The sequence below is a fragment of the Secundilactobacillus kimchicus JCM 15530 genome, assembly GCF_001433995.1.
Classification (GTDB): Bacteria; Bacillota; Bacilli; order Lactobacillales; family Lactobacillaceae; genus Secundilactobacillus; species Secundilactobacillus kimchicus.
The window spans coordinates 344887-402557 of record NZ_AZCX01000001.1; the positions used below are offsets into that span (position 1 = coordinate 344887).

Here is a 57671-nt window from a genome sequence, read left to right on the forward strand (position 1 = left end):
ATCAGACGGATTTTCGACCTTCTTTTGGGTACCATCCGCTAGATTCGCGTGGTAGGTCACAGATGGCGCCGTCGTAATCAGCTCTAGGTTGAATTCCCGTTCCAATCGTTCTTGCACCACATCCATGTGGAGCATTCCCAAGAAACCACACCGGAATCCAAAACCTAGGGCTTGGGAAGATTCGGGTTCAAATTCCAACGCTGCATCATTAAGCTTCAGTTTTTCAAGTGCCTCACGCAAGTCCACATATTTGGCGTTATCCGTCGGGTAGAGACCGGCGTAGACCATTGGCACCATTTCCCGGTAACCCGGCAGTGCTTCCGTTGCTGGATTAGAGACAGCGGTCACCGTATCACCAACCCGGGTTTCGGTAATATCTTTAATGCTAGCCGTGATGTACCCTACTTCACCGGCCATCAACATGTCACGCTTAATCGGGTTGGGCGAATTCACCCCGACCTCCGTGACTTCGTACTCAGAGCCACTGTTCATCAACCGAATTTTATCGCCGGGCTTCACCGTGCCTTCAAAAACCCGCACACTTAGCACAACGCCGCGATAATCATCGTAAACTGAGTCAAAAATCAACGCCCGTAACGGGGCTGTTAGTTCTCCAGTGGGTGCGGGCACCTTAGCCACAATCTGTTCCAGTAATTCTTCGATACCAATCCCAGCTTTAGCACTCGCCAAAACGGCTTCGGATGCGTCAATTCCGATCACATCTTCAATCTCTTTTCGGACCATCTCTGGGTCAGCTGACGGCAAGTCAATTTTGTTGATAACTGGCACGATTTCAAGGTCGTCGTCAAGCGCAAGATACACGTTGGCCAGAGTCTGTGCCTCGACGCCTTGCGCTGCATCAACAACCAAAACAGCCCCTTCACAGGCTGCTAAACTCCGTGAAACTTCATAGGAAAAGTCAACGTGACCAGGGGTATCAATCAAGTGAAACTCGTAAGTGTGACCATCCTTAGCCTTGTAATTTAGTTCAACGGCATTCAGCTTAATCGTGATGCCACGTTCCCGTTCCAGGTCCATGTTATCAAGCAATTGATCTTGCATATCGCGTTTATCAACGGTATCCGTCAATTCCAAAATTCGGTCGGCCAACGTTGATTTCCCATGATCAATGTGGGCGACGATGGAAAAGTTTCGGATATATCGTTGATGTTGTTTCATTTCTTCAAGATCCATTTTGAATTCTCCTACTTTCATATCCATGTCAATCCATTATACCAACCCGCACCGCATTCCACAAACCTAAACCCAGCCAGTCTTCAATAAAAGTCCCGGGTTCCCGGACCCAAACAAAATACCTCAGCGCGGCGTTTGCGGCCTGCTGAGGTATTTGAACGTTCAATAGTTAGACCTCGCCGGGCTAGTTATCAAACGCGTCTTTCATTTTGTCAAAGAAGCCACTTTTTCCTGATCCTTCGACCTTATCGCCGCCAGCATCAGCAAACGCTTTGAGCGCTTCTTTTTGGGCTTTATTCAGGTTCTTTGGTGTGACAATACGAACCGTGACCCGTTCGTCACCAGTACCGTTACCGCGAAGCCGTGGTGCCCCTTTGCCCTTGAGTTTAAAGGTTGCACCCGTCTGAGTCCCGGCTGGTACTTTTAAGTTAACTTCACCGTGGACCGTTGGTACCTTAATTTCGGCGCCTAACGTCGCTTGGACAAAACTAATGGTCTTGTCCAAGTATATATCCGCACCATTTCTGGTAAAGGTTTTACTTGGTTTAACGGTAAATACAATGAACAAGTCACCGTAACCACCGCCATTATTACCAGCTTCACCCTGACCTTGGAGCCGCATTTGTTGACCATCGTCAACTCCGGCTGGCACGTTAACCTCAACTTCATGGCGTTCTTGTTCATGACCTGAACCGCCACACGTTGGGCACTTTTCTTTAATTTCTTGACCCGTCCCATTACATACCGGGCAGACCTGTTGACTGCGCATCCGGCCCAATGGGGTATTGGTTTCCGTTGTAATATAACCCGTACCGCCACAGTTGTGACAGGTCTCTGGGTGGGTTCCTGGTTTAGCGCCATTCCCCCCACACGTATGGCAGGTGGCCTCGCGCGTGTACTTGATGGTCGTCTTTTTACCAAAAATAGCCTCTTCAAAGGTTAACGACATCTCGTATTGTAGATCCCGACCTGGTCTTGGCGCATTTGGATTTCTTCTAGCGCCACCAGCGCCACCGCCAAAGAACTGGCTGAAGATATCCTCGAAACCACCACCGCCAAAGCCGCCAAAATCAGCACCATTAAAGCCACCAGCGCCACCGCCGCCAAAGCCGGCGGGACCGTCTGCAGAACCATATTGGTCATAATTTGCCTTTTTGGTGTCATCACTCAACACTTCGTAAGCTTCGGTCACTTCTTTAAACTTTGCCTCAGCATCCGGCGCTTTATTAATATCTGGGTGATACTTTTTTGACAGTTTTCGGTAGGCTTTTTTGATCTCGTCTTGGGACGCATCTCGAGATACGCCAAGAATTTCGTAATAGTCTTTTCCAGCCATACTTTACCTCCAATTTACGTTGGGACTCTATCTAGAATAGCATAGAACACATCAAACAAAAAGCCAAAGCCCAGTTTGCGGACTTTGACCCATTGCCTGCTTAAAGTGGCCTACTTCTTGTCATCGTCGACTTCAGAAAAGTCGCCGTCAAAAGTATTACCATCACCCTTGTTGCCGTTAGCCTTGTCGTCTGAGCCACCAGCAGCATCAGCGTCAGCGTTGCCTTGCTGTTCCTGAGCTTGTTGGTAAAGCTTAACTGAAAGGTCTTGAACGATCTTGTTCAAATCGTCCTTCTTGGTCTTCATTTCTTCGACGTTGTTATCTTCTTGGGCCTTCTTTAACGCATCACGAGCGTCTTGAGCCTTCTTGATTTCATCGTCTGAAACCTTTCCCTTCACTTCTTCAAGGGTTTTGTCCACCGTAAAGAGCAGTTGGTCGACTTCGTTCTTCAAGTCAGCCTCTTCCTTACGAGCCTTGTCAGCCTCTTCGTTTTCTTGGGCTTCTTTCATCATCGACTCGATTTCTTCATCGGACAAACCGCCGGAACTCTTAATGGTAATCTTTTGTTCTTTACCAGTACCCTTATCTTTGGCTGAAACATTAACAATCCCGTTTCGGTCAATATCAAAGGTAACTTCGATTTGAGGGACCCCACGAGGAGCGGCTGGAATATCAGTCAGTTGGAAATTCCCTAATGTCTTGTTATCTGCTGCCATTGGTCGTTCACCTTGGAGAACGTGAATATCAACGGCTGGTTGGTTATCAGCCGCCGTACTGAAGACTTGCGACTTACTTGTTGGAATCGTCGTGTTACGGTCGATCAACTTTGTAAACACGCCGCCCATCGTTTCAATCCCCAGTGATAGTGGCGTCACGTCCAAAAGCACAACGTCTTTAACATCACCAGTCAAGACACCACCTTGAATAGCGGCCCCTAAGGCAACGGCTTCATCAGGGTTAATTGAGTGGTTTGGTTCCTTACCCGTCCACTTTTTAACGGCTTCTTGAACGGCTGGAATTCGAGTTGAGCCACCGTTTAAGATAACAACGTTTAAATCGTCAGCCGTTAAACCAGCATCCTTCAACGCATTTTCAACAGGAATGCGGGTCTTTTCAACCAAATCAGCTGTTAGTTCGTTGAACTTAGCCCGCGTCAATGTTTCTTCCAAGTGTAATGGGCCATTTTCGCCAGCTGAGATAAACGGCAAGCTAATTTGCGTTTCAGTAACGCCTGACAGGTCCTTTTTAGCCTTTTCAGCCGCTTCCTTTAACCGTTGCATCGCCATCTTGTCTTGTGACAAGTCAATGCCATTAGCCGCTTTAAATTGAGCGACTAGCCAATCCATAACCTTCTGGTCAAAATCGTCACCACCCAAGTGGGTGTCACCATTTGTTGATAAAACATCAAATACACCATCACCAAGGTCAAGAACTGAAACATCAAAGGTCCCACCACCAAGGTCGTAAACCATGATTTTTTCATCAGCATCTTGCTTGTCCAGCCCGTATGCCAACGAAGAAGCCGTTGGTTCGTTAATGATTCGCTTAACGTCTAGACCGGCAATTTTACCAGCATCTTTTGTCGCTTGCCGTTGGGAATCATCGAAGTAAGCTGGGACAGTGATAACCGCTTGAGACACTGTATCGCCGAGATAATCTTCAGCAAAGCTCTTAATATATTGCAAAATCATTGCTGAAATTTGTTGCGGCGTGTATTCCTTATCGTCAACCTTCACCTTGTAGCCCGGTTCGCCCATGTGACTCTTAATTGAAACTACCGTGTTCGGGTTCGTAATAGCTTGACGCTTTGCGACTTCACCAACTTGTGGTTCGCCATCTTTAAAGGCGACAACTGAAGGCGTCGTACGACCACCCTCGGGATTTGGAATAATCTTTGGTTCGCTACCTTCCAAAACTGCAACTGCTGAGTTTGTGGTACCTAAGTCAATACCAATTATCTTGTTACTTGCCATTTATGCAATACCTTCTTTTTAAAAATTTGAATGTGTTATTGAGCGACAACAACCATAGCTGGCCGGAGTACCCGGTCTTTAAGCTGATAACCTTTTTGGAGCACTGCTGTGACGTGGTCTTTTTGATCATCACTTTCAGCTGGAACCGATTGAACCGCTTGGTGAATCTGTGGATCAAACGGCTGACCTTCAGCTTTAATCTCCGTAACGCCGTTGCTCGTTAACGCCTCCATGAGGTGTTTTTGAACCAACTCAACGCCCTTCTTTAAGGAAAGTGCTTGGTCATCCGTCACCTCAGTCTGCAGCGCCCGTTCCAAGTTATCTAAAACCGGCAGCACATCGTGAGCTAGTTGTTGACCATCGTATTTAACCAAAGCTGCTTGGTCTTTTTTATGACGCGTCTGAATGTTTTTAATTTCCGCTTCAGCGCGCAAGTACTTATCAGACATCGCTTCAAGCTGTTGTTGTAACGTTTCAACTTGTTGCTGTGCCGATTGAAGCGCCGTATCCTGCTCATTAACCGCTGCATCGTCCTTCGAAGACGACGATGCAGTTTGATCATCGTGAGCTTCAGCCGACGTGGCTTTTTTAGCCGCTTCCTCAGCTGATTTCTTTGCCTCATCTTCAGCCACTCAAAACACTCCTTTACTACTCATCAAAATTGCGGTAATAATCCATCAACCGTTTAGCCAGTTCTTGGCGAAACGCACCAACCAGACCAATCATCCGTGAATATGGCATTCTTGTCGGACCAAGAAGGGCAATCACCCCTTTACCATGTCCACCAACCGAATACGTGGCCGTAATCAAGCTATAGTCGCGCAAAATCTTATTGGTGATTTCACTACCAATCTGAACCTGAATGGCATCGCCGGTCTGACCCAACACATCTGCCATGTCATCCGACCGATCCAGTAACGTGTAAAGCGACTTCAACTCTTCAACGTCAGCATTATCCGAATAATTCAACAGATTTAACCGGCCACCAACGAAAAAGCGTTCCTGAGCTGCTTTAGTCAACACATCGCCAAAAATCTTCAAGAACCCATCTGGACTCTGCAGGTAGTGCGCAATTTGTAGCGGGATCGACGTTTGCAACAGCTCCAAGACCGTTGCTAGGGGCTGACCAATCACTTGGTCATTGATCAGTCGAACGACCGCCTCTAACTGTTCGCCTTCAACGCCCTGAGGGACCCCAAAAGTTTGGGTTTCCACGTCACCGTTGTCAGTCACCAGAACCGCCATAACCTGCCGTTTACCAAGGGGAACCAACCGAAAGCCACTCAGGCGACTCTCCTTTAATTCCGGCTTCACCGTAAACGCGGTGTACGACGTTAAGTTCGATAAAATATTGGCTGACAGCTCGATGATTTCATCAATTTTCAAAAATTGACCATCCAGCGACGACTTAATGACGTCAATGTCGTTTGACTTAACCGGATCCGGTTGAACTAAGTAGTCCACATAGTAACGATAGCCCTTAACCGACGGCACGCGGCCGGAAGAAGAATGCGTCTTATTAATTAAGCCCAATTCCTCAAGCGCCGCCATCTCGTTTCTAACCGTTGCGGAGGAAACGTGCATTGGTAACTGACTTGCTAAGGCCTTAGAACCAACTGGCACCCCGTTACTGGTATAGTCACGGACAATCGCCTTTAGGATCATTTTCTGTCTTTCCGTTAACGTGATTATCACCTCTTTTTAGCACTCAACTTATCCAAGTGCTAAGACACATCTATAATGTATCAAAGCAACCTTTTTAAGTCAAGCGTTGCACTGTGATTTTTAGCAATTAATTTAGTCGAGTGCTAATTCGCGGATTTTGCCGATTAAAATAGTCACGGGTCGCTTGCTCATCAGCCTTTAACTGGTCAACAAGGGCGTCGACTGACGAAAATTTAACTTCGCCGCGTAACCGGGTTTCCCACTCAACTTGAACGACTTCACCGTAAATGGCTGCGTCAAAATCTAGTAGGTAGGCCTCAATCGTAATCGGCCGATTTTCGCCAAACGTGATATTTCGGCCAACCGATGTCATTGCTTGATACCAGTCTGAGCCAATTTTGACGCGGGTCACGTACACCCCGATCCCTGGGAGTGCGTAGGCGGTATCGTGGCTAATATTAGCCGTTGGAAACCCTAGTGTGCGGCCCCGAGCTTCGCCGTGAACGACGGTTCCCATTGTCAGATATCGGTACCCTAACAATTGATTAACAGTGTTAAGATGCCCATCTGCCAAATTTTGACGAATTCGCGTCGAGCTAATCTTTTTGTCATCTTCCTCATGGCGGGCCACCGTTTCAATCGCAAAGCGGTCCTTCGCATATTCAGGCAACCGGTCCATATTTCCCGTGTCCTTGGGACCATAAGTATGATCAAACCCAGCAACGACTACTTCCGCATGAAATTTAACTAAGTATTGATCAACAAATTCCTGTGGCGTTAACGCCGACAACTGGCTGGTAAAGCCAACTTGGTAAACAACGTCAACGCCGAGTTGTTCAAACAACTCAAACTTGCGTTGTGGGACGGTCAGATAGTGGTAATCAGCTTCCGTTAACGGCCGATACACCAGTGCGGGATGATGATCGTACGTGAGAACTGCTAGAGTGAGTCCTCGCTCATCAGCAATTGCTTTTGCCCGTCGAATCACCGCCTGGTGTCCGCGATGAACGCCGTCAAAGAAGCCCATTGCTAAAACAACCGGCTGATCAAGCGGCTCATCCGGTTGCATAGGATGATGGATTTTAATGATTTGCATGTTTCACTCGCCCCTTCTTAAGTGGTACTAAACATCTTGAGCGGCTTATAAACCGCTCCTTTTTTTTGATACAGACACTTGATTGCCCCTTGATAGCGAAGCGCCACAACCGACGCCGATTGGTTAACTTCAGCTTCCTTCAACCAAATGCCATTTTTAACGCCGGACCACAGGTAGTCCGACAATTCAACCACTGGATAATCGCTTAATGCCCGGTCAATCGGTTGCAAAAACGACTCGTCTCCGGCTGCAATGGCTGACGTCAATTGTTCAAAAGTCCAGGTCTCAGCCAAGTCAAACCCACCGCTAGAAAGCCGGGTCAATGACGACATAACAGCGGGGACACCCAGTCGCTGTCCAAGTTCGACAGCCAACGTTCTAACGTAGGTTCCCTTCGAACACGTCACTCCAAAAGCCACGGTTTGAGTCCCAGACTGCTCGTCAAACGTGGGCGAGGCTAACCTTTTGAAACGCTTGATCATCACTTGACGACTGGGGCGTTCCACTGTTTGGCCTGCTCTGGCATACTCATACAGCTTACGCCCTTTAACCTTCACCGCTGAATACATCGGCGGTACCTGCGTCAACGTCCCCGTCATCGTTTGCATTTCAGCGTCGATTTGATCCGTTGATATCGGTGCTGATAAAATGGTCCGCGTCACTTCCGCACCATCCAAATCTTCGGTTTCCGTTGAAAAGCCAAACGTGACACTTCCCCGGTAAACCTTGTCGTGAGTCATCAGGAAATCCACAACTTTTGTTGCACTCCCCACACAGATGGGCAAAACGCCATCCACGTTGGGGTCTAACGTCCCAGAATGCCCCACCTTTTTAGTGTGAAGCAGTTTTCTCAGCCGGTTAACGCAGTCGTGGCTCGTCAACCCCCGTTCCTTATATAATGCGATGATGCCGTCCATGCAGTGACCCCTCTCTATCTGAAATCTCGTCCATCCATTATAGCATATTGTGATATGTAAAAAGCGCTTTGCCCAACAGGACAAAGCGCTTTTGACTAGAGTAACGGATCATCTTTGTGCAACTGACCTAATAGTTCATCGATATGTGATCCGTACTGCACAGAATCATCTTTTAAGAACGTCAATTCAGGCGCCTTGTAGATGTTTAACCGTGCGGCTAACTCGCTTCGAATTAAACCCGTTGCCTTAGTCAGACCCGCTTGAGCCTTTTCGTTATCAGAGGCCTTGTCAGACAAAATGCTGTAATAGACTTTGGCTTGTTGTAGGTCGCCCGTCACCTCAACACCGGTGATGGTCACACCCTCAACCCGCGGATCGCGGACGCGTTTCAACAACATGTCATTGACTTCTCGTTGAATTTCTTGCTCAAGTCGTCCTACTCGATAATGTGCCATTATGACTCCTCCTCAATGCTAACCGATAAATTAGTCGATTGGTACTTCTTTCATGACATAGGCTTCGATGACATCGCCTACTTTAATATCGTTGTAGTTTTCAACCGTCAACCCAAGTTCATGACCCTGAGCAACGTCTTTAACGTCGTCCTTAAAGCGCTTCAAACTACCCAACTTGCCTTCGTAGATGACAACGCCATCCCGAATTAAGCGGACGTCTGAATCCCGGGAAACGTGACCATCCGTAACCATCCCACCGGCAATCGTACCGACTTTAGAGGCTTTGAAAATGTCTCGAACTTCAACCTGCCCAATGACTTCTTCTTCGTACGTTGGTTCAAGTTTTCCTTTCATGGCATGCTCAATCTCATCAATGGCGTTATAAATGACCCGGTGTAATCGAATGTCCACTTCGTCTTGTTCAGCCTGTGCCTTGGCTTGCGGCGTTGGTCGAACATTAAACCCAATGATGATGGCATTACTTGCTTCCGCCAAGGTCACATCACTTTCATTAATGGCCCCTACGGCCGTATGAATAATGTTGACCCGAACGCCTTCCACTTCAATCTTGTTCAAACTATTAGCCAGAGCTTCGACAGACCCTTGAACGTCAGCTTTAATGATGACGTCAACTTCCTTCATTTCGCCCTCTTTCATAGTGTCAAACAAGTTGTCTAGTGTCACACGATTCTTCGATTGACGTTCTTCCATCAAGGCCTGCTTTGCCCGTTCTTCACCAGCTGCCCGTGCCGTTTTTTCGTCGTCAAAGACCACGAAACGGTCGCCGGCTTCCGGCACGTCGCTCAGCCCAGTAATTTCAACTGGAGTTGATGGCGTGGCTGTCTTGATCGACTGACCCAGTTCATTTTCCATTGTCCGCACACGACCATACGTGTTCCCAACAACAACCGGGTCCCCAACATGCATGGTTCCTTGTTGAACTAACAATGTCGCAACGGAACCCTTACCTTGATCCAGTTTGGCTTCGATTACAGAACCAGCAGCGTTTTGTTTTGGATTAGCCTTTAGCTCCATTACTTCACTCTGGAGTAAGATCATGTCCAACAATTCATCGATGTTTTGACCAAACTTAGCTGAAATTTGAACGAAAATGGTGTCACCACCCCAGTCTTCTGGGATAAGACCATATTCCGTCAATTGTTCAATCACGTGGTTGGGGTTTGCCCCTGGCTTATCGATCTTGTTGACGGCCACAATAATTGGGGTTTCAGCTGCTTTAGCATGGTTGATGGCTTCGATGGTTTGAGGCATCACCCCATCGTCAGCGGCCACGACTAACACGGTGATGTCCGTGATATCAGCACCACGGGCCCGCATTTCGGTGAAGGCCGCGTGTCCTGGAGTATCCAAGAACGTAATGGTCTTTCCATTATGCTTCAATTGGTAAGCCCCAATGGCTTGGGTGATCCCACCAGCTTCACCCGCGGTAATGTGAGAATGCCGCAAATGGTCCAATAATGTGGTCTTACCATGGTCAACGTGACCCATGATTGTCACAACGGGCGGCCGGTCTTCCAGATAGTCAGTGTTGTGAGCTTCTTCTTCGAAGAACTTATCGATATCTGAAACATCGACCTCCACCTTTTCTTGGGCATCGATCCCGTATTCAGAAGCTAAAATTTCAATGGTATCCTTATCCAATGACTGGTTTTGGTTGACCATTACCCCGAGCATAAAGAGCTTCTTGACAATTTCAGCTGGCTCACGGTGCAAGATTTTCCCTAGGTCTTGGGCGTTCATTCCAACGGAATAGAATAGCGTTTCTGGTAACGCCTTGTTCTTCCGTTCAGGAGAACCCTTCGGATGGTTTGTCTGTTTAATCCGTTGATCCTTCTTGCTGTACTTGCTTGCAAGGTTGTTATAACGGTTATTTTTCCGATTATTCCGGTTGTTTCGGTTATTTCGACTGTTACGCCCACCATTCCCGTTACTCCGGTTGTTGGAATTCCCGTTACTACTACGGTTGCTGTTATTACTGTTTAAGCTGCCACCGAACCGGCCGCCGCCGTTACGGTTCTGGCCACCATTTGACTGGTTGGACCGGTTTTGACCACCGTTGCGGTTTTGGTTCGAATTGCGGCTTTGGCTGTTGTTACTATTACTATTCCGGTTCTGATTGTTGCTGTTACGATTTTGACCATTAGTATTGCTCGATCGGTTTTGGCCGGTCGTGCGAGTTTGATTGTTCTGGCGGTTTTGAGTCCCGTTGCCGCCTTGTCGGTTTTGGTTGTTGCCCGTCGAGTGCTGAGTCGACTGGGTCCGGTTTGTATGAGTAGTCGTAGGTTGAGTCGCCGCCTTCTGATTAGGATTTGATTGAGTTGCTTGCGGTTTCTTTTGGCCAGCGTTATGGCTGAAAGCGGCCCGCAGTTGCCGTTCTTCGTTATCGCCCAATGTTGACATGTGATTTTTGACTTCGAAGCCCTTCTTTTGAGCCGTATCAATCATCGCTTTACTCGAAACATTGAGCTCTTTTGCGAGTTCATAAATGCGCTTTTTGCCCATCTAATCACGCTCCTTCGGTTTTTGTAAGTTCCAATAATTTTTTGGAAAAACCAGGATTTTTAACGGCCAAAACGGTCCGTTCGAGACCCGTTGCATTGCTCAACTCCGCCTTGTTAAAAGCTGAGATAATCGCAATGTTATAAAAATTAGCCTTATCACGAATTTTTTTGGCACTGGTTGGCCCAGCGTCATTGGCCAGTAAAACAAGTGTCACCGACTGATTCCGAATGGCTTTTAACACCATATTCTCACCCGTCACAAGTTGACTGGCGCGCCGAATTAATCCCAGTAATTGTAATGCCTTTTCAGTTTCCATTTTCAAACAATTCGCGCCGTGCTTGTTGATGATCGACATATTCAATCAGGTCATCGTAGAAGCTGTCGTCAACCTTCATCTCAAATGCCTTATCAAACGTGCGCGCCTTTTTAGCTTTCTTTGCAATCGCCACATCAAGTGAAATATAAGCGCCACGGCCTGACATCTTACCCGTTGGGTCAACGGCAACGTTATTTTCCTTATCCCGAACGACCCGGACAAGTTCCTTCTTCGGCGCCATTTCACCCGTCACAATGTCTTTTCGCATTGGGATTTTACGTTTCTTCATACGCTCAGCCCCCTTATTCGTCAGTGTTTTCAGCAGCGCTTGTTTCAGTCTCATCAGCAGATGGTGCGTTAAGAGTCGATTCAACACCATCGGTGCCAGCAGCTTCAGCTGCAACGTCAGTCTGATCAGCTTCGGAATCAGCAGCTTCAACTGCCGGTTGGGCTGCTGATTCTAAACTTTGCTCAGCTTCACTTTCAGACTTAATATCAATTTTGAAGCCCGTTAACTTAGCCGCTAGTCGGGCATTTTGGCCCCGTTTACCAATCGCCAATGACAATTGGTAGTCAGGAACAATGACCGTAGCAGCACGTTCGTTATTTTCATCGAAGATCACATCAATGACTTCTGCTGGGTTCAATGCATTCGCAATAAACTGTGCGTCGTCATCAGTCCATTCTACGATGTCCATATTTTCGCCACCCAGTTGCGACACAATGGCCTGAACCCGTTGTCCACGAGGGCCAACACTGGTCCCAACAGGATCCACATCCGCATTATTTGAGCGAACTGCGACTTTCGCCCGGTCACCTGCTTCACGGGCAATGGACATAATCTCGACCGTGCCATCGTAAATCTCGGGCACTTCTTCTTCAAACAATCGCTTGAGCAGGCCTGGATCAGTCCGACTGACAAACACCTGTGGCCCCTTAGCGGCATTTTCAACCCGAGTCACATAGACCTTAATGCGATCATGCATCCGGTAGGTTTCGTTAGCCATCTGATCTTGCGACCCCATGACGGCTTCGACGTTGCCCAGATTGACATAAACAAACCGGTGGTCTTCACGTTCTACTTCACCTGTGATGACTTCGTTTTCGTATTGGCTGTATTGATCAAAAATCAGTGACCGTTCTGCTTCACGAACCCGTTGCATAATCACTTGTTTAGCCGTTTGAGCGGCAATCCGGCCAAATGACTTCGGTGTTACTTCAAACTTAATGTCATCGCCGATTTCGTACCCACGGTTAATCGCTGTTGCATCTGCCAACGTCACTTCCAGACGGGGGTCATAGACCTCTTCAACCACTTTTTTAACCGCGTAAACGTGAATGTCACCCTTCTTATCGTCAAAGTTAACTTCAACGTTTTGAGCCTGATTGTAATTCCGCTTGTAGGCAGACGCTAAGGCTGCTTCCAACGCTTCAATGACGATGTCTTTTTTAACCCCTTTTTCACGCTCAAGGGTATCTAAGGCACCCAACAGTTCCTTACTCATTTTCGTAATCTCCTTTGTTTCGAACTAAAACTTGATGGCTAGACGGGCTTTCGCAATGTTATCGCGCGGAATCGTGAAGGTCTTAAACCGACCCTTCAGGTTAACTTTTAAGTTTAACTCCGTGTCAGATAATTCCGTCAGTGTGCCTTCGTATACTTTCTCACCGCTAAGCTTTTGGTAAAGCGATACGTGAACGTATTGTCCAACCGCACGCTTGTAGTCTCGTTCGTTTTTTAACGGCCGCTCCGCACCCGGGGAAGAAACCTCCAAAAAATAGGCCTGAGGAATTGGATCAGGATCGAGCTCATCCAACTTTTCACTGAGTTCATCGCTAACCAGTGCACACTCGTCAATGGTGATGCCACCCGGCTTGTCGATGTACAACCGCAAATACCAACTCTTGTCCTCATTCACAAATTCAATGTCTACCAACTCAAATTGATGGGCATCGATGATGGGTGTCACAAGTTGGGTCACAATGTCGACAACGTTATCCAAACTTTTACCTCCCGTGGGATTTTGCCAATAAAAAGAGCGAGCATCACTGCTCACTCCTTTCCGACGTATTTACAATAAACAATATACCACATAAATGAATAAAACGCAAAAACCCAAGCTTATCGCGCTTACATATCAAACAAGCTCAATTGGTTTTCGTCAGGCAAACCTTCCAAGACGCCATTTTCTGTCATGAAATCAATCAAGGTTTTTGAAACCTTTCCCCGTTTAGCGAGATCTTCCTTCGATAGGAACGGCTTGTCCTCACGGGCGGCCACGATCTGCTTAGCCACGTTTAACCCAAGGCCGGGTGCCGCATTAAACGGCGCAATGAGCGTGTTGCCTTCAATTAACCATTGGTTGGCATCTGATTTTTCAAGATCAATCATCTTGAAATCAAATCCCCGTTCTAGCATTTCATTAGCTAGCTCCAAGACGGTCAGCAGGTTCTTTTCCTTTGCACTAGCGTCCATCCCCTGATCGGTAATTTCTTTCATCCGGGATTTAACCGATTCCTTCCCACGTGACATCGCAACGACATCAAAGTCCTCAGCACGAACACTAAAGTAAGCTGAGTAGTAGACCAGTGGGAAGTAAACCTTAAAGTAGGCCACTCGTAGTGCCATCAAGTCATAGGCAGCGGCATGGGCCCGCGGAAACATGTACTTGATCTTAAGGCAGGACTGAATGTACCAGTCCGGAACCTCAGCTTCTTTCATCTTAACTTGCCACTCATCAGGGATACCCCGGCCTTTCCGGACGTGTTCCATAATTTGGAACGCAATTTCGGAATCCATTCCCCAGTGAATCAAGTCGGTCATAATGTTATCCCGACAGCCAATCACATTGGCAATGGTTGCCGTGCCGTTTTTAATAAGTTCCTCCGCATTACCCAGCCAGACGTCAGTCCCATGGGAAAGCCCCGAAATTTGAAGAAGGTCCGAATAGTTTTTAGGATGCGTTTCTTCAAGCATCCCGCGAACAAATCGAGTTCCAAATTCTGGTACGCCCAACGTTCCGGTTTTCGACTGAATTTGCTCCGGTGTCACTCCTAACGCTTCGGTCCCTGAAAACAGAGACATCACGCCGGGATCATCCATCGGGATTGTGTAGGGGTCAATCCCACTTAAATCTTGTAGCATCCGGATCATTGTCGGATCATCATGGCCCAAAATATCAATTTTCAAAATGTTGTCATGAATGGAATGGAAATCGAAGTGGGTCGTTTGCCAGGCAGCACTTTGGTCATCGGCAGGATATTGAATGGGCGTAAAATCAAAAATGTCCATGTAGTCAGGGACAACAATAATCCCCGCCGGATGTTGCCCCGTCGTCCGTTTAACCCCGGTCGCTCCCTTGGCCAGTCGGTCAATTTCAGCGCCCCGCAAGTTTTGTTCCGTATCACGCTCGTAAGCCTTCACGTAACCATATGCGGTTTTGTCCGCAACAGTTCCGATCGTCCCGGCCCGATACACATTACCCTCACCAAACAACACCTTTGTATAGTTATGGGCAATGGCTTGATAGTCCCCAGAAAAGTTCAAATCGATATCGGGCACCTTGTTTCCAGTAAAACCTAAGAAAGTTTCGAACGGAATATCATGGCCGTCGCCAACCATCACCGTGCCACATTCTGGACACTTTTTTTCTGGCAAATCAAAACCAGAGCTGTACTCACCCTTTGTAAAAAACTCTGAGTGGCGGCAATTGGGACAACGGTAATGAGGTGGTAGCGGGTTAATCTCGGTAATCCCAGTCATGGTGGCCACCAGCGACGATCCAACCGATCCCCGGGAACCCACTAAGTAGCCATCTTTGGTACTCTTTGCCACTAACCGTTGAGCAATCAAATAAATCACTGAGAATCCGTTACCAATAATACTCTTTAATTCCCGGTCCAACCGGTGTTGCACAATCTCAGGTAGTTCTGAGCCGTATAGGTCATGCGCCGTATTCATCGTGCGTTCCCGAATCTCGTCTTCCGCCCCATCCATTTTGGGGGTGTACAACTTATCCTTCAATGGGTGAATATCATCAATCATATCCGCAATTTTGTTGGTGTTTGTCACCACCACCGCTTTCGCTTGCTCGTCACCCAGAAACGCCAAATCATCCAACATTTCGTTGGTTGTCCTGAAATGAACATCTGGCAGCTTTTGCCGGTTAAGGGGATTAGCGCCCCCCTGCGAATGAATTAAAATGTGACGGTAAACGGCGTCTTCCTCGTTGAGATAATGTACGTCTCCCGTGGCGACAACCGGTTTTTCAAGTTCTTGACCGAGCTTTACCATGTTTCTCAAAATTTCTTCCAGGTTACTCCGATTCTGAATCAGACCGGAATCAATCAGGGGTTGATACACCGGCTTGGGTTGGATTTCAAGGTAATCGTAAAACTTAGCTTTTGCCTTTGCCTCTTCGTACCCCTTTTGCATCATCGCTGTAAAAACCTCTCCTGAATCACAAGCCGAACCGACCAGTAACCCATCGCGATACTTCTCTAAGAGGCTCCTAGGAACCCGCGGAACCCGGTAAAAGTAATCCACGTTTGACGCTGAGACGACCTTAAACATGTTCTTCAGGCCAGCCTGAGTCTGCGCCAGTAGAATGACGTGGGACGGCCGAGCATGCTTATACGCATCGTTATCACTCATGTGGTCGTTTAATTCATCGTGGTATTTAATGCCATACTGGTCCTCGGCATCCTTTAAGAAGATATAGTTTAAATGGCCCGTAGACTCTGCATCATAAACCGCACGGTGATGGTGCTCCAATGCGACGTTAAACTTCTTTGCCAGCGTATTTAGCCGGTAACTCTTAAGCGTCGGATACAAGAACCGGGCTAGTGTCAACGTGTCAATGATGGGATTTTCAACCGGCCCCATGCCATGCCGGGCATAACCAGCATTCATGAACCCAATATCAAACGTCACGTTATGACCCACGATAATGGCATCGCCATAAAACGCTCGAAATAGTTTGAAGACCTCTTCTTCGCTCTTAGAGCCACGGACCATGTCGTCCGTAATACTCGTTAAGTCTGTTGTCTGATCGGACAAATGAAAGCCAGGGTCAATGAACTCTTCGAATTGGTCGATGACTTCTTTTCCTTGCATCTTGACGGCCGACAGTTCAATCACCTTATCATAAATCGCTGACAACCCAGTCGTTTCCACGTCAAAGATAACGTAGGTCGCCCCCTCAAGCAGCCGGTGATCACTGTTATAACCAATAGGCTCACCATCATCGACAAGGTTAGCCTCAACCCCGTAGATCATTTTGATTTCATTTTTATTGGCAGCATTAAACGCTTCAGGAAATCCTTGCACACCCGCATGGTCCGTAATGGCAATCGCCTTATGACCCCATTTTTTGGCCTGCTTCACGTAATCGCTAATCGGATTTGTCGCATCCATCGTGCTCATAGTCGTGTGTAAGTGTAGTTCCACCCGCTTTTCGTCTTCAGGAGCGGTATCCTGTCGACTGGCAACGCTGACTTGATTGATATCGTAGGCGTTAAGTACTAAATCCCGCATAAAGTTGTCCTCTTGGACACTACCACGAACTTTAATCCAATCACCTTCATTGAGACCATCAAACTGGGCCTCATCACCATCGTCTCGAGAAAATTTCTTAACCACAATGGAGCTAGAATAATCCGTAATTTTTAAAATTAAAAGTTTTCGTCCGGATCGTAAGTCACGGACTTCTTTGTCAAAAACGTAGCCTTGAACGATGACCGATTTTTCCTCATCCTGGATATCGACAAGTTGCATTGGATCATCGTCTTTAATTTTGCGACCAATAATAGTCGGTCCATTGCCAACCGCGGGACCTTTTTTGACGCGTTTTTCGTTAGCCGTCTTAATGGCTGCAACGGCGCGTTTAGCTAACTCAGCATCATTTTTGGCTTTGTTAGCCTTAAATTCTTCAATTTTTTGCTGTGAAGCGGATTCATCAACAAGGGTGTGAATTGAAAACGCCGGAAATCCGATTTGGCGGTACTTCTGCTCAATTGGCCCAAGCGCCTGGTTGACCAGAAAGTTTTTCACGACTTCGTTTTCAGCCATAAAGATGACACGACCGTCTTCCAAATGTGGGACCTGCTTATGACACAGTTCTTGAACCAGAGGCGAAGTCAAACCACTGTTTTGAACGACCCATTCCCAGTAGTCTCCTAACGCTCTGTCGGTAAGTTGTGGTTGGGTTGTTCGAATCGAAAACGCAACCTGAGCAATCGTTTTAAAGGTCGTCTCAAGTTGATGATGAAACGTCAGAAAAATATCGTAAGGTAAAACATCAGGCATGGAGAGGTCAAAGTGCCACCGCTTGGATTTTTCGTGAACGGTTAGCTTGTCGAGCGTTGCCGACCGGAACGCGGCCAACTGATCCGGTTCCGTTAGTTGTAACTGTTCAAGCAATTTTTCAAATAATTGATGATGATCTAACGCCAAAATGGCGACCCCCTTAAGTGCTTAAAACGTTTAACGTCAAAGCGGAGGGCCAAAACGGCTACCCTCCGCTAACTTAACTATTCGTTTAACTCAGTTGTATCAGTGCTGGCATTCAGTAAAATTGAAACGGTACTCTCAACTTCGTCCGTCTTCACTTCAACAGTTTCGCCAGTCTTTCTAATCTTAATTTCTACAATCCCATCAGCGGCTTTCTTCCCGACCGTAATTCGAGCAGGTAGCCCGATCAAGTCGGAGTCAGCAAACTTGACCCCAGCCCGTTCCTTGCGGTCATCCAGCAGAATCTTATAGCCAGCCGCAGACAGCGTGGTTTCTAATTCGGTTGCCACACTCATCTGCGTGTCATCTTTAGTATTAACCGGAATCACATGTAAGTCAAACGGCGCAATTGCTCGCGGCCATACTAAGCCGTTATCGTCGGATTGTTGCTCAGCAATCGCTGACAACAGTCGACTCACACCAATTCCGTAAGACCCCATAATGACGGGGACATTCCGGCCGTTTTCATCTAACACTTCGGCGCCAAGGGCCTTTGAGTAGCGCGTTCCTAATTTGAAAATATGGCCAATTTCAATACCCCGAGTGAACTTTAACGGTCCGGAACCATCAGGAGCCATGTCACCCTCGGTCACCGTCCGAAGATCTGCAAATTGATCCACCCTAATATCGCGTTCAAGATTGGCGTTCATATAATGCTGGCCGTCCTCGTTAGCCCCAACGGCAATGTTAACCATATCTTGGACATAACGGTCCGCATAGACCGGAATTTCAGCATCAAGACCAACCGGGCCAAGTGACCCAAAGGAAGCACCAAGAACGTTAACGGCTTCATCGTTTGTGGCAGGAGCCAAAAAATCGACATTTAACAAGTTTTTCAACTTAACTTCGTTTAGTTCATCGTTGCCTCGTAACAGCACCACAACGGGCGTTTCATCCGCAATATACAACATGGTTTTGACCAATTGATTGACGTCTAATTCCAACTTTTCAGCTACCGCATCAATCGTTTTGGCGTCGCCCGTTGCCACTTTGGTCAAATCGCCCAACGCGGCATGGGATTTTTTAGAAACGTACTGACTTGTTGCCATTTCGAGATTGGCTGCATAATCTGAAGTATCAGAGTATGCAATCGTATCTTCTCCAATTGCGGCGATCGCTGAAAACTCCTTCGAATCTTTACCGCCCATTGCCCCACCATCACCAATAATGGTTCGGTAGTTAAGACCAATCCGGTCGAAAACGCGCCGGTAGGCCCCTTCCATTTGACGGTAAACAGTATCCAAATCAGCCTCATTAACCGTAAACGAGTAGGCATCCTTCATAATAAATTCCCGACCACGTAAGAGACCGTAACGTGGGCGCTCCTCGTCGCGATACTTTGCTTGAATTTGGTATAACACCAGCGGTAATTTTTTATACGATTTGACGGAATCACGAATCAACGTTGTAAAGGTCTCTTCGTGCGTTGGTCCCAAAATAAAGTCAGTATCGTGGCGGTTTTTAAACTTGAATAGCGTTGGCCCGTAGGTTTCGTAACGGCCCGAATCTTTCCACAATGAAGCAGGTAAAACAGAAGGGACAACCATTTCAACTGCATCGATTTTTTCCATTTCCTCTCGGATGACCTTTTCAATATTGGTTAACACCCGAAAAGCGAGTGGCAAATAGGCGTACATGCCGGCTGTGACTTGCCGGATATAACCGGCCCGCAGCATCATTTTATGACTCAAAGCCTCTGCGTCACTTGGTACCTCTTTTAACGTTGGAATTAACATTTTTGACTGTTTCATTCGATTATTGTCCCCTTTGATTAATCATTTTATCTAATAAAATACCGCTCAATGTCATTCCAAGTCACCAGTAACATTAAGATGACAAGGAAGGCAACACCGACTAACGTAATCGCGGTTTCCACGTTTTCCGATAGCGGCTTTCGCCGAATGGCCTCAATAGCATTTAAAAGTATTTTACCACCATCAAGCGCTGGAATAGGTAGTAAGTTGACAATTCCCAAATTTAACGAGAGAAAAGCTAGGAAGTTCAAAACGCCTGCCAAGCCTTCTGAAGTTGCAACGGAAGTTGTCGCAAAAATAGCAACTGGCCCACCTAAATCGTTGAGACTGAAATGACCAGATACCATGGACCACAACGCCCCTAGTAGGGTTAGCATCATTTGCCATGTTTGGGTGAATCCAGACAACAGCATCGCTTTCAAAGAGTGATCACGATATTGTGTAATTCCGACAACGCCAACAGTTTTCCCCTGAACCTTGTTGGCCTTAGGGGTCATTGAAAGCTTCTTAGTTTTACCATCGCGCTTCACAACAAACTGGGTCTTCTTGTCTGCCCGACTCTGAATAGCAACACTAAGCGAGGCCCAGTCGCTCACCTTTTTGCCGTTGACTGAAACAACGGCATCACCGGTTTTAAGGCCGGCTTTTTGAGCAATTGTGACGCCCGAGTCTGTAGGCGTCACCCGGTTGTCATTAGTGGCAACGCCCCCCACAACAAAGCTAAATATCGTATAGACGATAATGGCCAAAATGAAGTTGTTCATCGGCCCTGCAAAATTAGTCATCAGTCGGTGACCCAGACTGGCTGACTGAAATTGGACGTCCTTAGGGGCAATTCGAACCTCGGTGCCATCGCTTTCAATCACCGTCGCATCGTGATCAACCGCGTACCGCTTAACAGTGTCTTCATCACCGTTCTCGTACCCTTCGATCCAGAGCTCGTTTTCCAAATCTGTTGCCGTGACTTCCATCGGAATTCCGTTAAACAACGTTGATTTCTTACTCGTGTTAATACGGGTCACTTTATCATTTGCCCCAACGTACAAACTAACTGGCGTTCCTGGCTTTAGTTCGTCTTCGTCGTCTTCACCACCAGCCATTCGAACATAACCTCCGAGTGGCAATAACCGGATTGTATACGTGGTGTCTTTAGTCCGATAGTTAAATAGCTTCGGTCCCATGCCAATAGAAAACTCCCGAACGAGGATGCCCGCCCGCTTAGCAAAATAAAAATGGCCGAATTCATGAATAAACACGATGATTCCAAATACAATAATAAATGTAATAATGGTCGTAATCACAAGCGTCGTCCTTCCGTTAGGGGTCTAGATGAAGTTCAATAAATGCAGTGCTGGTAACACGAGTAATAAGCTATCAAACCGGTCCAATATACCACCATGGCCCGGTAAAATTTTACCCGAATCTTTAACGCCATAATACCGTTTAAGGGCGGATTCCACGAGATCACCAAACTGCCCAATAACCGAAACGATGACGATCAACAAAATCGTAGTGAGCAAAGAATAGTTGCCTTGCGGATAAAAGTAAGCATAAAGGCCCACGATCACGGTTGCAACGAGTGTCCCACCAATAGAACCTTCCCACGTCTTATTAGGACTAATGTGCGGGGCAAGTTTATGCCGACCAAGCTTGCGACCAATCATGTAGGCACCGCTGTCTGTAATCCACACAATTAACAACGCGAAAAGGAGGGCAAAAAAACCAACTTTTCGGGCCTCGATAAAGTAGTGAAAACCCATCCCGATGTAGAAAATTCCAAGGGTCAACACCGCTGCATCATCAAACGAAAACCGATTCTTTGAAACAACTGAATAGATGAGTAACAGGATCACCATGACATAAACTAAAAAGTTCAGGTGTAAATGTGGCGGTAGGAACCCTAGCCACTTGTCTGGCAAAATTACCATCAAAACGGCAATCCCAGAAATGATGGCCTCAGGTGAGACCAGTAACTTCTTACGCATCACTAGCAGTTCACTCAACGCAACCAACCCAAGAACGGCCGCCGCTATATCGACCCAAATACCACCCATGATGATGATCGGAATAAAGATAATTAAGGCGACTACCGCCGTAATAACCCGTTGCTTCATAACCTATTAATCCCCTTCTCGACTCTAACAATGATTATTTTTTTAATCCACCAAATCGGCGTTTGCGCTGCTGAAACTGATAAACTGCCTCCGTTAATAAGGCCGGCGTAAACTCTGGCCAATGGGGCCCTAAAAAGACAAACTCGCTGTAGGCAATTTGCCACAATAAGAAATTTGAAATGCGCTCTTCACCAGAAGTTCGGATGAGCAAATCAGGATCCGAATACGCCCCCAGCCCACTAGTCATCAAGTGTTGTCCGATAGTGGCTTCCGTAATGTCACCTGGTTTTAACGTTCCGTCTTCAACCTCTTGACTTATTTGCTGAACGGCTGTCGTAATTTCTGCTCGGCTACCATAGTTCAGCGCAAAATTGAGCACCATCCCCGTACAATCTTTTGTATCAGCGACTGCCCGTTCCACTGCGCCACGGGTCTTTTCTGGAAGTTGATCAATGTAGCCCATCACCCGAACCTGAACGTTATTTTTGACTAAATCAGGCACAAACGTGTCAAAAAACTCGACTGGTAACTTCATCAGGTAATTCACTTCGTCGTTGGGACGCTTCCAATTTTCGGTCGAAAACGCGTACAGCGTCAACACTTTAATGCCTAAGCGACTCGCAGCAATGGTAATGGTCTTGACCGTGTTCATTCCCTGTTTATGGCCGGCAACACGTGGTAAGTGGCGTTTTTGCGCCCAGCGTCCATTACCGTCCATTATAATCGCAACGTGCCCCGGGATATTAGTTGGGTCAAGCTGGATGGCAGCATCGCTAGGACTATCCGAATCTGTTTTATTGAACCATGAGAACACGCTGACACCTCCAAATAAGCTCTACGAATCTTCATCATACCAAAAAACAGAGTTGGCGACCATGCCAACCCTGTTTTTTTGATGCTTTTTAAGACAATTTAAATGAGTCTACTCAAGTAACCGCCATTCACCACGCTTAGCATCCGCTAATGTGCTAAAGTACTGTAATAAATTGTTCGCATCTTCCGGACTGACTTCACCTAACATGTTAAGTCCCTTCCCAGTTGGAAGCGGCTCGCTCAAATCGGTAATGTCCGAACCGTTTTCGATGGTTGCCGTTGAAAAAGCAATCAACCAATCGTCTTCAATTAACTGAGTAATGACGAAAAATAAGTTAAAGTTATCATCCACGTAAGCTGGTTGTGAGTATACCCCAGGCTGAATTTCCTGTAATTCGTTGCCGCCATAGTTCAAAATGCCCAAGTTTTCAGCATTTACTTCATTATTCAGTTTGAACACCATTTTCTCAAATTCGGGTGTCCCTGGCGTAATTTCGACTTCTTCGTTATTTGTGTTATCGTCTGCCATATCGTATGACCTCCTCTGGGTTAACCAGAAATAATTTCGGTTTCTTTGTCTTCGGTAATTTTGTCAATCGACTTAGTTGCATCATCGGTCGCCTTTTGGACGTCTTTTTCCAAATTATGCAATTCATCATCTGTCAAGTCACCGTTTTTGTGACCCTTTTTCAAAGCATCCATTGCTTCACGCCGAACATTACGAACGGCCACCTTGCCCTGTTCAGCGACTCCGCGAACCTGTTTGGCAAGTTCCTGACGCCGTTCCTCGGTCAATTGTGGCACAACAAGTCGGATCGCGCTTCCGTCATTGGCTGGCGTAATGCCCAGGTCTGACTCCATAATGCCTTTTTCGATATTTTCTAGGGCCGTCTTATCGAACGGTGTCACCAAAATAACCCGGGGCTCCGGAATTGAGATCGAAGCCACTTGGTTTAGCGGCGTTTCGGCCCCATAATATTCAACCGTGACGCGACTAAGCAGACTGGCGTTCGCCCGACCGGCCCGAATGGTGCCTAGTTCCCGACTCAATGCCTGTTCGGCCTTTTTCATTTTATCTTTTGCTTGATCAATAATTGGGTTTGCCATTCCTATTTCCCCCTAACTGTCGTTCCAATATCTTCACCAAGAACGACTTTCTTAATGTTACCAGGCTTGTTTAAATTAAAGACAACTAGTGGAATGTCGTTATCCATGGACAACGTGCTAGCAGTCGAATCCATAACATGTAAACCTTTGTTGATGATATCCATATGCGTTAGCGTGTCAAATTTAACCGCCGTTGCATCCACATTTGGATCTGCTGAGTAGACACCATCAACGCCATTTTTGGCCATCAAAATGGCATCGGCGTTAATTTCAGCTGCCCGTAAAGCCGAGGTTGTATCCGTTGAGAAGTATGGACTCCCAGTCCCACCAGCAAAAATAACAACCCGCTTCTTTTCCAGATGACGAATCGCTTTGCGTCGAATGTACGGTTCCGCAATGGCCCTCATTTCAATTGATGTTTGGACCCGGGTTGGGACATCAAGTGACTCAAGGTTATCTTGAAGGGCTAAGGCATTCATAATTGTTGCTAACATGCCAATGTAATCTGCCTGGGCGCGTTCCATTCCCATCTGGGCACCAGACTCGCCGCGCCACATGTTGCCACCGCCAACGACAATGGCAACTTGAAGGCCAAGGTTATACACATCCTTGATCTCTTGAGCGACCGTTTTAATGACCGGCGGATGAATCCCAAAACCCTGCTCGCCGGCAAGTGCTTCACCACTCAGTTTCAAAACGACTCGCTTATATTTTAAGTCCGACATGATGACCCTCCTATTTATGCTCTTGTTCGATTTTATCATATTCAAGCCTAATTCGATAGCGGAAACCCGTTCAAGGCCTAAAAAAAAGATGTACAGAAACTGTACATCTTTAATTATTTAATTACTTACTACCGTTAATTTGTTCGTTAATTTCAGCAGCCAAGTCCTTTTGTTCGACTTCGATGCCTTCTCCAACTTCGTAACGAACAAAGGCCTTCAATTTGCCACCCTTTGAAGCGACATATTGGCCAACCGTTTGGTCTGAGTCCATAACAAAAGCTTGGTCTTCTAAACTAATTTCAGCCAAGAACTTGTGCAACCGACCTTCGACCATTTTTTCAACGATATTTTCAGGCTTGCCTTCGTTGAGGGCTTCCTTCTTCAAAACATCGCGTTCGTGGTCAAGACGTTCCTTTGGAATGTCATTGCGAGAGACAAATTCAGGGTTAACAGCTGCAACGTGCATGGCAACATTTTTAGCGGTTGCTTCATCGGCACCTTCCAAAACAACGAGAGCAGCGATTTGACCACCGTTGTGCAAGTAGTGACCAAAGACGTCGCTGTCAGTTTTTTCCACAACTTGGAACCGCCGAAGCGAAACGTTTTCTGAAGTGACTTGAGTTTGCTTAATGATCATGTCTTGAACGCTTTCACCATCAGCATTTTTCAATTCCAAGGCAACGTCAACCGTTGCCGGCTTTTGAGCGGCAATCAAATCAGTGATGTTGTTAACCAACGTCTTGAACGTGTCGTTAGTAGCAACAAAATCGGTCTCTGAGTTAATTTCTGCAATTGCAGCACTGTTACCATCAACAGCGACTTGTGCCAACCCATTGGCAGCAACGTTGCCGCTCTTCTTTTCAGCTTTTGCGATTCCCTTTTCGCGGAGGTAATCAACGGCCTTTTCCATGTCACCTTCTGCAGCAACAAGTGCTTTCTTAGCGTCCATCATGCCCACGCTAGTCTTATCCCGAAGTTCTTTAACTAATTTTGCAGTAATGCTTGCCATAATTTGGCCTCCTCTAAAAATCAGTTTTACCATACAAAAGGCTGGTGAAAAATCTAGGCCTAACAAGTCCCGTTTTTCAACCAGCCTAGCACTGATAAATTATAAAATTAACTTAATTAATTGTGACTTATTCAGCATCTGAAGCGTCGCCATTACCCTTCACTTGGTCAGCGAGCTTTTGTAAGTCTTCGTCAGATGCAGTTGCAGTTGCTGTTTCTTCTGCTTGAGCATCGTCTTCGCCTTGACGACCTTCAACGATAGCATCAGCCATCTTGCTGGTAATCAAACGAACGGCACGAATGGCATCATCGTTAGATGGGATGATAACATCGATGTCATCTGGGTCAGTGTTGGTATCAACCATGGCGACAATCGGGATATTCAGCTTTTGAGCTTCCTTAACCGCAATTTGTTCCTTACGAGGGTCAACAACAAACATAACGTCAGGTAACTTAGGCATGTCTTCAATCCCACCCAAGAAACGTTCCAACTTTTCACGTTGCTTGTTTAACAGGGAAACTTCTTTCTTAGGCAACCGGTCAAAAGTACCGTCTTCGCCCATCTTCTTCAAATCTTTAAGACGCTTGATCCGAGTTTGGATGGTGTCCCAGTTAGTCAAAGTTCCACCTAACCAACGGTGGTTAACGTAAAATTGACCAGCACGCGTTGCTTCTTCAGCAATTGAGTCTTGAGCTTGCTTCTTAGTTCCAACAAACAGAACAACGGCACCACGGGATGCTTCGTCCTTCATGAAATTGTAAGCAGCGTCGATCAACTTAACCGTCTTTTGTAAGTCGATGATGTAAATGCCGTTACGTTCCGTAAAGATGTATTCTTTCATCTTAGGGTTCCAACGACGGGTTTGGTGACCAAAGTGGACACCAGCTTCAAGTAATTGTTTCATTGTGATAACAGCCATGAAATAGCCTCCAAAAAATTAGTTTTTTTATCCTCCCTCGCTCTCAACTAGCGTGGGGACTCATATGAGCACCACCCATGCTATCAAACGAAGTGTGAATTGTGGCAATCAGCCGAAAAATATTATACCGAGAATTCGGTGAAGATGCAACCACCTTAGCGGATTTATTTGAAAAAACTTGCGTATTATTACATTTGTGTTACACTATCTTTCGCAAGACCGTTAAGGAGGGATAGGGTATGATCAAAGCTCTTGTCTTTGACATGGATGACACCCTGTATGACCAGCGCACACCATTTGCTCAGGCCTTACAAGCTGTAACCAATGAGCCCATTACACCGGCCGATACGCTCGATGAACTATTTGACACGTTTCAACTAACAACCAGTCAAATAACCGATGACCACCAACTTCCCACACTTGGAAAGTTACTGAATCCAATTTTAACCGGTCACGGGTTACCGATCATCTCGAGTTCTAACTGGGACCACTTTTGGGAACTATATCAGACTAAACTTCAAAATATCTCTCTTTTTGGTGAGATTGAAGGCTATCTGAGTTCCTTAAAAGACGTCTATGAATTGGGAATCATTACCAATGGGTCGGCCGAACAACAGTCAAAAAAAGCGCTTCAGTTGGATCTTCATCGTTGGTTTAAACGAGCCAATCTAATTATTTCAGATGAAGTCGGTTTGGCCAAGCCAGACGCGCGAATTTTCACCTATTTCAACCGCAAATTGAATTTGCAAGCTAATGAGGTCGTCTATATCGGAGACGACTACAACACGGATATGATTGGCGCCAAGCAGGCTGGATGGCACGCTTTTTGGTTTAATCACCGCCATCTTGATACGCCTTCCGCAAATTATATTCCGGACCAAACAGTCGAGTCAGCTACTGAACTTGCTGACCTTCTCAAAGCACTAACCGTTACGGCCTATTAAAAAATGCTTCGTTTCCTAAGAAACGAAGCATTTTTATTATTCCGTTAAACTAGTTAAAGGCCACAATATCGTCGTCAGTACCAGTTTCAATCAAGTTCTTGTTTGAGTTCAAAGCAAATTGAACCATGTTCTTAACCGCCGTCTTCGTGTAGAAGGCAATGTGTGGCGTAACCAAGACGTTATCGCGTTTCAACAGGTTCTTCAAACGTTCGTCTGGAATCGCATCAAAGCTACCAAAGTCAGTGTTAAAGATACCAACTTCGTCTTCGTATACGTCCAAAGCTGCCCCGGCAACTTTGCCAGAATCCAAAGCCCGAATCAAAGCATCGGTATCAATCAAAGCACCACGGGCTGGGTTGACGATCCAAACACCGTCCTTCATCTTGCCAAAGGCGTCGTCGTTAAACATGTGTTCGTTTTCTTTTGTCGCTGGAGAGTGAAGTGAGATAACGTCTGATTGGGCGTAAAGTTCGTCCAAGGTATCAACGTACATCCCTTCTTTTTCCAATTCTGGATTGTGGAAAATGTCATAAGCAATGACTTTTGCACCAAATCCCTTGTAAATGTTAATTGCTTTACGGCCAATCCGACCGGTAGCAATAACCCCAACCGTCATTTGGTCCAATTCATCAGCAATATCCGGTGCCCATTGCAAGTTTCCGGCTGCGATTTTCTTATCGAAAACAGGCGTCCGACGCAATAACCGCATCAACTGAGTTGCAGCCAGTTCAGCAATCGCATTTGGTGAGTATGCAGGAACATTGGTAACCTTGATATCATTACGCTTGATAGCATCTGCATCAATGTTGTCGACACCGACATTCCGAAGGGATAATGACTTGATACCAAAGCTGGCCAACTTGTCTAAAACCGCAGCCGTGTATGGCTTTTGTTGGTAAACAACCGCACCATCATAACCCTTAGCTTGATCAACTGTCGATTCATCAAGTAATTCAGAAACCGCTTTAACCTCGATACCCTGATCGTCAGACCACTGCTTTAAGTAGGCCTGTTCATCATCGCGGATACCATATGCAATAATTTTCACAATAAAGTCCTCCATTCACAAAACTACTTTAAGTTTATCATGAAAACAAGCCTTTGATAAGCGTTTTCAGGATAAAATGCAAAATTGTGAATGGGTAAGCACCTACTTATCCCAACTTAACACCATGGGCTTCTAAATAGGCCAATTTAGCTCGCCGTGGCTGATGTTTAAAAGCATACTCTGCCTTTAGAGCCGCTGACTTTGTTTCAAACCCCTCCCAATATAAGAGTTTAAGGGGATGCCGCCGTTTTTGTTGGGTGTATTTCGCTCCGTGACCACTCTGATGGACTTTGAATCGTCGCAACACGTTTGTGGTAAATCCACCGTACAAGGTATTATCCGCACAATACAACACGTAAAAATAATAACCATCAATCGTTTTGTCCGGCATGATGATTGCCATACAACATCTTCCTAACTTCGTCGCTATAGTGACCGTCTGAACCATACGTCATTAATGGCGGTAACACGGTCAAGCCCGTTTGTTTTCCATCCTTAATAGCCTCGATTAAGACCATATTAGCTGGTTTCCCCGGTTTGGGATAAACAAATTTCACCCGCTTTGCTGATAAACGATGCTCGGCCAACTCCCGGGTTAATTCCAGTAGTCGGTCAGGCCGATGAACAAAGTACGCCCGACCACCCATTTTCAACAAATCACTCGTCATCATCACGATTTGTGTTAAATTGGTCGTCATTTCATGTCGGGCGATGGCTAAGTACGGGTTGGGATTCTTTTTACTACTTGGTAAATCCGCAAAATACGGCGGGTTGCAAGTGACAACGTCGACGGAATCCTTGGCAATGGTATCAGTAATCGTTGCCAGATCACGATTTAACACATCAATTCGGTCGTCTAAATGATTCAAAATAACAGACCGTTGAGCCATGTCCGCTAACCGTTCCTGCAGTTCAACCATCAAAATGTGGCCCCTACTTTTTGACGCCATAAACAACCCGACAGCCCCGTTCCCTGCACAAAGGTCCACCATCTGGCCAGTCGGCTTAACTGGGCCTTTTGCAAAATCCGCAAGCAGAACCGCATCGAGTGAAAACGAAAAAACTTCCGGACTTTGAATAATAGAAATGTTTTGACTATAGAGTTGATCAATTCGTTCATTTTGTCGCAACAGGTCTTGCGTCATTTTCCAGTTTCCTTTCTGTCTGCTTGGCATTTTCACGGGTGACTGATAAAAAAATCAAGACCAGTCATTTATCACCAAGACAAATGATCTAAAACAGATTATAATCGTTAGTGTTGTAAATTTGAAATAAAGCGAGGGTTTAAAATGTTATACGGCTTTTTGAGGGTCGTTGTCCGCTGTCTTCTCTGGCTGATCAACGGCAACGCCCACTACGAACACGGCGACCGGTTACCCGCGGGAAATTACATCCTGGTGGGGCCTCACCGAACGTGGTTTGATCCCATCTACTATGCGTTAGCCGCTAGTCCGAAAAAATTTAGTTTCATGGCTAAAATTGAACTTTTTAAAAACCCAATTATCCGGTTTATCCTAAACCACGTCAACGCTTTTCCGGTTGACCGTCAGCATCCAGGACCATCCGTCATTAAGCGCCCTGTCAATGATCTCAAGAAAACGGATCTCTCATTAATCATGTTTCCATCGGGAACTCGTCATTCTCAAGAGCTTAAAGGCGGGGTAGCCGTCATTGCCAGAATGGCTAAAGTGCCCATCGTACCGACTGTCTACCAAGGGCCATTGACTTTTAAGCAGCTCTTTTCGAGACACCGCGTAACAGTTTCGTTCGGCGATCCAATTCAAGTAGCGCCGAAAGGCAAGTTAGACGAAACGGCTATGGCTAAAATCGAAAATGACTTGCAAACTGCCTTTGCAAAACTCGATAAAGAAATCGACCCATCCTTTCATTACGTAGATCCAAAGGAAACGGCCCGATAAAAAAGAAGGTGCTAAGCACCTTCTTTTTTAGTCTTTGTTGGCTTGTTGTTTCATACTGTTCATCATTTGATGCAGTTTCTTTTCCGATGGGCGTTGCCCCATTTGCATCATCATCATTCGTAACTGATCTTCACTGATCGGCGGGTTTTCCTTGATATACCGTTCCATGTAGCGACGGGCACCAAAAAATCCCCCAGCTAAACCAACGATCAGGGCGATGACGACGATCAAAATCCAAATACCGGTTGACAAGCGGAAGGCCTCCTTTTACTAACATCTGTCTAATAAGTTTACACAAAATTTGACCAATTGAAAAGCCATTCCGGTAGAATTGCGTAGATTAATCACGCAATCCTTTCTTGCGTTGGATATCTTGGACCTTCTTGGGTGTCACTTCTTTTCCCGCCTTATCAAAAACTTGGACCATTTCAATTTGGCTCTTAAAACTCTCACGGAACTTCTTCAGGTATTTTTGTCGGAGATCCTTACGTTCTAATTCCTCAATTTCAGAAAGGCCCTCTTCTTTTGCTTTTTTTGCTAAAACGTTAATGCGTTCAATTAATGCTTTCATTTCAGTATCTGCCATCTGATTGACCTCCTTATTCAAACACAGTTTAACAGCTTTTATTTTGAATCTCAACGAATTAAACCGAACACTTGTTTGAAATCACCCCATTTTTATGCTAAAATTGCTATAAAATAAGACTATGACGAGGTGCACCAATGACAAAATCCTCTGATTCAAAACAGATTGCGATCTTGCAATATATTTACGATCAAACACAAGCGCACGGCTACCCACCTACCGTTCGTGAAATCGGGGAAGCCGTTGGCCTAAGCTCAACATCCACGGTCCACGGTCACATTGCCCGACTGTCTAAGCGTGGTTTACTCATCAAAGATCCAACCAAACCGCGCGCTTTGGAAGTGACGCAAAACGGGCTCGAAACGCTTGGTATTTCAGACACGGCGACTCAGATCCCCGTTCTCGGAACGGTTACAGCCGGTCAGCCCATTTTAGCGGTTCAAGAAGCAGTCGACTACTTCCCGGTGCCACACAAATTTGAAGATGAAGTTGACGAAATCTTCATGCTTAAAATTCGGGGCGAAAGTATGATCAATATTGGCATCCTGGACGGCGATCAAGTCATCGTCCACCGCCAAAATTCCGCCGAAAATGGCGAGATTGTGATTGCAATGACTGAAGATGACGAAGCGACGTGCAAGCGATTCTTCAAAGAGGATCACTACTACCGTCTCCAACCAGAAAACGACACCATGGATCCGATCATCTTAAACTCGGTCACGGTGCTAGGTAAAGTCGTTGGCCTCTATCGTGAAGAGGTTTCATAGCAGCTTTTTACCAAATAAGTGCCACTTAATCCATCTAGGAGGGTTAAGTGGCACTTATTTTATGCTTTCGTTCGGTCTTGGTACTGGCGTTGATCATGAGTAATTCCGCGTAACACAAACCGTGCCGAGTCCGCTTTCGTGTCAAGTAAGACATCATGATCCGGTAACGACTGATTAAACAATCGTTCATAGGCTGGCACCGAAACCCGCCGGCGTTGGCCAAAGAATTGGGCAAAATCAGCTTGGAGCGCTTGCGGGTCAAAATCCGGCATCAGCTGACCAGCAAAAAATTCGCCCTCGGCCCCCGAACCATAACTAAATAATCCAATTCGAGAGCCCGCCGGTAACTCACCATTGGCTAACAATGACATCAAGCTCAAATAAAGCGAACCGGTGTACAAATTCCCGACGCGGCGATTGTAAACCCGACTGGCTTCAAAGGCCTCAAGTAGCCGTTGCTGTTTGAGGTCATTTGCCTGAGGTAAAACGGCTCGCAACGCTTTCAATCCCATCTTAGTAAATGGTAGGTGAAAGGCCAAAGCATCGAAATCCTCAATAGTCCGACCAGTTAATTTCTGGTAATCATCAAATACGGCTGTAAAAAAATCAATATAGATGTTTTCCGATGCATGACCATCAACGAGGGCTTCCTTCCGGTACAATGGCCGCCAAAAATCCATCGCGTCTTCGGATTTGACCACCGAATCATCTTCTAGCGCTAAAATCCGGGCGTTTTGGCTAACCAGCATCGCCACGGCACCACCGCCTTGAGTGACCTCACCAGGTGTATTGAGACCGTATCGCGCGATGTCTGAACCAATAACTAACACCTTTTTCTCCGGGTGAAGCGTCACGTAGTCTTTTGCCATCATCAAACCGGCCGTTGCCCCGTAACAGGCGTGCTTCAGTTCAACGGTCCGGATTGAGGCTGGTAGGTCCAATAACGAGCGTAAATAAACCGCGGCGGACTTAGAATGGTCCACCCCACTCTCTGTTCCAAATAACACCATTCCCAGAGCTTGGCGATCCGTCTCGGTTAGCAGCTTGCTGGCCGCGTTGGCCGCCATCGTAACGGCATCTTGGGTCACAGGCACAACCGTTTGCTCAGATTGACCAATTCCAATTAAATACTTATTGGGATCAACGTCACGAGCTTGGGCTAAGTCTGTCAAATCCACATACGTATCTGGTGCAAAAAAAGCGATCTTATCAATTCCAACTGTCATTTATTTTTCCTCGTTCCTCAAAAGTTAAAATTATTGGTCATTTTAATTTTATAAAACTTAGGACTTGCATCGCGCTCGGCCCTCTTAATCAGCAACACCCCTGCCACATCAGTGCTCAGTGCCAAATCCGAGTACTCGCTCATTCAACCGATTATTTCAAGTCACCGCTCCAAAGGTCATAACATGGTTCTAGACCTCGCCTTTTCAATCTCAAGGCAAAATGCTATGATAACTGGTAATTAAGCATCATTGGAGGTCACTCATGAGTTTCTGGACAACCAACATTATCGGCGTGCCCATTAGCGCTGTACTCATTATAATCGGAGTTATTGTAGCACGAATCGCGGAAGTTCGACAATTTAAGCGTGGTTTAAAGGGGCTGCTGATTGCACTGAGTATCTCACTCATCTTCATTGCCGCCTTTTGGCTCGGTATTTTAGTCGCCTATAGTACCTTTAACCCGCTAACTAACCGCTGAAATCAGTTAAATTATTTGGCTTGTCGTCGTTAATTATGGTAAATTTGATGTAGAGCAAAGTACCGTACTCAAAATTATAAAGTTGAGGTGTTTGATGTGAAAAAGACAAACGTTAAAGTCATTGCTAAGGGTGGTTTAACTGGCGAAACTGTTAACCAATTGACCAATGAACTTTCCAAGTTTGCGATGAAGATCATGCTAGACTATCAAGACACCACCACGATTGCGAATAGCAGTCTGGGCGTTATGAGTCTTGGCGTCCCTGAGGGCGCAGAAATTGGCATCAGTGTCGATGGTAGTGACGACGACTTAAATAAAGTTGTTGCTGCGCTAGTTGAAGGTGGCTTCGTCGAACAAGTTTAAGGACCATGTAATAACCGGCTTGCCGCGACATTGGTAAGTCGGTTATTCAGTTTAATGGAGTTGGAGGGCATCATGAATAGTTACAAAATAAATTTCACCAATCGGGTGACCCCCGAAACGGTTTCAATTAAATATAAAGTCATCTTGAATGAACCTGAGTCCGCAAAAAGTATTACTCAATTTGGGAACAGTGCCTTTCAACGATTTGCCTCACCGCTCAGTTATTTCAAAACCGGTCAGGCCGCTATTCAGGTCATCCGCCAAATTGTTCAGTCAATGGATAACACCAAATACCAGCTTCAAACCATTAACTTCGCATCTAGCGAAGACGAAAAAATCCTTGGAGTCCCCTCCAAGGATGAAATCCTAGCGGTCATCAGCAAGGTCACCGATAACCAAGTCGATATTACGGTTGAACACCACTTACTTCTTGGTTGAGTCCTTTGCCGCACTGTGGGTTGCAAGGCGCTCCTTAACCCGTGACATTAGTTTGATCTGTGGCTTGTCAGTCCCGACAAGCTCGACGTTGTCAAAAACATTACCGACGATGCGATCACTATGTTCAAAAGTAACAGGTGTTTGTGAGCCGGTTGTCGGTTGTAAATAAAAGGCCGTACTGTAGCCATCAGTACCGTTGTCTAACCGAGCAAAATCAACAATGTAACGTTGCCCATTTCGGCGTTCCAAGATGTAACCTTGATAGATTTCTTTTCCATCAATATCGTTTAGGCCCGTGTACTGAAGCAATTCAAACCGAGATTCCAGTTCTCCGTTCTTAAATAAGCCATAGCCTTTTTCATAATTGTCCACGGCGATGCCCACAACGTTACCTTGATGGCCAAACTCAAGCCGGGTCACGTCGCACATTCGATTAACTTGACGATCCCAAGCCTTAAATTTCAACTTCATATTTCAATCTCCTTCGTATGACCCAAAGGCCTACAATAATCACTGTTCCTACAATAGCAAATAAAGGCTAAACTTGTCACGCACTATTCTCATTTTAAGGGAGTGATTTCTATGTCAGACTCGACCAACAGCGACTTTGATTCTTTATACAGCCAGTTTATCGATGGTTTTATTCAGCAACCGTACGCGGATCAGCAAGCCGTTCTTAAAGCCTTATCGGATCTCTCTGAAGCCCGTAAAAACCGCTAACTGGAATCTGACCACGCAAAACCGCCCTTCACCAGTGAAGCTTACCCCCAAAATTAGAGTGATTTCACTTTAACTTTAGGGGTAGGCCTCACAGCGTGTGAAGGGCGGTTTTTTTACTTCATGTTTTTATCCAAGAAAGTTTCCATAATTTTAGCCATCTTATCATAGGTTTCTTGAGTTGGATGCAACCGGTTATCACCAAATGATGCACATGGATAACCGTTCTTAGTATCAATGATTTCTGACTCATACTCCCGCCAATCCAAAACGGGAATTTTGTGTTTAGCATAAACCGACTTTTCCAGATCAACTAAATCTGAAAGTGTATATTCGGTGTAGTTTGTGACATTTGCTAAGCCAAATTGACCACTTTCCTTATCTTTAACGTAGGCATCAAGTGGCAAGAACGCAAAAATCTGCAGTTTAGGGTTGGCTTTTTTCATAGCCGTCAACTCGCGGTCTAAAGTTTCTTCAACCGAGTAGATGGTTTCCGTTTTAAAGTAGTCGTTAACACCATATGCAACCGTTGCGTAATCATAGCTCGCCAATTTGGTGTGGTCAACGTTATACGTTAGGTCAAGGTTGGTATCACCAACGACTTTCCCGCTATTTTCGCCTTTGTTGACAACGTTAATTCCCATCGCAGATCCGATCAGTGCCGGATAAGGATTAGTTGCGTAATCGACACCGGTCCACCCTTTCGTGATCGAATCACCGAAGGCAGCCATATTAGATTGCTTCAGGGCGCCTTTATACACCCATCCCACAACTTTATCATTGTTTTGAATGTGGCCGTAATAATAAACTAAACCATTATTCATTGTGGCTTGTTTAGTGGCCACAAAAGTTCGGTTCTTATAGTTTTTCATCAAATGAATTTTTTTAGCAGAGACGCTAGAGCGGTATGGCTTGCTCCACATATAAACTTTACTATCCGCCTGAGCAGCTGCTGGCTTTAAGCGAAGCCGCGCGGTTATCTTTTCTGTCGTTTTAATCTGGTAAGGGTCCGTCACCTTTGCGGCGTGACCGGTCTTTGTTTGTCCCCCAAGCAAAGCACCAAATAATAGGCCCAAGCTGGCCATCAAAGCAACCTGTTTTTTACTAACTTGCATACAAGAATTCTCCTCCACCTAATCAACATTACTTCAATCATACTGGTTCAACGTTACAAAAGCTTTTCAAACAGAATACTTTTTTCAAACAAATGAACTCACACGTTCCAATATACCGCATTAAGCTTGAAAAACAAGCGCTTTTCACCTTGATAACCAGTCCCCTTTAACACCAGGATGGCCACATCCTGAACAAAAAAAACGGTTATACCCACTAGTTCATACTAGCTGATATAACCGCAACCTAAACAACAGGCGCACTATTTCAATTACTTGTGCTCATCTTCATTGACAACGAGGACGCGAACCTTTGCATTCCGAACAACATACGCGGTTGTTGAGCCAATTAACAACCGATCTAATGCATCAGCCCCAGACTTGCCGATCACAATTAAGTCAATATCGGCATCATCGGAAAAAGTGGCGATGATATTCTTAGGAATCCCCTTTAAAACAACCGTGTTCACATTAATTCCGGCAGCCTCTGCCACCCGCTTTCCTTCTGCCTCAATTTCTTCAGCTCGCCGCTTCAACTCGTCTGAATAGTTGTAGGGCACATTACCCGCCGTAATATAAAATGAACCTTCATTGATCACCGTTAGTAACGTGACCGAAGAGCCAAAAGTTTTAGCTAAAGCGATGGCTTCAGCTAATGCTTGTTTGGAATTGTCACTACCGTCTAAGGGAACTAAAATGTGTTGATACATCATGAACTCGCTCCTTTCCTAACGCGTCTTTCTAGTTTAAATTATAAACGGATGGTTCGAACTAATTCAACTAAACCGCTTACACTTTTTTGTCAGCACATTCTAGGCACTCCAAACCCAAAATAATACATCGCATGAATTGCACTCGTCAAATTGGTCGCTTATAATATAAACAAGGCTTGAAACCGTTTTCGATATTTGGAAACGGTTCTCATTTTTAACCTACTGCGTCATACGACAAAGGAGTGTTGGATATGTTAACAGAGACGACGATTCACGATTTAGCGACAACTCATTTAACGGCCCCAGTTGCGACCCTGACCATTAATTTAAAGGCATTGGCAACGGATGATGGGGAGCCTATTCGCTTAAAAAACGCCCTATCAGAATTAAACAATGTTAGCCTTGCTCAACAAATCAACGATTTGTTGGACACCCCACTGCCCTATGCTGGCGTGACGATTGCGATGTCCACCGCCGACAGTAATGGCGTTTATTTGCCAAGAGCAAGTCAGGTAACCACCGCGCTTTCAATTCGTGACACGCCGGACTTTGTTTCAATCTTGGGAGAACAACAAAACCAAGAATTCACGGTTTTATCCTTGAACCAAGATACGTATGCTCTTTACAACTGGTCTAAATCTGAAATGGTCCCAATCACAATGGCCGACATGCCCGGTTCCTTAACCGAAACCCTAGGTACTGAAAAGCGCGGTGGGGCTTTGAATTTTTCAACTCAGGCAGGTCAAACTAGCTACCATGGGCACAACGAAACCAGCCAAGAAAAGGCCATTGATCAAGAACGTTACTACCGCGAGATTTTGGCTTTCTTAGGGCAATCAGAAACACTCCAGAAAACAACCTTTGTTTTAGCAGGATTATCAAAAAATACGCAACTTTTCCGCAAATTAAACCAAAAGTTAAACCTGTATAAAGCAGAAATCGCAAAATCTGTCGCCAACCTGACACCGGCTGAATTGAAAAAGGTTGTGGATGAATTCGTCAATGAACAGGTCACCAACGAGACGGAAGCCCAACTTCAAGATGCCGCAAACCACAATACTGTGGTGACCATCGATGATATTTCGTTAGCACTTACCCAAGGACAAGTTCGTTCATTGTACGTCAACAGTAAAAGTAAGTTGGAAGCCGAAGCAGATGATATGGTTGATTCAGTCAACCAGTTAATCCAGCTCGCGCTCCGTGAAGGTAAAACAGTCTCAGTCCTGACCGAGGAAAACGACAGTGTCCCACTCGTTCAAGCGACGTTATACAAATAAGGCTTTTGCAGGTACCAAATAGTCTTGCCTGACACTGAACGTCCAATAAAAAGAAACCTGTATCGTACAAATTACCTCTAAATCAACTTTTTAATAAAAAGCGACCAGTCCGTAACTTCTGACTGGTCGCTTTTTTTGATGACGACTCATTTCTGAATTATGCTGGTTATCGCCAATTTGGTCTTGGAAAAGACTGACATAATCGACCACTTTAGTCCGGCCAATGGGGTGACAAGTGCCCCGCCCATCTTGTCGCCTTGATGGATAGAACGATCTCCGAGATAACTTATTAAGGGTGACTAATTACTAGCACAACATACAAAGTGATGAGATAAAACCAACGATCCCCGTTATCTCTTGCCTCCAGAAAAATAAAAAGGCCCACAACAGCAACTTTCAAGTTACCATCGTGAGCGATACATAGTGCACTAAGGAGAGTACAGGATTTGAACCTGCGCGCCGGTATTAGCCGGTTCGCCGGATTTCGAGTCCGGTGCATTACCACTCTGCCAACTCTCCATAACAATTTCGGTACTAAATAATTATACCAAAATTGTGCTTTGATGCAAGTGAAACCTCGACAAAATCACGGTTTCTTCGGTTGTTTGCTTCGAAGGATTGGCTAAAAAACACTCAATCCGGACACCGTGATCAATGCTTTAATATTCCATCAAGCTAAACGTATCGTAGCCTTTAATTTTGTCTCGACCATGAAGATCCTTCAATTCAATGATAAAGGCCGTTCCAACGACAATGCCACCAAGGTCTTCAACCAACTTGATGGTGGCGCCAATCGTCCCACCAGTTGCCAGCAAATCATCCATCACTAGGACCCGCTGGCCTGGTTTAATCGCATCTTTGTGCAAGTATAGGGCAGATTCCTTGCCATATTCGAGGTCATAGGTTGCCTTAACTGTTGCCCGCGGTAACTTCCCCTGTTTTCTTGCTGGTGCAAAGCCAACGCCCAGTTCATAAGCGACCGGACAACCCACGATAAAACCACGGGCTTCAGGGCCAGCAATCATTTCAACATTCTTGCTCTTAGCATAGTCAACGAGTTGGTCAGTCGCATAGCGATAGGCCTCGCCATCTGCCATTAGTGGTGAGATGTCTCGAAACATCACCCCTGGTTCCGGGTAATCGGGAACCGTTGCGATGTATTGCTTCAAATCCATAGCCATATTGTCATAGCTCCTTTATTCTTCTGCCACATAGGATAAAACCAACTCTCGCAACGCTGGCGTTTCACTATACAGCAATTGTTTTTCCGTTTTAATTTGTTGTTGACGAGTCACGTAACTTGGCGCGCTTTCGATTGGTTGATTATCGGGCGCAACCGTTGCGTTCATCAATCCATTTGTGACGTTGACAAAGTGCAACTCGATAAAGTTTTGAATCATAAACACTAACTGGTCCTGGTCCAGTTGCAAGTACTTAGCTAATTCAGCTAGCCGGTGGCTAACATCAACATCATGGTGCGCTTTAACGAACCTAAATAGTTTAGCATACTGTTGCCGATCTGGCACCCCTAAAAGGTAATGACTTTGTTTTGTGTAAAAATACGCCACGATTTTTTGAGCTCTGATATGGGTTAATGCGGATTCAAGGTCCACTAACGTCGTTGGACAGTCAACCAAATACAGGACAGGCGTTTTGATTAGGGGCACCCGATCAGCATCGGCCAATAGCCAACTCGTAGCCCCCGCCGGTAATTGCGGCTGCAATTGGTCGTATAGTTTAGGATTAAAGAAAGCATAGACGCCGGTTTGAGTGAACATGGATTGCCGCAACGTTTGTGTCCGTTGGTCTTCAAAGACTAACCCGGTCAGCGCAATGTCTTTAACCATCAGCTGCATTGTTGTTCGGCCCTGCCAAACGTTCACGCTTAGTTGAGCAACCAACGAAACCTGCGTAGGAGCTGCAGCCAGTTCAGTCGCAAATGCGCCATCACCAAAATCAATCGCGTCAACCGAATGTGCGCCATCAACCACTTTAAATTTCAAGTGATTGCCAGCTGCCCCAATTGCTTTAACGTCATTAACGGAAGCTGGCGAAAAAGCAAATAACGGTACGGGATTGTCCGTTCCAAACGGGGCCAACTCGTGCAATTGCTGATACAGCTTTTGCGTGACCTCCCCAGCCGATAACCGCGCCGCAATAGGCAAGGTTGGCTTGGGCTGATCAGCCAGCTGCTGCTTAGCCGCTGCCGCATCAAAAGCCCTCTGCAACGCGTCCAACTCGGTAGCTTTCGCCGTCATGCCGACCGCTGCTGCATGCCCCCCAAAAGCCACCAGTAAATCTCGTTGATCATCAAAAGCTTCAAAAAGATTAAACCCGGCAACGCTTCGGCCCGAACCTTTTGCGGTCATCCCATCCTTGCTTCGACTTAAAACAACCGCTGGTTTACCCGTTGCCTCGACGACTTTACTGGCCACAATTCCAAGGACTCCTTCATGCCAATTTTCACCAACAATCAACGCAGTCGGATGCCCACTATGTGCCTCGTCTTCAGCTTGTTGAAGGGCTTCCTTTGAGATGTCAGCTACTAATTTTTGCCGATACTTGTTTTGACTTTCTGTCAAATCAGCTAACGACTGCGCTTGGTCGGGGTCAAGCGTCGTTAGCAACTCCACTGCCGGAGCTGCATCGTCCAGTCGGCCCAAGGCATTTAACCGCGGTGCAATACCAAAACCAATGGACTGCTCATCCAGAGTTTCTGGCTTAATACCAGCCCCAGCCATTAAGGCTTGCAACCCTGGACGTTCCGTTGCGGCTAAAAGTTTTAAACCAGTTGTCACCAATACTCGGTTTTCACCAACTATTGGCACCAAATCGGCAACGGTCCCGATTGCCGCCAAATCAAGCAATTCTTGAGGAATTTCTTCTAACAGCGCAGTTGCCACTTTAAAGGCCACACCAGCCCCCGAAAGACCGCCAAATTGATACTGTCCTTGGGGATGACGCGGGTGAATAATGGCAGCTGCATCTGGTAAAATTTCTGGGAGTTCATGGTGATCGGTCACCACAACTTCAACACCTAATTCGTTCGCCCTAGCAATTGCATCATGACCGGAGACCCCGTTATCCACGGTTACAATAAGTTGCGTTCCAGCCTTAATCAAGCGTTCAAACGCTGCCGCATTTGGCCCGTAGCCATCAACGAACCGGTTGGGAATAAAATAGTCCACCTCGGCGCCAAGTTGTAGTAAAGTATCGTACATAATGGCGGTACTGGTCACCCCGTCTGCATCATAGTCGCCGTAGATTGTAATTTTTTCGCCAGCCATAATCGCCGCTTGAATGCGTTCCGTCCCAACTTGCATGTCATGCATGAGAAATGGATCAACCAATTGACTTAAATCTGGGTGTAAAAAGGCCGTGGCTGACGCAACCGATTGATAGCCCCGATTAATCAAAATCTGCGCAATCAACGGCTCAACCGACAATGCACTTGCTAATTCTTCCGCTTCTGAACTTGCGTCGTTCGCATTTTTAAACTGCCAATCATAATGGGAATTAATCACGGGCGTCATCCTTTTCTAACTTGGTTTTTTCTACTTTTGCCTCAGAGGTGATAGCCGGTTGACCAGCCTGCCGCTTCAATGCTTTATTCTCAGCTGTTAAGACCGAAAGTTCCTTAAGTTGGGCATCAGACTGAGCCCGCAATTCACGGCGTGATTTGAAGCTGGTGAGCGTCCCAATCAAAAACATCAAAACGGCTCCTGCTAAAACCGCGACCAAAATAATCAGAACCAATGGCCACGTAAACACGGCCACACCAAAATTAACGGGGACAACCGTTGTGTTGAGGAGTGCAAAAAGCGCAATTAAAATAATTAACAGGATTGCCCCAATTACCTTTCCTTGTTGCTTCATAGACTCTCACCCCCAGACGTATCCTAACTACGATTCTCGTTCTTTATCAAATGGAACATCAATTAAGTCAAAATCCTTGACGACCTTTGTATTAGCAAAAACCGTTTGCGCTTCACGTTCAAGTTCGTGAGCCATTTTGCCTGTGTATCGCGCAGAAATATGATTGAGTAGCAAACGACCCACGTGGGCCTTTTTGGCAATCTCAGCTGCTTGCACATTTGTTGAGTGATAATAGTTTCGGGCAAGGGTCGCTTCGTCTTTTGAAAAAGTACTCTCATGGACCAAAACATCGGCATTTTTGGCTAGTTTTTCACTATTCAACGTTTTTCTTGTATCACCCAAAATGGTGACAATACGGCCTTTCTGCGCGTGACCGATATACTCTTGTCCGTGTAAAACCCGACCATCTGGTAGGGTCACCGTTTCGCCTTTTTTGAGTTTTCCATAAACGGGACCAGAGGGTACCTGGTCAGCTTGTAGTTTTTCAACTAGTAACTCACCATCGTGATCATGTTCTTCAACCCGATAACCAAACGACTCAATTTTATGATCAAGGTGCGCTGCGTAGACCGTAAACTTACTGTCTTCAAAAACTTTGCCACCATCCGTTAATTCAACAAAATCAATATAATACGATAATTTCGTTTCGGAAACTCGCATACTGGTCAGGACAAAGTTTCGAATGCCCTTGGGACCATAAATCGTCAGCTTATCGTCACCGCCTTGAAAGGATCGACTGCTTAACAGACCAGGCAAGCCAAAAATGTGGTCGCCATGCAAGTGAGTGACAAATATCTTATCAATTTTTCTTGGTTTTAAAGTCGTCCGTAAAATCTGATGTTGGGTGCCTTCACCGGCATCAAACAACCAAACAGAATTGCGTTCGTCTAGTAACCGCAGTGCTAAGCTGCTGACGTTACGAAACTTGCCGGGAGCTCCGGCTCCGGTCCCTAAAAATTCAATTTGCATGGTTCATTCCTCTTCTATCTATCTATTCCGTTCATCAACAGCCCCAAACTTTTCGCTTAAAAGGCTTATCATAACCGTTCAATTGTAGCATACTTAAGAGAGCTATTTGATAATGAATTCGTCAGAATTTAGTGAAATGGAGAATTTCAAATGCGCCTTCACGAACTCACTAGTTTAATAGAACGGCTCGATGGTCGTTTAAAATTAGGACTTGAAGCCACGCCCCCAATTCCGATTATCAGTACCGGAACAAGTGCCGACCACTTTGTCCTAATTACTGGATCAACAGACCACACACCGTTAACCGTTGCTGCGTTCAAACCGCAATTAATTGCCCAAAGCACCGACCTACTAATTGTCTCCCCTCCGGCTCACCGGATCTTCGGTATCCGTCAAAGTGACGGTTGGTTACTATTCAAATAATAAAGGAGCCTTATTATGCGTCTTAATCGTCTTACGGTGGCCCTCTTAACCCTGTTTACCGGTTTCGTCCTAGCCGCCTGTCAACAGCCCCATCACCCCAAATCCAGCTCAACTGCCAGCTCTGAGCCAAGTAGTAGCAGTGACAACCCAAACCGGCCCGAAAAAAAGGCAACCATGAAAAATTACACGGTTCCTGCCACCGACAAGCGCAATCCCCACTATCAAAAGTCGGGACTCTTACAGCTTCCGGGCGAGTTTTCATACGATAAAGTCGGCACAAAACTCACCCTTAAAACAACTCAAAAGGGACGGTATCAAGTACACAGTAAGGGGCTTCGGATTACCTTTACCCAAGTCAAAGTGATCAGCAACCAGGCTAAAACTGATCAGGCCCTTGCAATGGCCAAACAAGCACTAAGTATGCCTGAGTTACCGAACCCCTACCAAACGATTCAGCTAAAGTTCACGGTCAAAAACTACCGTCACCGAGCTGTTCTGACCGATGGAATTAAGGGCATAAAGCTAACCAGCGGTGCAAGTGTCACAACCGCTAGTGGCCTCAGCGACCCGAGCGCTGGTCAACTGATCCCCGCCAATGGTCAACGGACCTTCTCCGCTATGGCTTTTGCTGGCCCCAAGGGAACTACGACAACGGCCTTAACTATTCAATTTTCCGGTAGTTTTACAACAGCAGGTCAGCCGCTCTCACCCCAACCCGATTCACTCGAATTCCGTTTATAGCCACAAAAAAACCGGTGAAATTTTTCATCGGTTTTTTGAATTGCCCAACAGTTATAACAATGCCTGTGGCTATTCAACAAATTCAAATGTGAAGTCGTCAATTGCGACTAGATCGCCGTTCTTTGCACCACGCTCACGCAAAGCATCGTCCACACCCATCCCGCGTAACTGTCGCGAGAATCTTAAAATACTGTCTTCATGATCTAAATCGGCCATCATGTACAACCGTTCTAGTTTTCGTCCTGATAACACCCAAGTGCCGTCTTCAGCTTGATCGATTGTAAATGCGGGTTCATCCTCAAGATTTGTTTGAATCTTCATCTCAAGATCATCAATTCCCTTAATTGGGAAGACCGGCGTTTCGTCCAGAAGCGTGGCCGTTTTTTCGATCAAGGGGGTCAGCCCCTCATGCGTGACACTAGAAATCGCCATGAGAATTGGCGCCGTTTTTAAGGTCGTATCCGTCGCAAGCTTGGCTTTTAACTTCTCAAAGTGGTCAGCCGAATCTGGTAAATCCATCTTAGTAGCCACCACAATCTGCGGTCGGTTCAATAATTCTGGATCATATTTGGCCAATTCCGCATTAATCTTCAAAAAGTCATCATACGGATCGCGCGCTTCGAAACCACTGACATCAATCAGATGCAATAAGACCCGCGTTCGTTCAATGTGCCGTAGAAATTCAATCCCTAATCCAACACCATCAGCGGCGCCCTCAATTAACCCAGGTAAATCTGCAACTGCAAAGTCACGGCCATCGGCCAACTTAACCATTCCAAGGTTCGGTGTCAAAGTTGTAAAATGGTAGTCTGCAATTTTAGGCTTTGCACTGGTAATGGCCGCCAATAACGTCGACTTTCCAACCGATGGGAAGCCAATCAATCCAACATCGGCCAGGAGTTTTAATTCCAAACGAACGCGACGTTCCTCGCCCGGTTCACCGTTTTCAGCAATTTCAGGGGCCGGATGGGTTGGACTCGCAAAATGAATATTACCACGACCACCACGACCGCCAGCCGCCGCAACAATTTCATCGCCGGGATTGGTGAGATCGGCAATGACCGTATTCGTCTCATCGTCAATCAAAGTCGTTCCTTGCGGGACAAAAATGACTTTATCTGTTGCACTGCGGCCAGTCATGCTCTTGATACCGCCATTTTGGCCGGCAGGCGCTTTAAACTTTTGGTTATACCGAAAATCCATCAGCGTTCGTAGGCCTTCATCGACTTTAAAAATAACGCTTCCGCCGCGACCACCGTCGCCACCAGCCGGGCCGCCATTGGGCTCGTACTTTTCGCGTCTGAAGGCCACCATTCCGTTACCACCGGTTCCGGCTTTAATATTAATCGTCACGTGATCTACAAACATTTTAGTCTCCATTTTCTTTAAATCCGAATTGTTTCCAACTGTCCTATTATCTTATGAAACCCTTGAAATTACTAGAGCTTTTCTTAAATTCAAGCGGATTTTGAACAGTTAATGACTTTGCACCCCACTTAAAGTGAGATGAATTGTTGTAGCAACGGTCTCAGAGATTCCTAGACCGTGCAATTCTTCAACTGATGCCTCAGCAATTTTTTTCAGCGATCCGTACTTCTTTAACAATTTAGTTCGCGTCTTTGGCCCAACGCCTTCAATACTATCCAGTCGAGAACTCAACGCGTTTTTAGCGTGCGTTTTGCGATGGAATGTAATCGCAAAACGGTGAACTTCATCTTGTATTCGCTGTAACAGGTAAAATCCTTGTGACTTGGGGTCTAGGTGCAGTGGTGCATCGTTAACACCTGCCAACAAATCCGATGTTTTGTGCTTGTCATTTTTAACCATGGCAGCTACCGGGACCGTCAGACCTAATTCGTTTTCTAGTACATCCTTAGCAGCTTCCAATTGGATGGGACCACCATCCATCAAAATTAAATCAGGTAGCTCGGCATGTTCCTTCAGCAACCGGGTGTAGCGGCGCCGAATTACCTCGCGTGTACTTCCCGCTTCATCCGCATGGTCAACGGTCCGCAACTTGTACTTTCGATACAGGTTTTTGTTAGGCTGACCGTCTTCATACACAACCATGGCCGACACTAAATCAGCGCCTTGAATATGAGAGTGGTCAAAGGCTTCAATCCGATGACCAGGACGAATCCCAAGCGCATCCGTAATCTCGCGCATTGCCCCCGTTGTCTTTTGTTCGTCTAACGCCAACAACCGGAACTTTTCTTCTAGGACCAACCGCGCGTTTTTAGCGGCCATATCAAGCAACGCACGTTTCTCCCCACGCTGCGGCGTTCTGATGGGAACGGATATCACGGTTTCTAAGACGTCCTTAGGCAGTGACTCAGGTACCAAGATTTCCTTTGGCAAGACGTTATTTTTCTGACTGTAAAACTGCATAATAAACGTCGTCATTTCTTCAACGGCATCACTCACAATTGGAAAGAGTCGCTTTTCCCGCTTTAACAGACGGGCCTGCCGAATGAAGAAAATTTGAACCGAAAGCCAACCTTTGTCCAAATAGAAATTAAAGATATCCCGTGGCGTTTGGTCCGTCGAAATGATCTTTTGCTTCTCAACTGTCACTTCAATATAGTGCATCTGATCCCGTAATTCAGCGGCCCGTTCGTATTCTAACTTATCAGCCGCTTGATTCATTTGGGTGGTGAGATGCTTTTTAATTGCTGTCACATTTCCGTTCAAAAACGACTTAATACGCTCAATTTGTTTTCGGTACGTCGCCTCTGGCACTTCCTGAAAACAAGCACCTAAGCATTGACCCATATGGTAATACAAACATGGACGACCTTGGTAGCCGTTACACCGCCGAAGTGGATAAACCTTTTGCAGAAAATGCATCGTTTCTTCGGCTGCATACACGTTAGGATACGGGCCAAAATAATAGGCCCCATCTTTTCGCACCGTGCTGACAATTGCCATTTTGGGATCGCGTTCATTCGTAATTTTAATGTACGGGTACCCAGTACCCTGTTTAAGCTTAATGTTGTAATGGGGTTGGTGCTTTTGAATCATCGTAATTTCTAACAAAAACGCTTCTTTGTCAGTGGAAGTCACAATCGTTTCAAAGTCCGCAATTTCCGAAACGAGTCGAGCCGTCTTACCCTCATGACTGCTTTTGAAGTATGAGCGCACCCGATTTTTTAAATTTTTGGCTTTTCCAACGTAGATGATGTGCCCATTAATGTTTTTCATCATATAAATGCCAGGCATGCCGGGCAACAAGGCTAATTTATGTTCTAGATATTCTGACGCCAAGGGCGATGCCTCCGTTTCCTTTTTGTTAACCACTTATTATAACCCGAATGCACGTTTGCTTCAATCAACCCGCCTGACCATTCCAAAACAGTTTTTAAAACTAAAATGGTGGTCAACTCGTCTGCCGAGTTGACCACCATTTACTTATTACACCTTAACCCACTACTAGGCACCAATGATTTTACTAATAAAATCTTGGGCCCGTTGCGTTTGCGGGTCCGCAAAAAATGCATTTGGCTCGTTTCGTTCTTGGATATAGCCGTCCGCCATAAACCACACTTCATCGGCGACCTCTTTAGCAAAGCCCATTTCATGGGTGACCACAACCATTGTCATGCCCTCATTTGCTAGCTCTTGCATGACTTGCAGCACTTCGCCCACCATCTCCGGATCCAAGGCACTAGTTGGCTCGTCAAATAGCATGACTTCCGGATCCATTGCCAGGGCTCGGGCAATGGCGACCCGTTGCTGTTGCCCGCCAGAAAGACTAGCAGGGTACGCGTCAGCTTTTTCACCCAATCCTACTCGGTCTAATAGTTCCTGGGCCTTTTTAACGGCCTCGCCATCACTTAAATGTTTAACCCGCACAGGCGCGAGTTTTAAGTTTTCCAGCACGGTCATATTGGGGAATAGATTGAAGTTTTGGAAAACCATTCCCATCCGCTCCCGCAAGTTCATCACAGCGGATTCCTTCAACGAAACAAGATCGGTTCCTTCAAATAACACCTGGCCACTTGTTGGGCGCTCTAACAAATTTAAACAACGCAAGAACGTGCTTTTCCCCGCTCCAGATGGGCCAATGACACAGATGACCTGACCACTTTTAACCGTGCCGTCAATTTCTTTAAGGACTTCGGTATCGCCATATTTCTTTTCAAGGTGTTCAACTTGAATGATTGTTTTATCTTGCATGTTTCATCTTCCCTTCATAGTGGTTCAAGACCCGGGTTAACAGGAATGTGATGACGAAGTATATCAACATCGTGATAAAGATCGGCATAACACCACGGTAGGTATCTGCCCGGACAATGTTGGTCTGGTAAATCAAATCCGTCACACCAATAATGGAAACAATCGAACTTTCCTTAATTAGTGAAATAAACTCGTTACCAAGCGCTGGCCAAATGTTTCGAATGGCCTGAGGCAAAATGACAAACCGCATGGTATCACCCTTCGACAAGCCCAAACTCGAAGCAGCCTCCGTTTGGCCCTTAGCCACTGAATCAATCCCACTACGGATAATTTCGGCCACATACGCCCCACTGTTCAACGAAACCGCAATAATCCCGGATAGCAGTGCTGGAATGTTAACAATAATTCCAATTCCAAAATAAACAAACATCACTTGAACCATCAACGGTGTCCCACGAACAAATTCAATATAGGCCACTGCGAGACCATGCAATAATTTGTTTTTACTAAACCGCATCAGTGCTAGCAGCGTTCCTAATAGGACCCCAATCACGACTGAAACGGCAGAAATCAGTAACGTATATTCTACCCCGGTGACAAAGTAATTTGAATAATGCCACATCGTTGTGTTTTGGGTGTTGACCTTCATATACTTACCAGCATCAGCTAGGTATTGATCGGTCAAGTTATCTTTGTTGATTGTGGCAACTGACTTATTCATTGCGTTGATTAACGCATCAGAGCCTTTTTTGGCAGCAATAGCAGCGCCAACTTCATTCTTATCCAGCTTGTAACCTGAATTAATCATTGCCAAACTCTTATCATTTTTCACATAAGCTTCAGCTGAAGGCGTTTCAATTCCTAACGCGTCAATTTTGTGTGTTTTCAACGCGAGCACAAGGTCGGTAGATTTATCCATTCCCTTGACTTGAGCACCTGGAATTTTTTGCTTGGCTAAGTTGTACTGTAAGGTTCCCGTCTGAGCACCAATCTTGAGACCCTTTAAGTCTGACCGATTCTTATACTTGCCAGCATCTGTTTTGTTAATCAGAAAGCTTTGACCACCAAGATAGTAGATATCCGAAAAATCCACACTCTGCCGACGTTCAGCAGTTGGGTTGATCCCCCCAACTGCAACATCTGCTTTACCAGTTTGAATCGCCACCAGTAATGAATCAAAGTTCATACTCTTGATTTCCAACTTGACGCCAAGATCTTTCGCGACTTTCTTCATCACGTCCATATCCATCCCAATAACCTTGGATTTTCCATGAACGGTCGCTTGAAATTCATATGGCGGATAATCGGGCGACGTAGCCACGACCAACGTTCCTTTGTCCTCAACCGTTTTTAATGAATCATCTGCGGCATGGCCAGTTGTCGCCAAGCCACCCAAGAATAATAGCGTCACAGCAGCAATCAAAACTGATTGTGCTATTTTATTAAATAACCCCTTCACACGCATGACTCCCTCTCGTTAATTTTTAATAAAATCAACAATACACCTTTTTTATTCTTTATGCAATAAAATTTCTACAAAAGTTCTTTTTATACATTTAATTAGCTTATATCCACTGTTTTATACAATTCACTATTGCAATTCCGCCTTTGTCATGACTTTTAGAACAAATTCTGCTAAGATATGGGGTGATAAGGAGATGAGCCCATGGGATTAAAATTTAAGCGAGAAGATGACTTAAACGCCGAATTTGGTAAATTTGCCGAACTCGATTTAACGGACGATAAGCGAGACAAGTTCTTAAAAAAGGCCGATCACCAAGACGAAACCAAGAAAGCAAAAGAGCTAATTAAAGAACACCGCGACTACCACAAGTAAGATGGCGTCGTCATAAAAAAAGTAGAACCACATCTTGAGTCCTTTCAAGATGTGGTTCTACTTTTTTGTGTCGGTCAATTAATTGTTAGCTTAAGGCTTCTTTCGCAGCGGCAATTTGAGCCTTCACCTGATCAAAGCCAGTGCCACCCTCTGAATGACGGCGTTCGACAGCTACATCAGATTGTAGGTCGTGATAGACGTCAGCCTCGATTTGAGGGGCAGCCTGTTGAAGGGTCTCTAACGACATATCTTGTAAATTCTGATGCGTTTGGATCCCTTTTAAAACAAGTTGACCCACGATCCCATGGGCTTCCCGGAACGGAACGCCCTTCGCCGCCAAATAATCGGCAAGTTCCGTGGCGTTTGAAAAGTCGTTTTCCGTAGCCTGTTGCATCCGCTCCTTGTTCACATGGACCGTTTGTAACATTCCATTAAACACTTTAAGGGCAGGCAACACGGTTTTAACCGTATCAAATACCCCTTCTTTGTCCTCTTGGAGATCCTTATTATAGGCGAGCGGGAGCGACTTCATCGTGGCTAGTAAGCCCATTAAATGCCCGTAGACGCGACCACTCTTTCCTCGAATCAGTTCCGCCATATCCGGGTTTTTTTTCTGCGGCATAATTGAGCTTCCAGTTGTATAGGCATCACTAAGTTCTAAGTACTGGAATTCATGACTGACCCACATACTCAATTCCTCGCAGAACCGGGACAGATGCATCATCAAAATGGCACTATTGCTTAAAAACTCCAGTGCAAAGTCACGATCGGATACAGCGTCTAACGAGTTAGCATAAACCGAGGCAAATCCCAGTTCATTTGCCGTAAACTGGCGATCAATTGGAAAGGTCGTGCCGGCCAAGGCCGCAGCTCCCAACGGCGAAACATCGGTGTGTACCTGATTAAACTCGAAGCGCTCCTTATCGCGCTTAAGCATCTGATAGTACGCCATTAAATAGTGACCGTAAGAGATGGGCTGGGCATGTTGTAGATGCGTGTAGCCAGGCATAATCGTCGTCACATTTTGTTCAGCTAACGAGACCAGCGTTTTTTGGATTGTGGTAATTTCATCGATGACTTGAGGTAACCGATTTTTAACGTACAAATGAAAATCAGTGGCAACCTGATCGTTTCGGGACCTTGCCGTGTGAAGCTTACCCGCAACAGCGCCGATTCGACTGGTGAGTAAACTTTCGATATTCATATGAATGTCTTCATTTTCAACAGTAAAGGTGAGCTTGCCGGCAGCTAAATCCGTTCGCAAGCCTTCCAAACCAGCAATGATTTCATCACTATCAGTTGCCGATAAAATCCCGGTGTGTTTCAGCATTTTAACATGCGCCAGGGATCCCTCAATATCTTCTTCAGCCATTAACTGGTCAAATGAAATTGAGGCGCCAAACTGATCAACCCAGGCTGCCGCTTGTTCTTGAAACCGGCCACCCCAAAGTTTTTTGGTACTCATTTTGAACCTCCCGCATGTTCTTTTTCGTTCGTTTTAACAGCCACTTTGACCTGGCTTTTCCCTTCAGTTACCGCTTTAACAAACGCCGATTGCTGGTTTTTCATCTTAACTTGTGAGTAAACGGTTGTTGGCAAGCCCCAGAGTTTAATAAACCCAACGGCTGCTTCTTGATCGAAGGAATCGGAGGCTGTGTAGGTCGCTAAATCCTTGTCATACAGTGAGTAATCAGACTTCCGACCGAGTACGGCAACGTTGCCCTTAAACAACTTGACCCGAACAACGCCGTTAACCAACGTTTGCGTAGACGCAATAAACGCCTTCATTGCATCCATCAGTGGTGAGAACCACAGCGCATTATAGATCATTTCACTGACTTGTTTTTCAATCACCGGCTTAAAATGAGCTAAATCCCGCTCAAAAGTTAAGTCTTCCATCGCTTTGTGGGCCTTCAATAAAACGGTGGCCGCTGGTGCTTCATAAACCTCCCGCGACTTAATACCGACTAACCGGTTTTCGATATGGTCAATTCGGCCGATACCATGTTCGCCAGCCAGTGTATTCAAGGCTTGAATCAAGTCCGCAAAACCCATTGATTGACCATCTAACGCAACCGGCTTACCAGCCTCAAATGTAATCTCAACCGTCGCTGGCGTGTCCGGCGTTTTTTCAATTGGGTTTGTAATGGCAAACGCATCTTCTGGCGCCTCGACCCACGGATCCTCAAGAACACCCGCTTCGTTAGCCCGGCCCCAAATATTTGCATCAATAGAGTAAGGAGAGTCTAAATCAATCGGGATCGGAATATTATGTTCTTTAGCGTATTCGATTTCTTCTTCCCGTGACCAGTGCCAGTCCCGAACTGGACTTAATACCTCTAAGTTCGGGTTCAACGCGTGGATTGCCACTTCAAACCGGACTTGATCGTTCCCCTTACCCGTGCAACCATGGGCAACAGCCACTGCGTTTTCCTGTTGCGCAACCTCCACTAGTTTTTTACTGATTAGCGGCCGCGATAAGGCGGAAATCAATGGGTATTCACCTTCATAAAATGCGTTGGCTTGAAGCGCGACCAAAGCATAATCGTCAGCGAATTCATCTAATCCATCAACCACATACGCTTTAATAGCCCCAACATTGAGCGCTTTTTGCTTGATAAAATCGAGGTCTTTTCCTTCTCCAACGTTAATGCAAAGCGCCACCACGTCGTAGCCCTTATCCTTTAACCATGCAATCGCAACTGATGTATCTAAGCCCCCTGAATAAGCAAGAACAACTTTTTTATTTTCTGTCATAATAATTCCCTCTCATTTCTAATTCAAACTTAATGGTACAAAGATTAACACTAGTATTCATATAATGCAACAGTTTTTTGTTCTTTATACACTATTTAGTGTTTTATTAGGTTTAATATACATTAAGATTGAAAATAACCCCAAAATAAAAACTGACGATTGCTAAATAATCGTCAGTTTCAAGTTGGGCTTTAATTTTTAGTTGGATACCGTTTACTTAATCGTTCAATATTATCTTTCGCAACATCATCAAACGAAATATCTGCCCATTGCGCGACTTGGGAGAGATACCAGAGCACATCTCCCATTTCTTTCGTTAACTCATCACGGTTTAACTCATGATTTTGAAACGTATATTTTTTAACAAGATCAATCACTTGACCGGTTTCGCTAGAAAGGCCAAGAGCACAATTGGTTAAAACTTGCTCAGTTCCCAATAGCGTGCGGTTTGCGGCTTGTTGATAGTCATTAAATTCCATGATTACTGATCCTCTCTAATCGTGTGAGCTTCTATCCAATCCCACACCTCGTCCTTACCCGTTTTTGTTTGGGCTGAAAAGGCCACCAACGTGTCGCGTGGCAAAATATTCAAGGTTTTCTTGACCATGCTCAGTTGTTTATTCCACTTACCTCGAGCAATTTTATCCATTTTTGTGGCCACCACCAGCACTGGGATTTCGTAATAACTCAACCAAGTATACATCTGTTGGTCATCTGCCGTGGGCTCATGGCGCCCGTCAACGAGCGAAATCACCCCTTTTAAGGTGTCGCGTTGGGTCAAATAAGTTTCAATCATCTGCCCCCATTTTTCGCGTTCCTTTTTGGATACCTTGGCGTACCCGTAACCTGGAACGTCAACAAAATATAGTTGATCTTCCACGTGATAAAAATTCAACGTTTGCGTTTTACCAGGTTGACTGGATGTTCGCGCGTAACTCTTCCGATTGATCAAAACGTTCGTCAGTGAGGATTTTCCCACGTTAGAACGGCCCACAAAGGCAATTTCTGGGTCGCCCGTTGTCGGATACTGCTCCGGCGCGACCGCACTCATGACAAGTTCAACGTTATGGACTTCCATCGTGACCCTCCTTTTATTTCGCACTTTCTATCTTATCATGGAACGAGGCACACGCCTACACTCCCAGCTTTGATTGCACAAAAAAACTGGCCAGCAATGCTGACCAGTGTGGAACTAAGACGCTTTTTGATCCTTTAAAATTAACGCTGGTTCTTGATGATCGCGAACCGTTTCCCCGGTCACAACAACCTTTTTAACATCGTCGCGGCTTGGTAAATCAAACATGATATCACGCATCACGTCTTCAATAATTGACCGAAGACCACGAGCCCCGGTGTTACGAGCTAACGCTAATTTAGCCATCTCACGCAGTGCATCGTCTTCAAACTCAAGCTCAACGCCGTCAAGCGAAATCAATTTTTGATATTGTTTCACTAAAGCGTTCTTAGGTTCAGTCAAAATTCGAACAAGGTCATCTTCAGACAACTTTTCAAGAGCTGTCAAAATTGGTAACCGACCAATGAATTCTGGAATTAAGCCAAATTCGAGCATGTCTTCAGGAATAACCCGTTGCATCAAACTTTCGTTATCGTTAATTGGCTGGTGATCAGAGTCTGCTCCAAAACCGATTGTTTTATCGCCTAAACGATTCTTGACGATTGTTTCGATGCCGTCAAAAGCCCCACCAACGATAAATAAAATATTGGTGGTATCAATCTGAATAAACTCTTGTTGGGGATGCTTTCGACCACCCTGAGGTGGGACGTTAGCCGTGGTCCCTTCAAGAATCTTCAAGAGGGCTTGTTGAACCCCTTCACCGGAAACGTCTCGTGTAATCGACACGTTCTCAGATTTCTTCGCAATTTTATCGATTTCGTCGATATAAATAATGCCTTTTTCAGCACGCTCAACATCGTAATCGGCATTTTGCAATAACTTAAGCAAAATGTTTTCAACGTCTTCACCCACGTAACCAGCCTCTGTCAAGGTGGTGGCGTCAGCAATGGCGAACGGAACATTCAAAATACGCGCCAACGACTGTGCCAGGTAGGTCTTACCTGAACCAGTCGGTCCAATCATGGTAATGTTACTCTTTTGGAGTTCTGGACCCTCACTGTTCGCATTAGCCATTTCGTTAACTCGCTTGTAATGGTTATAAACAGCGACTGACAGCGTTCGCTTAGCCTCTTCTTGGCCAATCACGTAGTCGTTTAAAGTATCAACAATTTGTTGTGGGGTGGGCACATCAAAAGTAGTTTGCGCATTCTCTTCGCTAAACTCTTCATCAATGATTTCCTTACATAAATCAATACATTCGTTGCAGATGTAGACACCTGGTCCGGCCACGATTTTCTTAACTTGATCCTGGGACTTGCCACAGAACGAGCAATTTACGGGGCCGTTAATGTCAGTGTTTTCAAACAAATAGAGTCACCCCTTCATAGTGAGTGCGTTAAGTTATTGGATCTTAACTTCAAGATACTATACCACAGACTAATGGAATACAAAAGAAATTAGCCCAAGGGACGATAAGGGCCCAAGCGGAACCGGTGATGAGACCGATTCTTCTTGGACCCTCTTCATCTCAACGCCAGAATTGCTTACTTGCTTTCCTTGTCGTCTTTATCGTCTTTTTTAGCTTTTGCATCTTGCTTAGCTGAATCGGTAATGACAGCTACGGCGTTTTTAACCGCAATATCGTGCTTGAGCATGTCATCCGTTAAAGCAGAACGAACAGCACTTTCTTCCATGCCGTATTGACCAGCTAAATCTTTAACTTCAGCCTGAATTTCGTCTTCAGTAGGTTCAATCTTTTCAGCTTCAACAACGGCTTCAAGAACTAAGTTAGTCTTTACCCGACGTTCTGCATCGGCAGCGAACTGCTTGTGCAAGTCGTCTTCAGTTGTTCCAGTCAACTGGAAGTACATCTTAGGGTCAATTCCTTGTTGTTGCATGTTGGCCAAGTATTGATCCATTTGACGGTGAATGTCATCTTCCATCATAGCTTCTGGAATGTCCTTAATCTCTGCATTGTCAACGGCTTGGCCAATGGCATCGTCTTCAATGGCATCGTGGGCTTCCTTAGTCTTTTGTTCCTTCAACTCGTCTTTAATCTTAGCCTTTAATTCTTCAAGGCTGTCGACTTCTTCATCAACGTCCTTAGCAAATTCATCATCCAACTTTGGTAATTCCTTTGCTTTCACTTCATGAATCGTCGTCTTAAAGGTTGCTTCTTTGCCTTGCAATTCTTCAGCTTGGTAGTCTTTAGGGAAGGTAACCTTCACTTCGACATCCTCGCCTGCTTTGTGACCAACTAATTGATCTTCAAAACCCGGAATAAATGAGCCTGAACCCAACTCAAGTGAGTAGTTATCAGCCTTACCACCGTCAAATTGCTTGCCATCAACGTAACCATCAAAGTCAATCACAACAGTGTCGCCCTCAGCAGCAGCTTGGTCTTCTTTCAAGACAAGTTCAGCTTGTTGCTCTTGCATTGATTCAAGGCGAGCATCGACGTCCTTAGCGTAAACTCGAGTGTTTTGCTTAGGAACTGAAAGGCCTTTGTAATCGCCCAATTTAACATCAGGTTTAACGGTCACAACCGCCTTTAAAACCCAAGGCTTGTCCTTGTCCATTGATTCAACGTTAATTTCTGGTTGATCTACTGGTTCAATGCCGGCCTCTTCGATTGCCTTAGCATATTCATCTGGTAAAACGATGTTTAAAGCATCTTGGTACAATGCTTCTTCACCATACATCTGGTTGAAGATTTGACGCGGAACTTTACCCTTCCGGAAACCTGGAACTTGTAAGTTTTTTTTGGTCCGGTCGAATGCTTTATCCAAACCGTCTTTGATTTGATCATAAGCAATTTCAAAAGTCAGTTCGCCTTTATTAGCGTCCTTCTTTTCCCATTTTGCAGCCATTATTTTCCCTCCGAATTAAATATCTATTCGAATACGTTCATATTCAAATTGCGTACAGACTTTAGTTTACCGTATCAGTCATAAAAAGTAAAACAATTTCGGCAAAAATCGCGGTCCCTCGCGTATTTCACTGTCTCAAAATAAAAAGCCCGCGGGTTTCCCCTCGGACTTTCTACCGGATATTAATCGTGTGTGTTAGTCCATGATTTCTGAAACAACACCGGCACCAACAGTGTGGCCACCTTCACGAACAGTAAACTTAGTACCCTTTTCAATGGCAGCTGGTGCAATCAAGTCAACTTCGAAAGTGACGTTATCGCCAGGCATAACCATTTCAACGCCATCTGGCAATTCAATAACACCAGTGATATCAGTGGTGTGGAAGTAGAATTGTGGACGGTAGTTTGAGAAGAATGGCGTATGACGGCCACCTTCTTCTTTAGAAAGGATGTAGACTTCACCCTTGAACTTCTTGTGAGTTTGGATCGAACCTGGCTTTGCAAGCACTTGGCCACGTTCAACTTGTTCACGGTTAACACCACGAAGAAGTACACCAACGTTATCGCCGGCTTCACCAAATTCAAGCGTCTTACGGAACATTTCCAAACCAGTTACGGTACTCTTAAGAACTTCTTCCTTAAGACCAACGATTTCAACTTCGTCACCGACCTTAACAGTCCCACGGTCGATACGACCTGAAGCAACAGTCCCACGACCAGTGATCGTAAAGACGTCTTCAACAGGCATCAAGAAAGGCTTGTCGTTGTCACGTACTGGCGTTGGGATGTATTCATCGACAACGTCCATCAAGTGTTCGATAACCTTAGTTTGTTCTGGGTCGCCTTCGAGAGCTTTCAGAGCTGAACCGCGGATAACAGGAATGTCATCACCAGGGTAATCGTATTCTGAAAGTAACTCACGGACTTCCATTT

General features: G+C 45.6%; 58 protein-coding genes and 1 tRNA gene (2 of these 59 only partly in view). 11 read left to right on the forward strand and 48 right to left on the reverse strand.

Going from position 1 to position 57671, the window contains the following annotated elements:
* The 23 genes from lepA to rpsB form a co-directional block, all read right to left on the reverse strand.
* Positions 1-1194: the 5' portion of a translation elongation factor 4 gene (lepA, locus tag FC96_RS01750; RefSeq protein WP_056941776.1), read on the reverse strand. 645 nt of this gene lie to the left of the window's left edge; only the first 1194 of its 1839 coding nucleotides appear in the window; the start codon lies at positions 1192-1194; its stop codon lies beyond the left edge, outside the window.
* Between the two features lie 184 nt (positions 1195-1378).
* Positions 1379-2530 carry a molecular chaperone DnaJ gene (gene dnaJ / locus FC96_RS01755; RefSeq protein WP_056941777.1) on the reverse strand — a complete coding sequence of 384 codons (1152 nt, stop codon included), beginning with the start codon at positions 2528-2530 and terminating at the stop codon, positions 1379-1381.
* Between the two features lie 110 nt (positions 2531-2640).
* Positions 2641-4503: a molecular chaperone DnaK gene (gene dnaK / locus FC96_RS01760; protein WP_056941778.1), complete on the reverse strand. Its 1863-nt coding sequence runs from the start codon at positions 4501-4503 to the stop codon at positions 2641-2643.
* Positions 4504-4538: 35 nt separating this feature from the next.
* Positions 4539-5135, reverse strand: a complete 597-nt coding sequence (gene grpE / locus FC96_RS01765) for a nucleotide exchange factor GrpE (protein ID WP_056941779.1) — start codon at positions 5133-5135, stop codon at positions 4539-4541.
* A 16-nt stretch (positions 5136-5151) separates the two neighbouring features.
* Positions 5152-6195 carry a heat-inducible transcriptional repressor HrcA gene (gene hrcA, locus FC96_RS01770; RefSeq protein WP_082593180.1) on the reverse strand — a complete coding sequence of 348 codons (1044 nt, stop codon included), beginning with the start codon at positions 6193-6195 and terminating at the stop codon, positions 5152-5154.
* Positions 6196-6295: 100 nt separating this feature from the next.
* Positions 6296-7264 (reverse strand): riboflavin biosynthesis protein RibF, encoded by a 969-nt coding sequence (gene ribF / locus FC96_RS01775; protein WP_056941780.1) that lies wholly within the window; start codon positions 7262-7264, stop codon positions 6296-6298.
* 17 nt (positions 7265-7281) lie between these two features.
* Positions 7282-8181 carry a tRNA pseudouridine(55) synthase TruB gene (gene truB, locus FC96_RS01780; protein ID WP_056941781.1) on the reverse strand — a complete coding sequence of 300 codons (900 nt, stop codon included), beginning with the start codon at positions 8179-8181 and terminating at the stop codon, positions 7282-7284.
* Positions 8182-8276: 95 nt separating this feature from the next.
* Positions 8277-8636: a 30S ribosome-binding factor RbfA gene (gene rbfA, locus FC96_RS01785; protein ID WP_054659607.1), complete on the reverse strand. Its 360-nt coding sequence runs from the start codon at positions 8634-8636 to the stop codon at positions 8277-8279.
* A 30-nt stretch (positions 8637-8666) separates the two neighbouring features.
* A complete protein-coding gene (infB, locus tag FC96_RS01790; protein WP_056941782.1) occupies positions 8667-11159 on the reverse strand; it encodes a translation initiation factor IF-2 in 2493 nt (830 codons plus the stop codon).
* A gap of 4 nt (positions 11160-11163) precedes the next feature.
* A complete protein-coding gene (locus tag FC96_RS01795; protein ID WP_056941783.1) occupies positions 11164-11475 on the reverse strand; it encodes a L7Ae/L30e/S12e/Gadd45 family ribosomal protein in 312 nt (103 codons plus the stop codon).
* A complete protein-coding gene (gene rnpM, locus FC96_RS01800) occupies positions 11465-11764 on the reverse strand; it encodes an RNase P modulator RnpM (RefSeq protein ID WP_054659609.1) in 300 nt (99 codons plus the stop codon). The genes FC96_RS01795 and rnpM overlap by 11 nt, the downstream gene beginning before the upstream one ends.
* Positions 11765-11777: 13 nt before the next feature.
* Positions 11778-12980 carry a transcription termination factor NusA gene (gene nusA / locus FC96_RS01805; RefSeq protein WP_056941784.1) on the reverse strand — a complete coding sequence of 401 codons (1203 nt, stop codon included), beginning with the start codon at positions 12978-12980 and terminating at the stop codon, positions 11778-11780.
* A gap of 24 nt (positions 12981-13004) precedes the next feature.
* Positions 13005-13478 (reverse strand): ribosome maturation factor RimP, encoded by a 474-nt coding sequence (gene rimP, locus FC96_RS01810; protein ID WP_056941785.1) that lies wholly within the window; start codon positions 13476-13478, stop codon positions 13005-13007.
* Between the two features lie 128 nt (positions 13479-13606).
* Positions 13607-17929, reverse strand: coding sequence for a PolC-type DNA polymerase III (locus FC96_RS01815; protein ID WP_056941786.1), 4323 nt, complete (start codon positions 17927-17929; stop codon positions 13607-13609).
* A gap of 77 nt (positions 17930-18006) precedes the next feature.
* Entirely contained in the window at positions 18007-19737 is a 1731-nt protein-coding gene (locus FC96_RS01820; RefSeq protein ID WP_056941787.1) for a proline--tRNA ligase, read from the reverse strand.
* 29 nt (positions 19738-19766) lie between these two features.
* Complete coding sequence (rseP, locus tag FC96_RS01825; protein ID WP_054659611.1) at positions 19767-21041, reverse strand: RIP metalloprotease RseP; 1275 nt, start codon at positions 21039-21041, stop codon at positions 19767-19769.
* Positions 21042-21065: 24 nt separating this feature from the next.
* On the reverse strand, positions 21066-21854 hold the full coding sequence (locus tag FC96_RS01830) for a phosphatidate cytidylyltransferase (protein WP_056941788.1): 789 nt from the start codon (positions 21852-21854) through the stop codon (positions 21066-21068).
* 34 nt (positions 21855-21888) lie between these two features.
* On the reverse strand, positions 21889-22668 hold the full coding sequence (locus FC96_RS01835) for an isoprenyl transferase (RefSeq protein ID WP_056941789.1): 780 nt from the start codon (positions 22666-22668) through the stop codon (positions 21889-21891).
* A gap of 108 nt (positions 22669-22776) precedes the next feature.
* The gene (locus FC96_RS01840; protein ID WP_054659613.1) at positions 22777-23196 is read right to left on the reverse strand and encodes a hypothetical protein; all 420 of its coding nucleotides are present in this window, start codon (positions 23194-23196) and stop codon (positions 22777-22779) included.
* Positions 23197-23216: 20 nt separating this feature from the next.
* Positions 23217-23774 carry a ribosome recycling factor gene (gene frr / locus FC96_RS01845; RefSeq protein WP_054659615.1) on the reverse strand — a complete coding sequence of 186 codons (558 nt, stop codon included), beginning with the start codon at positions 23772-23774 and terminating at the stop codon, positions 23217-23219.
* A gap of 2 nt (positions 23775-23776) precedes the next feature.
* A complete protein-coding gene (gene pyrH, locus FC96_RS01850; protein WP_056941790.1) occupies positions 23777-24499 on the reverse strand; it encodes a UMP kinase in 723 nt (240 codons plus the stop codon).
* Positions 24500-24620: 121 nt separating this feature from the next.
* The gene (gene tsf / locus FC96_RS01855) at positions 24621-25508 is read right to left on the reverse strand and encodes a translation elongation factor Ts (protein WP_056941791.1); all 888 of its coding nucleotides are present in this window, start codon (positions 25506-25508) and stop codon (positions 24621-24623) included.
* Between the two features lie 127 nt (positions 25509-25635).
* Positions 25636-26427: a 30S ribosomal protein S2 gene (rpsB, locus tag FC96_RS01860; protein ID WP_054659617.1), complete on the reverse strand. Its 792-nt coding sequence runs from the start codon at positions 26425-26427 to the stop codon at positions 25636-25638.
* A gap of 239 nt (positions 26428-26666) precedes the next feature.
* Between rpsB and FC96_RS01865 the strand changes: the two genes are divergently transcribed.
* A complete protein-coding gene (locus FC96_RS01865; protein ID WP_056941792.1) occupies positions 26667-27371 on the forward strand; it encodes an HAD family hydrolase in 705 nt (234 codons plus the stop codon).
* A gap of 49 nt (positions 27372-27420) precedes the next feature.
* Here FC96_RS01865 and FC96_RS01870 read toward each other — a convergent pair whose 3' ends face one another.
* From FC96_RS01870 to FC96_RS01880, 3 genes are all read right to left on the reverse strand, one after another.
* The gene (locus FC96_RS01870) at positions 27421-28419 is read right to left on the reverse strand and encodes a D-2-hydroxyacid dehydrogenase (protein WP_054659623.1); all 999 of its coding nucleotides are present in this window, start codon (positions 28417-28419) and stop codon (positions 27421-27423) included.
* 106 nt (positions 28420-28525) lie between these two features.
* Complete coding sequence (locus FC96_RS01875) at positions 28526-28822, reverse strand: GIY-YIG nuclease family protein (RefSeq protein ID WP_235804699.1); 297 nt, start codon at positions 28820-28822, stop codon at positions 28526-28528.
* Positions 28791-29564: a tRNA1(Val) (adenine(37)-N6)-methyltransferase gene (locus FC96_RS01880; RefSeq protein WP_056941793.1), complete on the reverse strand. Its 774-nt coding sequence runs from the start codon at positions 29562-29564 to the stop codon at positions 28791-28793. The genes FC96_RS01875 and FC96_RS01880 overlap by 32 nt, the downstream gene beginning before the upstream one ends.
* Positions 29565-29708: 144 nt before the next feature.
* Here FC96_RS01880 and FC96_RS01885 point away from each other — a divergent pair, with 144 nt between their 5' ends.
* Positions 29709-30338 carry a lysophospholipid acyltransferase family protein gene (locus FC96_RS01885; protein WP_056941794.1) on the forward strand — a complete coding sequence of 210 codons (630 nt, stop codon included), beginning with the start codon at positions 29709-29711 and terminating at the stop codon, positions 30336-30338.
* A 27-nt stretch (positions 30339-30365) separates the two neighbouring features.
* Here the strand turns inward: FC96_RS01885 and FC96_RS01890 are convergent, their stop codons facing one another.
* Positions 30366-30590 carry a YneF family protein gene (locus FC96_RS01890; protein WP_054659625.1) on the reverse strand — a complete coding sequence of 75 codons (225 nt, stop codon included), beginning with the start codon at positions 30588-30590 and terminating at the stop codon, positions 30366-30368.
* 88 nt (positions 30591-30678) lie between these two features.
* Positions 30679-30924 (reverse strand): DUF896 domain-containing protein, encoded by a 246-nt coding sequence (locus tag FC96_RS01895; protein WP_056941795.1) that lies wholly within the window; start codon positions 30922-30924, stop codon positions 30679-30681.
* Positions 30925-31061: 137 nt separating this feature from the next.
* Between FC96_RS01895 and lexA the strand changes: the two genes are divergently transcribed.
* Positions 31062-31691: a transcriptional repressor LexA gene (gene lexA / locus FC96_RS01900; protein WP_056941796.1), complete on the forward strand. Its 630-nt coding sequence runs from the start codon at positions 31062-31064 to the stop codon at positions 31689-31691.
* Positions 31692-31750: 59 nt separating this feature from the next.
* On the opposite strand, the gene FC96_RS01905 is transcribed toward lexA, so the two are convergent.
* Entirely contained in the window at positions 31751-32917 is a 1167-nt protein-coding gene (locus tag FC96_RS01905) for a hydroxymethylglutaryl-CoA synthase (RefSeq protein WP_056941797.1), read from the reverse strand.
* A gap of 262 nt (positions 32918-33179) precedes the next feature.
* Here FC96_RS01905 and FC96_RS01910 point away from each other — a divergent pair, with 262 nt between their 5' ends.
* The 3 genes from FC96_RS01910 to FC96_RS01920 all read left to right on the forward strand — a co-directional run bounded on the left by FC96_RS01910 (position 33180) and on the right by FC96_RS01920 (position 34196).
* Positions 33180-33395: a hypothetical protein gene (locus tag FC96_RS01910; protein WP_054659627.1), complete on the forward strand. Its 216-nt coding sequence runs from the start codon at positions 33180-33182 to the stop codon at positions 33393-33395.
* Between the two features lie 96 nt (positions 33396-33491).
* Positions 33492-33758: an HPr family phosphocarrier protein gene (locus FC96_RS01915; RefSeq protein ID WP_054659630.1), complete on the forward strand. Its 267-nt coding sequence runs from the start codon at positions 33492-33494 to the stop codon at positions 33756-33758.
* 72 nt (positions 33759-33830) lie between these two features.
* Positions 33831-34196, forward strand: a complete 366-nt coding sequence (locus FC96_RS01920; RefSeq protein ID WP_056941798.1) for a hypothetical protein — start codon at positions 33831-33833, stop codon at positions 34194-34196.
* Here the strand turns inward: FC96_RS01920 and FC96_RS01925 are convergent.
* Positions 34182-34667, reverse strand: a complete 486-nt coding sequence (locus FC96_RS01925) for a YopX family protein (protein ID WP_056941799.1) — start codon at positions 34665-34667, stop codon at positions 34182-34184. The two genes, FC96_RS01920 and FC96_RS01925, sit on opposite strands and share 15 nt — an antisense overlap.
* A 111-nt stretch (positions 34668-34778) precedes the next feature.
* On the opposite strand from FC96_RS01925, the gene FC96_RS12815 reads away from it, so the two are divergent.
* Positions 34779-34916 (forward strand): hypothetical protein, encoded by a 138-nt coding sequence (locus FC96_RS12815; RefSeq protein WP_156403128.1) that lies wholly within the window; start codon positions 34779-34781, stop codon positions 34914-34916.
* A gap of 113 nt (positions 34917-35029) precedes the next feature.
* On the opposite strand, the gene FC96_RS01930 is transcribed toward FC96_RS12815, so the two are convergent.
* Entirely contained in the window at positions 35030-36028 is a 999-nt protein-coding gene (locus FC96_RS01930) for an SGNH/GDSL hydrolase family protein (protein WP_056941800.1), read from the reverse strand.
* 269 nt (positions 36029-36297) lie between these two features.
* The gene (locus FC96_RS01935) at positions 36298-36735 is read right to left on the reverse strand and encodes a universal stress protein (RefSeq protein WP_054659748.1); all 438 of its coding nucleotides are present in this window, start codon (positions 36733-36735) and stop codon (positions 36298-36300) included.
* A 254-nt stretch (positions 36736-36989) separates the two neighbouring features.
* Here FC96_RS01935 and FC96_RS01940 point away from each other — a divergent pair, with 254 nt between their 5' ends.
* Positions 36990-38015: a baeRF6 domain-containing protein gene (locus FC96_RS01940; protein ID WP_056941801.1), complete on the forward strand. Its 1026-nt coding sequence runs from the start codon at positions 36990-36992 to the stop codon at positions 38013-38015.
* Positions 38016-38446: 431 nt separating this feature from the next.
* On the opposite strand, the gene FC96_RS01945 is transcribed toward FC96_RS01940, so the two are convergent.
* The 5 genes from FC96_RS01945 to rnz form a co-directional block, all read right to left on the reverse strand.
* A tRNA-Ser gene (locus FC96_RS01945) sits at positions 38447-38534 on the reverse strand.
* 140 nt (positions 38535-38674) lie between these two features.
* Positions 38675-39196 (reverse strand): adenine phosphoribosyltransferase, encoded by a 522-nt coding sequence (locus FC96_RS01950; protein ID WP_056941802.1) that lies wholly within the window; start codon positions 39194-39196, stop codon positions 38675-38677.
* Positions 39197-39211: 15 nt separating this feature from the next.
* Entirely contained in the window at positions 39212-41539 is a 2328-nt protein-coding gene (gene recJ, locus FC96_RS01955) for a single-stranded-DNA-specific exonuclease RecJ (RefSeq protein WP_056941803.1), read from the reverse strand.
* Entirely contained in the window at positions 41532-41891 is a 360-nt protein-coding gene (locus tag FC96_RS01960) for a LapA family protein (RefSeq protein WP_054659644.1), read from the reverse strand. Before FC96_RS01960 ends, recJ begins: the two co-directional genes overlap by 8 nt.
* Before the next feature lie 27 nt (positions 41892-41918).
* On the reverse strand, positions 41919-42860 hold the full coding sequence (gene rnz / locus FC96_RS01965) for a ribonuclease Z (RefSeq protein ID WP_054659646.1): 942 nt from the start codon (positions 42858-42860) through the stop codon (positions 41919-41921).
* 150 nt (positions 42861-43010) lie between these two features.
* On the opposite strand from rnz, the gene FC96_RS01970 reads away from it, so the two are divergent.
* Together FC96_RS01970 and FC96_RS01975 are read left to right on the forward strand one after the other, a co-directional pair.
* Entirely contained in the window at positions 43011-43283 is a 273-nt protein-coding gene (locus FC96_RS01970) for a hypothetical protein (RefSeq protein WP_054659648.1), read from the forward strand.
* A 15-nt stretch (positions 43284-43298) separates the two neighbouring features.
* On the forward strand, positions 43299-44024 hold the full coding sequence (locus FC96_RS01975) for a hypothetical protein (protein ID WP_056941804.1): 726 nt from the start codon (positions 43299-43301) through the stop codon (positions 44022-44024).
* 69 nt (positions 44025-44093) lie between these two features.
* Here FC96_RS01975 and obgE read toward each other — a convergent pair whose 3' ends face one another.
* The 4 genes from obgE to FC96_RS01995 all read right to left on the reverse strand — a co-directional run bounded on the left by obgE (position 44094) and on the right by FC96_RS01995 (position 49665).
* Positions 44094-45392 carry a GTPase ObgE gene (obgE, locus tag FC96_RS01980; protein WP_056941805.1) on the reverse strand — a complete coding sequence of 433 codons (1299 nt, stop codon included), beginning with the start codon at positions 45390-45392 and terminating at the stop codon, positions 44094-44096.
* A gap of 108 nt (positions 45393-45500) precedes the next feature.
* A complete protein-coding gene (gene uvrC, locus FC96_RS01985; RefSeq protein WP_056941806.1) occupies positions 45501-47288 on the reverse strand; it encodes an excinuclease ABC subunit UvrC in 1788 nt (595 codons plus the stop codon).
* Between the two features lie 165 nt (positions 47289-47453).
* Positions 47454-48200 (reverse strand): amino acid ABC transporter ATP-binding protein, encoded by a 747-nt coding sequence (locus FC96_RS01990; RefSeq protein ID WP_056941807.1) that lies wholly within the window; start codon positions 48198-48200, stop codon positions 47454-47456.
* Positions 48190-49665 carry an ABC transporter substrate-binding protein/permease gene (locus FC96_RS01995; RefSeq protein ID WP_056941808.1) on the reverse strand — a complete coding sequence of 492 codons (1476 nt, stop codon included), beginning with the start codon at positions 49663-49665 and terminating at the stop codon, positions 48190-48192. The genes FC96_RS01990 and FC96_RS01995 overlap by 11 nt, the downstream gene beginning before the upstream one ends.
* A 201-nt stretch (positions 49666-49866) precedes the next feature.
* Between FC96_RS01995 and FC96_RS13100 the strand changes: the two genes are divergently transcribed.
* Positions 49867-50037, forward strand: coding sequence for an SPJ_0845 family protein (locus tag FC96_RS13100; protein ID WP_164478850.1), 171 nt, complete (start codon positions 49867-49869; stop codon positions 50035-50037).
* An 85-nt stretch (positions 50038-50122) separates the two neighbouring features.
* On the opposite strand, the gene argH is transcribed toward FC96_RS13100, so the two are convergent.
* The 7 genes from argH to tuf form a co-directional block, all read right to left on the reverse strand.
* Positions 50123-51502: an argininosuccinate lyase gene (argH, locus tag FC96_RS02000; protein WP_056941809.1), complete on the reverse strand. Its 1380-nt coding sequence runs from the start codon at positions 51500-51502 to the stop codon at positions 50123-50125.
* Positions 51499-52797, reverse strand: a complete 1299-nt coding sequence (locus tag FC96_RS02005; protein WP_275452779.1) for an argininosuccinate synthase — start codon at positions 52795-52797, stop codon at positions 51499-51501. The genes argH and FC96_RS02005 overlap by 4 nt, the downstream gene beginning before the upstream one ends.
* A gap of 188 nt (positions 52798-52985) precedes the next feature.
* Positions 52986-53273, reverse strand: coding sequence for a nucleoside triphosphate pyrophosphohydrolase family protein (locus FC96_RS02010; RefSeq protein WP_056941811.1), 288 nt, complete (start codon positions 53271-53273; stop codon positions 52986-52988).
* A gap of 2 nt (positions 53274-53275) precedes the next feature.
* Positions 53276-53872 (reverse strand): ribosome biogenesis GTP-binding protein YihA/YsxC, encoded by a 597-nt coding sequence (gene yihA, locus FC96_RS02015; RefSeq protein WP_054659654.1) that lies wholly within the window; start codon positions 53870-53872, stop codon positions 53276-53278.
* Positions 53873-53986: 114 nt separating this feature from the next.
* On the reverse strand, positions 53987-55237 hold the full coding sequence (clpX, locus tag FC96_RS02020; protein ID WP_054659656.1) for an ATP-dependent Clp protease ATP-binding subunit ClpX: 1251 nt from the start codon (positions 55235-55237) through the stop codon (positions 53987-53989).
* Between the two features lie 176 nt (positions 55238-55413).
* Positions 55414-56739 carry a trigger factor gene (tig, locus tag FC96_RS02025; RefSeq protein WP_056941812.1) on the reverse strand — a complete coding sequence of 442 codons (1326 nt, stop codon included), beginning with the start codon at positions 56737-56739 and terminating at the stop codon, positions 55414-55416.
* A 195-nt stretch (positions 56740-56934) separates the two neighbouring features.
* On the reverse strand, positions 56935-57671 hold the 3' portion of the coding sequence (gene tuf / locus FC96_RS02030; RefSeq protein ID WP_054659658.1) for an elongation factor Tu. The gene runs 451 nt beyond the window's last position; the window shows 737 of its 1188 coding nt (coding positions 452-1188); the start codon falls outside the window, past its right edge; it ends in the stop codon at positions 56935-56937.

What these genes read in the sequence shown, in the direction of transcription:
- FC96_RS01940 (WP_056941801.1), top strand. Translation starts at nt 36,990, where the DNA reads ATGTTAACAGAGACGACGATTCACGATTTAGCGACAACTCATTTAACG.
- ribF (WP_056941780.1), bottom strand. Translation starts at nt 7,264, where the DNA reads ATGCAAATCATTAAAATCCATCATCCTATGCAACCGGATGAGCCGCTT.
- FC96_RS01910 (WP_054659627.1), top strand. Translation starts at nt 33,180, where the DNA reads ATGAGTTTCTGGACAACCAACATTATCGGCGTGCCCATTAGCGCTGTA.
- FC96_RS02010 (WP_056941811.1), bottom strand. Translation starts at nt 53,273, where the DNA reads ATGGAATTTAATGACTATCAACAAGCCGCAAACCGCACGCTATTGGGA.
- truB (WP_056941781.1), bottom strand. Translation starts at nt 8,181, where the DNA reads ATGGACGGCATCATCGCATTATATAAGGAACGGGGGTTGACGAGCCAC.
- FC96_RS01950 (WP_056941802.1), bottom strand. Translation starts at nt 39,196, where the DNA reads ATGGCTATGGATTTGAAGCAATACATCGCAACGGTTCCCGATTACCCG.
- FC96_RS01880 (WP_056941793.1), bottom strand. Translation starts at nt 29,564, where the DNA reads ATGACGCAAGACCTGTTGCGACAAAATGAACGAATTGATCAACTCTAT.
- FC96_RS01830 (WP_056941788.1), bottom strand. Translation starts at nt 21,854, where the DNA reads ATGAAGCAACGGGTTATTACGGCGGTAGTCGCCTTAATTATCTTTATT.
- FC96_RS01865 (WP_056941792.1), top strand. Translation starts at nt 26,667, where the DNA reads ATGATCAAAGCTCTTGTCTTTGACATGGATGACACCCTGTATGACCAG.
- FC96_RS01795 (WP_056941783.1), bottom strand. Translation starts at nt 11,475, where the DNA reads ATGGAAACTGAAAAGGCATTACAATTACTGGGATTAATTCGGCGCGCC.
- FC96_RS01895 (WP_056941795.1), bottom strand. Translation starts at nt 30,924, where the DNA reads ATGGCAGATACTGAAATGAAAGCATTAATTGAACGCATTAACGTTTTA.
- yihA (WP_054659654.1), bottom strand. Translation starts at nt 53,872, where the DNA reads ATGGAAGTCCATAACGTTGAACTTGTCATGAGTGCGGTCGCGCCGGAG.
- FC96_RS01975 (WP_056941804.1), top strand. Translation starts at nt 43,299, where the DNA reads ATGCGTCTTAATCGTCTTACGGTGGCCCTCTTAACCCTGTTTACCGGT.
- rbfA (WP_054659607.1), bottom strand. Translation starts at nt 8,636, where the DNA reads ATGGCACATTATCGAGTAGGACGACTTGAGCAAGAAATTCAACGAGAA.
- pyrH (WP_056941790.1), bottom strand. Translation starts at nt 24,499, where the DNA reads ATGTCGGACTTAAAATATAAGCGAGTCGTTTTGAAACTGAGTGGTGAA.
- infB (WP_056941782.1), bottom strand. Translation starts at nt 11,159, where the DNA reads ATGGGCAAAAAGCGCATTTATGAACTCGCAAAAGAGCTCAATGTTTCG.
- FC96_RS01995 (WP_056941808.1), bottom strand. Translation starts at nt 49,665, where the DNA reads ATGCGTGTGAAGGGGTTATTTAATAAAATAGCACAATCAGTTTTGATT.
- dnaK (WP_056941778.1), bottom strand. Translation starts at nt 4,503, where the DNA reads ATGGCAAGTAACAAGATAATTGGTATTGACTTAGGTACCACAAACTCA.
- FC96_RS01920 (WP_056941798.1), top strand. Translation starts at nt 33,831, where the DNA reads ATGAATAGTTACAAAATAAATTTCACCAATCGGGTGACCCCCGAAACG.
- FC96_RS01930 (WP_056941800.1), bottom strand. Translation starts at nt 36,028, where the DNA reads ATGCAAGTTAGTAAAAAACAGGTTGCTTTGATGGCCAGCTTGGGCCTA.
- dnaJ (WP_056941777.1), bottom strand. Translation starts at nt 2,530, where the DNA reads ATGGCTGGAAAAGACTATTACGAAATTCTTGGCGTATCTCGAGATGCG.
- FC96_RS01885 (WP_056941794.1), top strand. Translation starts at nt 29,709, where the DNA reads ATGTTATACGGCTTTTTGAGGGTCGTTGTCCGCTGTCTTCTCTGGCTG.
- tig (WP_056941812.1), bottom strand. Translation starts at nt 56,739, where the DNA reads ATGGCTGCAAAATGGGAAAAGAAGGACGCTAATAAAGGCGAACTGACT.
- lexA (WP_056941796.1), top strand. Translation starts at nt 31,062, where the DNA reads ATGACAAAATCCTCTGATTCAAAACAGATTGCGATCTTGCAATATATT.
- rnpM (WP_054659609.1), bottom strand. Translation starts at nt 11,764, where the DNA reads ATGAAGAAACGTAAAATCCCAATGCGAAAAGACATTGTGACGGGTGAA.
- FC96_RS01990 (WP_056941807.1), bottom strand. Translation starts at nt 48,200, where the DNA reads ATGCAAGATAAAACAATCATTCAAGTTGAACACCTTGAAAAGAAATAT.
- frr (WP_054659615.1), bottom strand. Translation starts at nt 23,774, where the DNA reads ATGGCAAACCCAATTATTGATCAAGCAAAAGATAAAATGAAAAAGGCC.
- FC96_RS01935 (WP_054659748.1), bottom strand. Translation starts at nt 36,735, where the DNA reads ATGTATCAACACATTTTAGTTCCCTTAGACGGTAGTGACAATTCCAAA.
- argH (WP_056941809.1), bottom strand. Translation starts at nt 51,502, where the DNA reads ATGAGTACCAAAAAACTTTGGGGTGGCCGGTTTCAAGAACAAGCGGCA.
- FC96_RS01960 (WP_054659644.1), bottom strand. Translation starts at nt 41,891, where the DNA reads ATGAAGCAACAAGGAAAGGTAATTGGGGCAATCCTGTTAATTATTTTA.
- FC96_RS01820 (WP_056941787.1), bottom strand. Translation starts at nt 19,737, where the DNA reads ATGAAACAGTCAAAAATGTTAATTCCAACGTTAAAAGAGGTACCAAGT.
- FC96_RS13100 (WP_164478850.1), top strand. Translation starts at nt 49,867, where the DNA reads ATGGGATTAAAATTTAAGCGAGAAGATGACTTAAACGCCGAATTTGGT.
- obgE (WP_056941805.1), bottom strand. Translation starts at nt 45,392, where the DNA reads ATGTTTGTAGATCACGTGACGATTAATATTAAAGCCGGAACCGGTGGT.
- rpsB (WP_054659617.1), bottom strand. Translation starts at nt 26,427, where the DNA reads ATGGCTGTTATCACAATGAAACAATTACTTGAAGCTGGTGTCCACTTT.
- tsf (WP_056941791.1), bottom strand. Translation starts at nt 25,508, where the DNA reads ATGGCAAGCATTACTGCAAAATTAGTTAAAGAACTTCGGGATAAGACT.
- FC96_RS01925 (WP_056941799.1), bottom strand. Translation starts at nt 34,667, where the DNA reads ATGAAGTTGAAATTTAAGGCTTGGGATCGTCAAGTTAATCGAATGTGC.
- nusA (WP_056941784.1), bottom strand. Translation starts at nt 12,980, where the DNA reads ATGAGTAAGGAACTGTTGGGTGCCTTAGATACCCTTGAGCGTGAAAAA.
- rnz (WP_054659646.1), bottom strand. Translation starts at nt 42,860, where the DNA reads ATGCAAATTGAATTTTTAGGGACCGGAGCCGGAGCTCCCGGCAAGTTT.
- FC96_RS12815 (WP_156403128.1), top strand. Translation starts at nt 34,779, where the DNA reads ATGTCAGACTCGACCAACAGCGACTTTGATTCTTTATACAGCCAGTTT.
- FC96_RS01840 (WP_054659613.1), bottom strand. Translation starts at nt 23,196, where the DNA reads ATGGCAGACGATAACACAAATAACGAAGAAGTCGAAATTACGCCAGGG.
- FC96_RS01875 (WP_235804699.1), bottom strand. Translation starts at nt 28,822, where the DNA reads ATGGCAATCATCATGCCGGACAAAACGATTGATGGTTATTATTTTTAC.
- FC96_RS01970 (WP_054659648.1), top strand. Translation starts at nt 43,011, where the DNA reads ATGCGCCTTCACGAACTCACTAGTTTAATAGAACGGCTCGATGGTCGT.
- FC96_RS01905 (WP_056941797.1), bottom strand. Translation starts at nt 32,917, where the DNA reads ATGACAGTTGGAATTGATAAGATCGCTTTTTTTGCACCAGATACGTAT.